This window comes from Bacillus cereus group sp. Bce041 (assembly GCF_052646455.1).
The window spans coordinates 459,592-515,217 of record NZ_JBQXON010000002.1 but is presented as its reverse complement, the minus strand read 5'-3'; the positions used below and the strand labels follow the sequence as shown (position 1 = coordinate 515,217).

The following is a 55,626-nucleotide window of genomic DNA, read 5'->3' as shown; positions in this document are numbered from 1 at the left end:
GCTCCTAAGGAGCTACTTTTTAATTTGTAATAATTTCTACACGGAAATTATTACCGTTCTTTACATATTTAATATCTGTAACAGTGCGGACCGTCTTTAAAATCTCCACTTTTTCACCAATTCGCGGGATTGTTGGGACATTGTCCCAAATACCAAGCAAGTCATCTAATTGTGCCGTTTTTTCATAAAACCAGATTTTCAATGTAAAGCCCCTTTCTCGAACTTTATGTATTTTAATACATAATATATTATTTTTATTCTTATTGTAAGGGGTTTTTTTATATTTTTTGAATAAAAATAAATTAATCTTCTGGGAAGATATGTTCAATATCAGGAGTAAGAGATACTTCTGATAATACGATATGAGAAACGGTCGTTGCATATGAAGAAACATCATTGATAAATTCTTCAAGTTCAACGAGTGAAGGAACAGAAATTTTTACAATGTAGCATAAGCTTCCTGTTACTCGGTAACAAAAACTTGCAGATGGATAAGACTGAATAAATTGTTGCATACGTGTTGTATCACCATTTTTTAAAGTGATTTCTAAAATACAATCTAAAACGAGTCCTGCCTTTTTATAATCAATATCGATTGTGTATTTTTGAATAACACCTTCGCTTTCGAGCTTACGAACACGTTCTGAAGTAGACGGAGCAGATAAGTTTACTCGTTTCGCCAATTCACGCATCGAAAGGCGACTATCATTATATAATTCATTTAAAATTTTTCGATCAACACGGTCTAATTGCATTTGTAAATATACCTCCAGTAAAATAATGATTTTTGTAAAGGAAAAATATAAATTAAGATTCATATGAAATGTAAAGTGAACGTTATTTATTTTACAATAAAACAGAAGGAAATAGGAGGGGAAATGATGGAGAGAATTTCATTATCAAATGTAGGAGATACAAAGTTTCAAAAGTTATTAGGGCATAATTCGGATATATTACATTCGTGGAGTACGTTAGAAGATACACTGTACAATACAGGAACTCTTTCAGCAGAGCTGAAGGAGCAAGTGAGAAGAACATTAGCGTATGGGAATGAATGTCCGTACTGTATGGCAAAGGGAAGACCTGATGATGTGCAAAAGGCAGAGGAGATTGGTGTAGCTGTTACTTTTGCGCATACATTTGTTCATGACCGAAAAGCAATAGATGATACTATGTTTCACGTATTAAAACAATATTGGACAGAAAAAGAAATTGTAGAGCTTTGCGCCTATGTTTGCTTTATTACTGCGTCACAACAACTTGGTTTTCTATTTCAATTACAGCCAAATTAAGGGGGAAATGATGACAAATCAAATAGCACTTATCATAATCGATGTACAAAAGGCATTTCAATTACCAGATTGGGGCGAGAGAAATAATATTTTTGCTGAAGAAAACATGAGAATTTTGTTAGAAGAATGGAGAAAAAGGGAACGACCAGTTTTTCATATTCAACATGTAAATAAAGAAAATGCCCAGTCAATGTTTTATGAGAGAGCGGAAACGGTAAACTTTAAGGAAGAAGTGCAACCACTACTTGGTGAAGTGGTTATTCAGAAATTCGTTAACAGCGCGTTCATTGGGACAAATTTAGAAGAGCAATTAAGAAAGAACAAATGTAATGCAGTAGTGGTTGTAGGATTAACGACAAATCATTGCGTGGAAACTACGACACGAATGGCAGGGAATTTAGGATTTACAACATATTTAGTGAGTGATGCAACGGCTACGTTTAACCGTAAAGGTTTAGATGGTAAGGAGTATAGTGCAGAGGATATTCACAATATGACACTTGTAAATTTACATGAAGAGTTTGCTACGATTGTGACGACAAAAGAAGTATTAAAATTATTTTAAGAAAATAATTGCGAATTATGTAGAAAAAAATAAGAATATTTCGTATAATCTAAGTACAATCATTTTGAAAATAGGGGTGGCATCATATGGAGCAAATTTCAGTAAAGAAATTAGAAGAGGTACTTGTTGTAGCAGGGGATGATAAACAGAAGCAAAAGGAATTTTATGAATTGCTCTTATCTACTGAGTTTTATGTTGCTGGTTCACTAGAAGCAGAGGACGGGGCAACAGAAGGAATACTTCGTTTGCGTCATTTCCAAGGAGAAGGTAGATGGATCGTTCCGTTCTTTACACAAATGGAATTTGTAAAAGATGTGTTGCCAGAAGGAACGCCCCTTATTACGATACGTGGGAAAGAGTTATTTGGTAGCATTGAGAAAGATGCTACAGCTGTATTAAATGTTGGCACTGATATAAGTAAAACATTTATTCCAGAAGAAATTGCAGATATCGCATCTGGACGAATTTTTAATTATTATAAGTAAAAGGAAAAGCGTAATCGCTTTTCCTTTTTAATTTGAATATGGAGTGGCTATACCAGAAGAAATAGAGACTGTTTTATTATTCGTGTTTATTGTTGCTGTAGCTCCAAGTGGAATACCGATGTTTGGACTTATATGTCCAATTGGTAAATCGAATAGGGCAGGTATATGATATGGCGCGAAATATTCATATAATATTGTTTGCAATGATTGAGAGGGCTTTGAAGGAGTGCAGTCGTGACAACTTGTGAAAATAATGCCCCTGCATTCATTAAACTTTCCAGATAAAAGTAGCTGATTTAACATACGGTCAATGCGGTACGGTTCTTCACCAATGTCTTCAAGTAATAAAAGTGTATTGTTCGTAATTATCTCGTAGGGCGAGCCAATTATACTTGTTAACACAGCTAAATTTCCTCCAACTAACGTACCTGTAACTGTACTGTGAGAGCTAGGTACGATACATTCTGATGCAGATAAAATGGTTGAATACGGATGGAATAGCTGATTAAAAGAGGATAAAGATAGGGAATCAATGCCTTTTCCTAGTTCTTCAATCATCGGACCATGAAATGTTATAAGCTTTGCATAACGTGAAACAGCAGTATGTAAAGCTGTAATATCGCTATATCCCCAAAAGATTTTTGGATTTTGCCTAATAACTTCATATTGAATGTGAGGAAGAAGACGAGCACTTCCATAACCACCTCGTGCACAAAAAATTGCCTTCACTTCATTATTTGTAAATGCTTCATGTATATCGTCAAGCCGAACTTGATCACTTCCGGCTAAAAATCCATATTTCTCGTAAACACTCTTCCCGATTATTACGGATAACCCCATCTCTTGTAATACATTCACACCTTTTAATACATTTTCGATTGTAGGTGGACCAGATGGTGCAATAATCATTACTGTATCACCTTGTTTTAATGCATTTGGATAAATCATTAAGCTCAGCCTCCTTCTCTTTCAATATATTCGCTTCATATGAAGTTCAACCCTTGCAAAAGCAGGGGAAAGCTTATCAAATAAAGAAGATATAAAGGAAATAGGAGGGAAAATGATGTTTACAAGTCGAGTAACAGACATATTAAAAATTGAGTATCCCGTTGTTCAAGCCGGTATGGCAGGCGCGATTACGACGCCAGAACTTGTTGCAGCAGTAAGTAATAGTGGAGGATTAGGGACGCTTGGAGCGGGCTATATGAGCCCAGAACAAATTCGTGAAGCAATTTATAGAATAAGAGAACTAACAGATAAGCCTTTCGGTGTTAATTTACTTGTAACGAAAGAGATAGAAATAGAAGAAGAGAAGGTAAATGAGGCGAAAGTATTACTAAGCGGAGTGAATAGAGAATTAGGTATAGAAGTAGAAGGAACGTTAAAGCTTCCAAAAAGCTATAAGGAACAATTACAAGTGCTATTAGATGAAAAAGTACCGGTCGTTAGCTTTGCATTTCAAACGTTAGAAAAAGAAGAAATAAATGATTTAAAAAGAAGTGGAATAAAAGTTATCGGAACAGCTACCCATGTGAAGGAAGCGAAAGTACTTGCTGAGCTAGGAGTAGATATTATTATTGGGCAAGGTAGCGAAGCAGGAGGGCATAGAGGAACGTTTATTGGGAAAGAACGAGATGCTATGATTGGTACGTTTGCGTTAATACCTCAGTTAGTAGGGGCTGTTCCGCATATCCCAATTGTCGCAGCAGGTGGTGTAATGAACGGACAAGGGCTTGTTGCGGCATTGGCACTAGGAGCAGAAGGTGTTCAAATGGGATCAGCCTTTTTAACAAGTGAAGAGAGTATTACGCACGATGTGTATAAAGAAGCGGTTTTACATAGTACAGATACGAGCACAACTGTAACTCGTGCGTTTTCCGGGAAATATGCACGCGGTATTCGGAATGAATTTATAGAGAGACATGAAGGAAAAGAAGAAGGGCTTCCGGTATATCCAGTGCAAAACGTATTAACTTCTAAAATACGCCAAGAGGCAGCGAAGCAAAATAAGGAAGAATATATGTCACTTTGGGCAGGGCAGGCAGCATCATTGGCACGAATCGAATCAGCTCAGCATGTAGTGGAGCGAGTTATGAAAGAAGCGGCGAATGCAATCGAGCAATTACAAAATATATACAAAAAGACCACTTGAGTAATTCAAGCGGTCTTTTCGTTAGTTTGCTTTATAAAATTGTTGGATGGCTTCGTCGATGTAAACCCAGCCTTTCCAACCTAAGTGCATATGATCTTTTAAGAAGTATTTATCGTATTCATGATTTGAGAAGTCGGCAATTGGATAACCAGCTTTTTCAATTTGCTCATGAACTTTCTTATAGTATGCTTCGCGGCGTTCTTTCGGGAAGCCAGCGTAGTCGTACCAAGGACCTTTGACAGGAACAGAAATGAAGAGTGGTTTTGCACCAGATTGTTTTAATAAATCAAGTACAATTTGTAAATCTTCATATTCTGGCGATTGGTCATAAGCATCATTTTTTAAGTAACCTTCACGTTGCTTTAATTTTTTCTTAATTTTGCTATTGAAGTAACCATCTTCGATACCATATTCATTAGATCCAGATTCTGCTGCACCTGTTTGATCCGCATGTTTACGAGCCTCTTCCCAGTTCATTTGTTTTAATGAAGGATCGAGCTTCTCTTTATGCGGTTTAATATTAAACATAGCTGTAAATAAATCTTTACGATCTAAAATGTTACGGTAAATATAAGCGAAAGGTTTAGCAGCAAGTGCTTTTACTTTATACTTCGTATCATCATAAGCGATACCTTCAAGCGAAATTTTTAATAAAGTTTCTTTTTTTACAATCTCAAAGTTTAATAAACGCTTTGCAATTTGTTTTTTCATTTCAGGTTTTAAATCATTGTTGAAAATGAAGTGGTAACCTTGTTGTTTTGAAAAGTTAGGTGCAAAGTGCGTTTCGTCAATACCTTGTGGTACAAACCATTGCGGAGAAAGAACGAATACCATTTTCTTATCTTTCAATTGATCCATTGTAGATGCGAAGTTTAATACATGTACAAGGTCTTGTGTTCCGCCGCGTCCAAGAAGGAATGGCGTAAATCCTTCAGGCTTTACTTTAAAATAATTAGATGGATGGAAAGCATCCATACGTGCGAATTCCGATGAACCGTACATCGGAAGATATTTTGGATCTGCTAACATCTTTTGCTGTAAAATCATACTTTGAATTTTTTCTTCTTTTAAAGAAGTAGCAGCTTGTTCTACTTTTTCATCACTTAAAAGTGGAAGTAGGAAGCGCGTTGGAATAAGTAAGAATACAGCAAAAAGGGCCAATGCTAAAAGCATCGGACCAAATTTTGCTTTGTTCATCGGATTTCTTCCAACTTTTTAATAACCATGTTTGGTGTAGCCCACTCGTCACGGTCAAAATCAGAAATAGAAACTTCAATATCTAAACGCTCTTGGAATTCAACTAATAAAGATACTACAGCGAAAGAATCAAGGATACCTTCTTCAAATAATTGAACATCTAAGTTTTCTTTCACAATATCGTTTTCACATACTTCTTCTAAAATATCTAATACTTGCTCTTTGAATTCTGCCATTTTTAAAATCTCCTTTATATCCGAAATTATTATATGTGCAACTTCTTAATGGAATAAGAAGGGTGCATTAAAAGTATCTGTTAAGGTGTCCAGAGAAGATTAGGAAACCGAAACATACAACGTGGAACGTAATTACAATCGCAAGGATGTGTGTAAATTTATTGTTTGGCCAAAACTTATGCTTCTTGTTTTTTCGTTCAAAAATATCGAATAAAATAAACAGTGCGGCATGGTATAGACCATAAATAACATACTGCGCAACAGCGCTTCCTTGGATGTGCCAAATTCCCATAATGAAGAAGTTTAAAAATGCCCCGATATACGAAATAGTGTAACGGTTCTTAATTAACTTTTTCTTCGTTGCAAAAAAGACGAAACGCATGTAAATAAAATCACGGAACCAGAATGATAAACTCATGTGCCAGCGGTTCCAGAAGTCTTTAATATTACGACTAAGGAATGGCTTATTGAAGTTTTCTGGCGTTTTAATTCCCATCATGTAACTTACACCAATTACAAAAGAGCTATAACCAGCAAAATCAAAGAATAGATATAAGCTATAGCTATACATGTAAATCATATTTGAAAATATTGTATCGTGTTGAGCGAATGCTGGATCCATACAATATTGCTTTATTAAGTAAGCAATAATAAATTTATACAAGAAACCTTGGAAAATACGATTTAGTCCTGTATATAGTAAATTTTGATATTCTTCAGCGCTAGGTGGCTTTTGAATATCTTTTTGGAATCTTCGGTAACGATCGATAGGTCCTGTTGAAATCGCAGGGAAGAATAAAACGAATTCCCAGAAGTTAAAGAAAGAAAGCTCTTTAATTAAACCATCACGAACTTCAAATACCATTTGAACTGCTCTGAATGTTACGTAAGATATACCTAGGAAAACAACAAGTTTTAACTCAGGTAAAAACGATGCAAACGGCGCGATTTTTGCCAAAATAAGAGGCAAAATCGATAAAATAACAGCTATGCAAAATGTGAATGTACTATTATTTTGTTTTCTTAAAATTAAATAGCCTTTAATAAGGACATATTGCCAAATAATAAATGCAGCTAGCATCATTGCTTGCTTTGGTTTATCTGAGAAGATAATAGCAATCATGACTAATGTTAAAATGGCATTATATTTGCGCAACATTTTACCTTTTAATCCAGCTATGATAGTAGGTATTAATAAAATGCCCACTATAGCGAAAAAATAAAATGATCCATATGCGGTCATGCTGTAACCTCACTCAATAATTTTTTGCGATCTACCTTTCCATTTGGTGTCATTGGAATAGAAGATTGATACATGAATTTACGTGGAATCATGTAGTTTGGTAATCGCTCATTGAGTTCTTTTTTGATTGCAGATGTTAATTTGAATTCTTTTTCAAATGAATGTTCTCCAGGAACAACAACCGCTAATAAATAATCGTATTTCTCACCTTTTTTAATTGGAACGATAACTGCTCCTTCTACGTAAGAACACGCACGAAGGTGATGCTCAATTTCTTCTAATTCCATTCGATAACCATGCAGCTTAATTTGGAAATCAAGACGACCATTATAGAATAGAAGACCATTTTCAACATAGCCAGCATCGCCTGTTTTATAGGCGCGCTCACCGTCAATCATAGTAAATGCTTTTTCTGTTAATTCAGGGCTTCCTAAATATCCAACGCTTACGCTTGGACCGACAATTATGATTTCACCTTTTTCACCATCAGGTGCGATTGTGCCATCTTCTTTCATAATAAGAAGGCGACAGTCTGATTTACAATAGCCAACTGGAAGTGATTTGTATTGATCAAGCACTTCTTCTGTAACGTGAATACCTGTTACAGCGACAGTAGCTTCTGTTGGACCATACGTATTCATAATTGTTGCTTTCGGGAAACGCTCAATTAATTTTCTAGCCACTTCATTGGGTAACACTTCGCCGCAGAATAAGAATGTTTTCATGTTCGGTAGCATACTCTCAGAGAAAGATGCTTCCATTAAACACATTTCAGCGAAAGAAGGTGTGGAAGTCCATACTTGAATATCCGATTGCTCTAAAGAAGCAAACAAGTCTTTTGGACGCGCAATCATATCTTTATCGATTGCCCAAAGTGTACCACCTGTTACTAACGATGGGTAAATATCCATTACAGATAAATCAAATGAGAAAGGTGCTTGGTTTAAGAATACTTGCCCTGTTTGTAAGTTGAAATCTTCTACAGCCCATTTTGTAAAGCTAACAAGGCAGTTATAAGTAATCTGAACCCCTTTCGGATTACCTGTGCTTCCTGATGTGTAAATAATGTAGAAGTTCTCATCACCTTTTACCGCATGTTCAGGATTTGGAGTGTTCCCTTTATGAGTAAAGAAAATATCTTTTAAGTTGTCTTCACTTACGATGCGAACTGGTAAATCAGTTACAGTTACTGCTGTTGCCGATAAAAGTAATTTCGCACCAGAATTTTCAGCAATACGTTGTACACGATCAGCTGGGATAGATAAATCTACAGGAATGTAAGCATGTCCAGCTTTTACACATCCTAAAAAGTTAATAATCATTTCAGGTTGCATATGGCCATACACCATAATTGGTGAACGATCGTCTGGATACTCAGAAGAAATCCAATGTGCCAACGCATCAGAATCTTCCTTTAATTGTTTGTACGTAATTTTCGCATCTCGCCAAACAAAAGCGGTTTGATCAGGCGTTTCTGCAGCCCACTTTTCAATTTGTTCTAATAACTTCATAACGTTCCCACCCTAGAATTCATTGTAAATAAATGTACTTGTGTTTGTATCATGGAATCCATACAACCAAAGTAATGCAAATAAAATTGCAAGATAATAAACCGTCTTTGCAACCCATTGTGTGAGTGGTCGAGACCATATCTCTTTTAATCTTTCCATGTCTTTCCCTCTCTTAATGAAATAATAGCTCTTTGTAGGTATCATGTCCTACATTATTGTGAAAAAAACAAAATCCCACATTTTAGGTAAAAATAAGTCAAAAGGCTCTTTTTTGATATTAGCACTAAATACTAAAAAAGAAAATCCCTAACTTAGCAATTATATTACATTCAGCATGAATTTGTAATGGGTTTGACATGTAAATAGAAAGTGGATTGTGTGAATACATAAAAGTGGACTATAAGAATACGTAAAAATACAGTGTTTGTTTTTATTAATCATTTAAGACGGAGTAAACTTTTAAATTTCTAGTTCTTTTGAAAAGGAGGAAATTATCATGAATAGAGTGTGGAAGAATCTAATTTCGGAAGAAAATATCGTGAAATGGAGAAGGCATTTCCATAAGTATCCGGAATTATCATTTCATGAAATAGAAACTTCGCAATTTATATATGATACATTATGCTCATTTTCTTCTTTTGAAGTAACGAGACCGACGAAGTATAGTGTACTAGCAATTAAAAGAGGTGTGAAGCAAGGGAAAGTAATTGCGATTCGAGCTGATATAGACGCTTTGCCAATTCAAGAGGAGACAAGTAAATCTTATACATCTGTGAATAAAGGAATGATGCATGCATGTGGGCACGATGCTCACGCAGCTATTTTATTAAGCACAGCAGAGGTGTTATCAAATATAAAGGAAGATTTTGCAGGTGAGATTCGTCTATTCTTTCAGCACGCAGAAGAGGTGTATCCCGGTGGGGGACAAGAAATGGTTGAGGCAGGTGTAATGGACGGTGTTGATTATGTAATAGGTTTACATGTTATGTCTGGATTGGAGAGTGGAAAGATAGGAATTGCATATGGACCGATGATGGCAGCTCCAGACGTATTTACAGTTGAGATTCAAGGCAAAGGAGGACATGCGGCGCGACCAGAAGAAACGATAGATCCTATTGCTATCGGAGCACAGATTATTACAAATCTACAACATATCGTATCAAGAAATACAAGTGCTTTTATGCAAAGGGTTGTTTCAGTTACACAATTTCATGGGGGAACGGCTGACAATATTATTCCTAGTACAGCAACTTTAATGGGAACTGTTCGTTCATTTAATCAAGCATTGAGGGTGGAAGCAGAAGGGAAAATCGAGAAAATTGTGAAAGGAATTACAGAAGCACATGGAGGATCGTATACATATACGTATCGATATGGATATGATCCGGTTATTAATGATGAATATATTACGAAAATAGTAGAAGAAAGTGCACTACATTTGTTTGGGAATGAGCGTGTTGTGAAGCTTGAACCTTCTATGGGTGGAGAAGATTTTTCAGCATATTTAAGAAAAGCACCTGGTTGTTTCATTAAATTAGGAACAGGTAATGAAAATATATATACTTGTTATCCACATCATCATCCGAAATTTGACGTGGATGAATCAGCATTAATTTGTGGAGTGGAGCTATTTTTAGAGACGACTATAAGATTACTAAAATCATAGAAAAACAAAAAAAGGCAACTGCACTCTATTGCAGTTGCTTTTATTTCTTTCCGTCAGAGAGGGCTGAGAAAGAACTATGCTCATTCATAGTATATGAATAGCTAACGGACAAGCTTGTACATTTTAATCATTTTTTTAAAAATAGTTATTGACATTGATAATCAATGTCAATTAATCTAAATATAGTTGAAATTGATAATTATTATCAATAGGATGGATGCGACATGTTAATGAGAAAGAATTTTCACCTTCTGCGGAGGGGATTAAAAGATAAAAATAAAGATGTTGATCAGCATATGGAATGGCAAAGAAATGTAATTCGGTCTGAATATGTAGATGAGAAGAAGAGCATTCAAACAGAAAAAGAGATACAAAGTAAAGGGAGAGGTTCAGTTGAGTAAGTTAGTAATGATTTTTGCAAGTATGAGTGGAAATACAGAGGAAATGGCTGACCATATTGCCGGCGTAATTCGTGAAACAGAAAATGAAATTGAAGTTATTGATATTATGGATTCACCAGAAGCTTCTATATTAGAACAGTATGATGGAATTATTTTAGGTGCATACACTTGGGGAGATGGCGATCTTCCTGATGATTTCTTAGATTTTTATGATGCAATGGATTCTATTGATTTAACTGGGAAAAAAGCGGCAGTATTCGGATCATGTGATTCGGCTTATCCGAAATACGGAGTGGCAGTTGACATTTTAATAGAAAAGCTACAAGAGCGCGGGGCAGCAGTTGTGTTAGAAGGACTAAAAGTAGAATTAACGCCAGAAGATGAAGATGTAGAAAAATGTTTACAGTTTGGAGCTGAATTTGTAAAACACCTTTCTTAATGGCAGAAGGGAGATGAAGAGCAAGTGCATGAGAAAATCTCAATCAAAACGATGACAGATTATCATTTGTATGATTTTATGCGTTGTCCGCATAAATTTTATTTTCGTCACATAAAAAGAAGAGAACCTTCTTCATTTGAATGGCAACAAATAGCACAAATGATTGTCAATCAAATTATTAACGAGTATTACACGCTACCTGCGGGTCAACAAACGAAAATTGTACTTTTAATATTAATAGAAAAGTATTGGAAAAAAGTAAGGATTAATATGTTTGCTTCGAAGACGGAATACTATATTGTATTAGCGAAGCTAACGGATCACTTATTACAGTTCGTTGAAAAGGATGATAGTCAGACACCACCATTGTTTTTATACGAGAAGTTTCAAACATATATGGAAGAGTTAGGTGTCCACATGTCATTGACATTTGAAGTTGGTGAGTGGAGTGCTGAGTCGTTTGTAATTAAAAAGTATGTTGTCGATGCAGATGAGGAAATGCTTGCTCTTTGTCAGAAGCTAATGACAGTATTCAGTTATAAAGCTTTCGGAGTTCTTCCAGGAAAAATTGAAGTTATTAATTTAATAGAAGGAACTAAGTATGAGTACATTCCGAAACAGGAAGATATTATAACTGGAATGGCTGATTTATCTAGAATGAAAGAAATGTTAGAGCAACCTGAGCATTATACAGAGCGTCATTTTCGTTCTGAGTGTATAAGTTGTGCGTTTCGTAGTGAATGCCAAGGGGAAGAAGTAAAGACAGAAGCGAAACAGAAGAAAAATATAGTTCATTAAAGGATGCAACTTTGCATCCTTTTTTGTTATTGACATGAAAAGCTTTTCATCATTTACGGTATATTTGTAGCAGATTTTAATAAAGTGAAACTTTAATCAGTGGGGGTTTTGTCAATCACCCACTGATTATCAGCCCTCATTAATCGGGCTACCCACAAATAGCAGAATAAAGGGAGGAATAATCAATGAAAGATGAAACAAAAGTATTTCAATGGTTAAAAGAACAAAATGCTCCTTTTGAAATTCAACTGCAAATTTTACAGGCGTTTCAATTGTATAAAGTTATTGTTGAAATGGATAAAAAGTTAATGATGTATGAGGAGAGAGTATATAGGGAGAGAATGTAATCTCATCCCTGTAATATCGTTTTTAGCTGTTCTGTGCCTGTAATGAATTCGAGTTCATTCTCTGACTCAAAATTATAAATAATATTATGTAGTAAAGGACTGTATTGATAAAAGGTAGTAATACGATGAATGAGTAATGGATCATGATGAGAAATAAGTGTACTGTACTGTTCATATACAGATGTAGTAAACTCATGTCCGAAATCATAATATAGTCCTGCAAAATCAAAAGCAGGATCGCCAATTTGCGCATCACCAAAATCGATAACACCTGAAATGCTTTTGTTATGCTTGTTAAATAAAATGTGATGATGAGTAAAATCAGCGTGAATGATTGTGTTTTGAAAAGTGGATGTAGCTAAACATGTAAAGAAATTTTCAAATAAGCGATTTAAGGCTAGTTTCTGTAATGAAGTAAGGCTAGTAGTGAGATATTGGTTTAATTTTGTTTGTAGCTCTTTCCAGTAGGTACATGTTTTTTCAATAGGGAAACATAGCGTTGTAACTTGGTGTAAAGGAATACTATGTAGTACCGCAAGGAAAGTAGCTAATTGTGTAATAATTGCTTTCAGCTTTGGATCCTCCAGCGTGGCAACTGTTTCTGTTTTTAATGGTTCACCATGAATGAGAGTATAGTAACTACAAAGAGGAACCTCATCAGATTCATTTTTATAAATTAGGTGATATTGTGGAACTTCGATTTCTTGTAGTGATTGAGTGAGAATTGCGCATAGTTCTTTTTCTAACGGAATTCGCATCGCATATTCCTGTTTTCGCGGGAAACGAAACAGTAGCTCATCATTTACTATAACTGCTACATTATCCCATCCTTCTTCATTTTGTTTATATGAATGTATAGAAAGATTAGGCAAAGCTTCTTTTATATAATGTTTGTAAGAGTCCATAATTGTTCCTCGTTTCTGAGTTAAGTTATTCTATTTTATGATATCAGAATTTTCTTTCTATATGTTAAAATATATCTATTATTATGAAGAAGGGCGGGAGTATTACGAAAAAAAGACTGTTAATCATTTCTCTATGTATCGCTTTTGTATTGTTTTGGTCATATAAAGAGGAGGTTTTTGCTACCTTTAAACCGATTGATCAGTACGAGTTAAATACGGAGTTAAAGAACAAAAGTATAGAAAACTTAACTCATAATGAAATGAAAAAGGTAGGAGAGCATTTTGTGACCGAGCAACTATCAGTGTTTGGGTCTACTAATAAAGAAGATGTGAAACGAAAAGGTGAAGAACTATTTTTAAATAGAGGGTATGAACAATTAATGGGAAATTATTATCCAAATCGTTTTCAAGATTTAGAGTATAAATTTACAAACGAGGAGATACGTGAAGAGACCAATGAGAGTTTTCTTTATCAAGCTGTAGCGTACGTTGCGGGTACTGAAAATGGTAAGAGTAAGAGAAGCGAAATAAAATTGAATTATGAAGTGAAAATTGTAAAGGTTAATAATATATTTATGGTGCTAGAACAAAAGCAGCGCGTACAATAAAGGAAATTCATTGCTCAATAGAACATTTGAGGGTGTATTACTTAATGCGGAATAAAAAGGCCCTCAAGGAATAAAGGGCCTTTAAAGATTTTCATTTTGTTGACCAAGTTCTTTTTGAGCAATATATAAATTCCCTTGCTCGACTTGTTTAAGAGTATGAACAGAATCTCCTGCATATCCTTTTTGTGTTTTAACAGTTCTTTTTGAACGATTGGAATCTTGTTTCTCTTCATATAATAGGCCACCTTTAATCAAAAATAAACGAAAATGATAAGTATGAGTAATACAGCAGCGAAAATGGTAATGCCCATTAAAAACGAAGTGTTTTTATATTTAGGTGGCTTATGTACATCTTGCCGATATCCAGGTGAAATTTCAGGGGCAAATTCTTCATCGAATGATTGCTTTTTTTCTTTGTCGTCCATATGTACCCACCTTTCTTTTTCATTATATTATACGTTACAAGAAAAAATATGCATAAAGAAAACAGCCGCTTTATTATTAGCGGCTGTTTTGTGTTGTATATTTTCGTTGTACTTGAAAGAGACGGATAAGTAGGAAGGCAGCGCCAAATGCTAGACCGATAATAAGACCGATCCAATAGCCTTTCGCGGCCCATTCTGTATACGTCGCTAATATGTAACCTAGTGGTAGACCTATTATCCAATAAGCAATTAAAGTCATAATTAGAGCAACATTTACATCTTTATAACCACGCAAAGCTCCTTGTACAGGGGTTGCAATTGCATCTGAAATTTGAAATAAAATTGCAAAGATAAGAAATTCTTTTGCTAAATGATGAACTTTTGCATCTGTCGTATAAATAGAAGCAATTTGATCATCAAAGAAGTAGAGAAGAATCGAATATAATAAAGCAAAGGCAAGGGCTAATCCAATTCCAATCAGTCCGTATTGTTTTGCATTATCGTAACGTTTTGCTCCAACTTCGAATCCAACCGCAATAGTCATTGCCATTGCTAAACTTAGCGGAGTCATATATAACAAGGAAGCAAAGTTCATAGCTGCTTGGTGAGCTGCAATAGTTGTCGTACTAAAATTACTCATCATGAGCGTTACCGCAGCGAAAATACTCGTTTCAAAAAAGATAGCAAATCCGATAGGGACGCCAAGTTTTAAGAATGCTATCCAACTCGAAAGAGAAGGTCGGTATAATTGTTTGAAAATGTTGAAAGAGGCAAAAGGCTCTTTCGTCTGAATAATAATGACTGTAATAATTAAAATGCACCAATATGTTGCAGTGGAAGCAATTGCTGCTCCGACACCACCGAGCTTTGGGAAACCGAAGTTACCAAAAATTAATAGGTAATTTAATATTACATTAATTGGTAATGATAATAATGTAATAATCATCGTTGTTCGAGTTTTTCCTAATGCATCAATAAATCCACGTAAAACAGTGTAAGTGAATAAAGGTATAATTCCTATTGCGATAATACTTAAAAATTGCGCTGCAATACGTTCCACAGGTTCTTCTAAGCGCATGCCATTTAAAATAGGTGAAACGACGAAAAAACCGATGAGGATAACAACGAAGCTAGCACAAATTGCTAAATAAACTGCTTGTATGACAACGTGGGGAACGTCCTCTTTTTTCTTGGATCCAACGAGCTGTGCAACAATGGGAGTAGTAGCCATTAAAATTCCTGTTAACCCCGTACTAACTGGAATCCATATACTTGTTCCAATTGCAACACCTGCTAAATCAGTTGGACTTGCATGTCCTGACATCGTTGTATCAAAAAAACTCATCGCAAATAATGACATTTGCGTTACGAAAATCGGAAAAAATAGTAATACAAATTGCTTTAACTTTTGTGAGAATGAAGTAGTTTCTTTCATAAAATCCCCTTTCCGTATAAAAAAACAAACTCTTACTATCATACAATTTAATCAAAGATTAGAAAAGAAATACGCGCTTATAACATATGAAGCCAATAAAAAAAGGATGCACTTTGAAAAGGGATAAGGTATTATGATAAGGTGTGAAAAAATTACATATTATTTGTTATTAAGGAGGCACTACTTGTGGCTGATTGGTTAATTGGTTTAATCATGGGTGCTGTTGAAGGGTTAACAGAGTTTCTACCAGTATCATCAACAGGACATATGATTTTAACAGGACATTTAATTGGATTTGACGATGAGAGAGCGAAAGTTTTTGAAGTTGTTATCCAATTGGGATCGATTTTAGCAGTTGTTGTTATATTTTGGAAGCGTCTATGGTCGTTAGTTGGAATAGGTAAAGTAACAGACGGACCATCGTTAAATTTATTACATATTATTATCGGGATGATTCCTGCCGGGGTACTTGGCGTATTATTCCATAGCACTATTAAAGAGGTTTTATTTGGTCCAGGACCAGTTGTTATTAGCTTAGTAGCCGGTGGTATTTTAATGATTGTTGCTGAGAAGTTTTCGAAACCAAGTACAGCAAGAACGTTAGATGAAATCACATATAAACAGGCATTTACAATTGGAATGTTCCAATGTTTAGCTCTTTGGCCAGGATTTTCTCGTTCTGGTTCTACAATAAGTGGTGGTTTATTAGCTCGCGTGTCGCATACAGCGGCAGCTGAATATACGTTCATTTTAGCGGTACCGATGATGGTAGCTGCAAGTGGCTTAGATTTAATTAAAAGCTGGGATGTATTAAGCTCAGCAGATATAACGCTATTTGTAACAGGATTTGTAACTGCATTCGTTGTTGCGATGCTTGCAATTGTTTCATTCTTGAAATTATTATCTCGTGTAAAACTAACACCGTTCGCTTATTATCGTTTCATTTTAGCTGCGGTATTCTATTTCTTCATTATGTAATAAAAAAACCTGCCGAGCTCGGCAGGTTTTTATTTTACTACTTTTTCCATCATGTTTTCCATTACATGTTCCCAAAGAGAAGTATCATCAGCTAATGTAGCACGGAAATTAGCATACATTTCTTTTTGTTTTTCTTCGAAAGTTGGATCTTCTTTTTCAGGTAATGTAGCGCGCATTGAAGTTACTAATTCTTGTACTTTTGGAGCGCGTGGTCCAAAGACGGCTTGTTCATTTCCATCTTTATCAATGAAAATAAAGATTGGAATCGCACGTGCTGTTCCATTTGTTAAATATTGATCCATTAATTCTAAGTTTTCATCGCGAATTAATAAACGCATATCAATATTTGCAACTTCAGAAATTCGTTTCATAACAGGTACGCATAAAAGAGCATCGCCACACCAATCAGCAGTTAATACGATAACACGCCAGCCATCATTTTGACGTTCTTCTAATACAGGAAGTAACTCATTTGGAATTAAAAAGTTATTGTAAATGTGTAGTAGCTCGTATTGATTTACTTTCATTTCATTCACATATGTATCAAAGGACATACCTTTATCAGCCCATTGTTGTAAGTTCATAATTAACACCTCTTTAGTAAGATTTGCTTTCATTGTACCAATTTTTATATAGAAAAGCTTGTATTCTTACTCTTTCTTGTCACTTAATAATTTATTTAATAGAAAAAAGAATAGTACGACACATAATTCAGTTAAGTTGGACATTTGTACGCTTTCTATCCAATCATCAGCAGTATGAATGACGAACCAATCTAGTGTAATTTCAATGAATGAGAAAAGAGTGAGAGAAATCCAATTTGGCATGTTTTGAGTCAATGGATATAGTAGCGCTTTGAAGAAACTGAAAATAACTAATGTAATACCATCTAAGAAAGTAATTAATAAAAAAAAGAGAAGTAAAGCAGTACGTGAACTATACTCTATACCTGTAAGTTGAAAGATTCCTACATATACAAAAAATATAAATGCAAAAACTATAATGAGAAAAAGAGCAATAATACTAATGATAATTGTTTTATCTTTTAGGCTGAGATTTGAGAAACTCTCCTCCTCATGCATTAAAATCCCCCCTTTTTTCTGGAAGTTGACTTCATTTTATCATGAAATACATATTAAAAAACTACGAATTACGGGAAAATAAGGTGACAAAAAGTAAGATTTCATGTAAAATTATTAATAAGGTTTTTATTTAACTAAATGAAATAAAAGGGGCTGTCAAAGTTGTCTCAAAATCGAGAGCAATTAATGGAAGAACTATCGACAAATGTGTTTGCTATGTTTCGCACGTTGCGTAATGATATCGGAAAAATATTTGGTGGTTACATACCGTGGAATGAATTCATTGTTCTGAGAATATTAAATCGTACGAATAAAGAAATGGTATCGCGTGTAGCAAATGAATTAAATGTGTCGAATAGTCATATTACAGCTGTTACAGAAAAATTAATTAATAAAGGTTTTGTAACTCGTTCACGTTCTACATCAGATCGCCGAGTTGTGTATTTAGAGATTACAGAACAAGGGAAAGATTTAGTTGCGAAAATGGAAGATGCGAAAAAACAATATTTACAAGAAAGATTCTCTGCACTTTCAGAAGATGAAATGAATGTAATGATTTCAATTTCCAAAAAACTTATTTAAGTGATTATAAACAAGAAAACGCTTACGCGATGAAATAGAAGATCTTCCTTATATATGGGAGGTCTTCTTTCGTGTGTAATAGATGTTAAAAAATAAAATGTGTATGAAAAAAGATAGAGCGCCATACTACTAATACAAGGAAGGGAGGGAGAAATATGACGAATCGTAACGGTAGTAAAGGGAGCGGTAATCAAGGGTCACCAAAGTCCGGTCAATTTAATCAGGAATTTAGCACTGAATTTGAAACTGGTAATGATAATAAAGGAAAAGAATATCGTTCTAAAAAAGGGAGTAAATCAAAAAAGGAGTGAAATTCATCACTCCTTTTTTGATTTAAGATGCTGCCGATTGATCCGTATTATATTTTTCTTCTGATTTTGCGACAATCATTGCGCAAATTGCATCACCAGAAATGTTTACAGCTGTTCTAGACATATCTAAAATACGGTCAATACCGATAATTAAAGCGATACCTTCTACTGGTAGATTTACTTGATTTAAAACCATTGTAAGCATTACAAGTCCAACACCAGGTACACCAGCAGTACCGATACTAGCTAGTACAGCAGTTAATACGACCATAGCTAATTGCGGTAATGTAAGTTCAACTCCGTATACTTGAGCGATAAATACAGTGGCTACCCCTTGCATAATGGCAGTACCATCCATATTAATAGTTGCCCCTAGTGGTTGTACAAATGAGCTTATCGCTTTTGGAACGCCAAGCTTATCTTGTGCTGTTTTCATTGCAAATGGAAGCGATGCATTAGAGCTAGATGTACTAAATCCAATTGCCATTACTGGTCCGAAATGTTTAAAGAAACGAACAATACTTTCTTTTGCTAATACCTTTAATAAGCCGCCATATACAAAGACCCCGTGAATAATGAGTACTAACATAACGACAATCATATACTTGAACATCGCAGCGACGCCTGCAAGCCCCATTTTACCAACGGATGAAGCGAGCAAACCGAATGTTCCAATTGGGGCTAATTTCATAACGAGATTAACAAGATACATCATTAATTCGTTGCCCTGTTCAAGTAATGAATGGATACCTTGAACTCGTTTTCCTAAAATAGCTATACCGAGTCCAATCAATACGGCAAAGGCAATGATTTGTAACATGTTTCCGTCAGCCATCGCTTTTGCTGGGTTATCTGGTACGATATTTAGCAATGTGTCGACGAAAGATGTTTCAGTTTTTGCACCTTCATACTTAAGACCTTCTGTTTTAAAATTACCGCCAGCTCCTGGTTTTATAATAAGTGCAAATGTAACCGCTATAGAGATGGCAACCGCAGTTGTTACGAGAAAGAATGAAATTGATTTTAAACCGATTCTTCCAAGTTGTTTCGGATCTCCAAGGCCGGCAGCACCAAGTACGATAGAAATGAACACAACAGGAACAACTAGCATTTTAATAAGTCGAATAAACAATTGACCAATTGGGTTGAACACATATTGATTTAGTGGCTCAAAGATAGATGGAGCAGCTAAATTTAGAGTGAGTCCAACAACTAGACCTAGAAATAATGCGATTAAGATTGCTTTTGTTTGTTTCAATAAAATCCCCCCTTTTGTTTTTGCGAAATTTCTTTCTAAAGTAATTATACCGAAAAAATACCTAATTTAACAATATTTTCTGAATTTTTCGTTTTTGTTTAAGTGTAGATAGACTGATTTTGTGTTTGGAAAATAAAATAGACCATCACATAGGATGGTCAAGGGAAGGGGACAATTTATGTCAATTTAATTAGGGATGGAAGTTGCTTTAAGACACTGGGGAATGTCTTATAAATTAGGGAGGAACAACTTCGATACATATACTATAAAAGGTAGGTGTGACTCTCATGTGAACATAGGGTGAAAGAGAGGGGGAGTTTTAAATAAAAGATAGAAAGACAAAAAAATAAGACCATCATATATAAGATGGTCAAGGAAGGGACAATTTATGTCAATTTAATTAGGGATGGAAGCTGTTCAAAGACACTGGGGAATGTCTTATAAATTAGGGAGGAACAACTTCGATACATATACTATAAAAGGTAGATGTGACCTCTGTGTGAACATAGAGTGAAAGAGAGAGGGAGTTTTAAATAAAAGATAGAAAGACAAAAAAATAAGACCATCATATATAAGATGGTCAAGGAAGGGGACAATTTATGTCAATTTAATTAGGGATGGAAGCTGTTCAAAGACACTGGGGAATGTCTTATAAATTAGGGAGGAACAACTTCGATACATATACTATAAAAGGTGGATGTGACCTCTGTGTGAATATAGAGTGAAAGAGAGAGGGAGTTTTAAATAAAATGAAAATTTAATGAGTGTTTTTTGTTCATCCCCTGTTGATTATTAGCCTTAACTAATTGGGCGTTTATTGCCCACAAATAGCGGAATAAAAGATAGAGCAAACAAAAAAATAAGACCATCATATATAAGATGGTCAAGGAAGGGGACAATTTATGTCAATTTAATTAGGGATGGAAGCTATTCAAAGACACTGGGGAATGTCTTATAAATTAGGGAGGAACAGCTTCGATACATATACTATAAAAGGTGGATGTGACCTCTATGTGAACATAGAGTGAAAGATATGGGGATTTGAAAAATAGTACATATGAAATTGTTATTGCTAGCAATATTGAGTTAGGATATAGAGTTTTCCCAGCATAAAACGAAAAGGAATATAAATAAAAGTTGTAATCTATGAAAAAAAGGATTATGCTCAACTATATTATGAGAATATAAGGTTTGTCCCAATTATTTAAGGGCTTTTAAAAAGCTTTTTATTGTATGAGGGGAAAGCTTCACTTTAATAAGGGAGTTAGTGATATGGACGTAACAAAAAAACAAGGGCTGTATAATCGTCTTATACGATTAAACCCACCACAAATATTAGCATTAGGCTTTTTCTGCTTAATTGTGGTTGGCGGTTTGTTATTAAAATTACCATTCGCAACGAAAGTACATATTAGTTGGGTAGATGCTTTCTTTACAGCAACGTCAGCAGCGACCGTAACTGGTTTGGGAGTAGTGGATACAGCAAGTACATTTACGATGTTTGGCGAAATTGTTATTATGTTTTTAATTCAAACAGGTGGTCTAGGCCTTATGACAATTGCCATTTTAATTGTTTGGGTACTAGGTAAAAAAATCGGATTACGCCATCGTTTATTAATTGGAGAAGCATTTAATCAAACAAATATAGGTGGTCTTGTAAAATTAGTAAAGCGTGTCTTTATATTTTCGATTTGTATTGAACTTATTGGGGTCATCTTTTTATCGTTTCGCTTTATTCCAGAGTTTGGTTTTGGAAAAGGTTTATACTATAGTATTTTTCATGTAATTGCATCTTATAATAATGCAGGATTTGCTTTATGGCCAGATAATTTAACAAGATATGTAGGGGATCCCATTATTAATATTGGGATTTGCTCTTTAATTGTAATTGGGGGACTCGGTTTTACCGTATTAATTGATATATGGTATAGCCGCAGTTTTCGAAAATTATCACTTCACTCAAAAATAATGATTATTGGAACAGTAGTGCTAAATGTTATAGCAATGATTGTAATTTTTGTATTGGAATATAATAATGTGAAGACGTTAGGGAATTTATCTTTAAATGAAAAACTATGGGCTTCCTTCTTTCAAGGTATTACTCCGCGGACAGCTGGATTTAATACGGTTGACTATGGAGGTATGGAAGAATCATCTATATTATTTACGATGATTTTAATGTTTATTGGTGCAGGAAGTGTATCGACAGGTGGAGGAATTAAATTAACGACGTTTGTTATCTTAATTACATCTGTCCTTTCTTTCTTTAGAAAAAAGGAGGAAATTGTTTTATTTCAGCGTACAATTAAAATGTCGACAGTAACGAGGGCCTTAGCGATTGCTGTTGCCAGTCAAATACTTATTTTAGCAGCGGTATTCATATTAATGCTTACAGAAAACTTCAGCTTTATTCAATTATTATTTGAGACAATATCAGCGTTTGGCACAGTCGGATTAACGATGGGAATTACTGCAAAGCTATCGGCATTCGGAAAATGTATTATTATGTTTGTTATGTTCTGCGGATTAATTGGACCATTAACACTTGTGTTCTCTTTAGCGCGACCAGCAAAACAAAAAATAAAATATCCATCGGAAGATGTGTTTACAGGATAAGGTATCCCGCGTTAAGCGAGATACCTTTTTCTTTTTTAGAACAGGGAGAACAATAGACCAATAAGTGCTACTCGGAATAAAATTGCGATAAGTGCAGCAATTCCACCGACAACTGCAGCGATACCGCCAGTTACAGTAGCTCCGCGATTATAAGCGTAAATACCGAGTAAAACAGAAACAAGACCAAATAGTGTTGGAAATGTAAATAGCGATAAGATAGATAGCGCAAGAGCGATAAAACCAGCAGTTGATCCAGCAGCGGACGATTTTACAACATCTTTATCGTCTTTATCATCGTAATCATAATCAATGCGTTGTGGTGCAACCTCAGCGGCGTACTCTTCTTTATAGTCACTATAATCACTATCTATTCTATCTCTTCTTTTATAATCATCAAATTTCTCAGTCAAAGTCATGACTCCTTTCATAACAAGGTTCAATAGTAGTATGTATCTCTTTTTCTTTTTTATCCCGCTATTTGTGGGAGTCGAGAAACGTGCACATCCCACTGATTAAAGTTTCACTATACCGGAGCATGTACAGGGAGTAGTATCTTTTAAAAGGAGGAAAATGTTTTCTTGAAATAGGAAAAGTTAGTATGACTTCCTCTATTTTGGAAAATATAAAAAGGAATAATGAGGAAAGGGTGCAATACATAATGGAACATCCAATTGAAAATTTAATGAAAACGGCAATGACAAATTTAAAAGAGATGGTAGATGTAAATACAATTGTTGGGAGCCCGGTTTCAACAGCTGACGGAAATGTAGTATTAACAGTATCTCAAGTGGCTTTTGGTTTTGGAGCTGGTGGAAGTGATTTTAAAGGGGATTTCATTACTGAAAAACATAACGGTGGGCAAAATCAGCATAAAGAGAACAAACAAGGGCATCCATTTGGAGGAGGAAGCGGGGCTGGGGTTTCCATTAGTCCAGTAGCTTTTTTAGTAGTTGGTTCTAATGGGGTGCAAGTATTACATCTCAACAGCAGTACACATTTAATTGAAAAGGCTTTAAATACTGTACCAAGCACTGTAGATAAATTTGTGAATGGTCGTCAAAAGTGAACTTGCATTTTTTAGGAATTATGATATATTAGAAAAAGTGCGCTTTAGGATGATCGGAATAATTGAAATGTAAATATATATGATGTGTGGAATAAGGGAGAGGAATTTATGATTAATATCAAAAACTTAGTAGTTGGCTTATTTATGTTAGTAAGCGGCTTTGTTGTATATGTAATAAAAGAAAAAGCTCCATTCTAAAACAGACAAACCGTTAATGTCTGTTTTTAATTTGCGGAAAAAAGTTGACAAGTTATTGTATTGGTGTTAGAATTTTAATTCGTGTCTCGGTTACAGCTAGTGTAAAGTAAATATCTCTTATGAATGCAATACGAAAAGTTTGCGAAAGATCGGATAATTTTATCAACAACTTTTGTGAACAAACCCTATAAATTGTATTTGTAAGCTATATATGTATACTAGTGAATCAAGGAGCGGTCAGTGGAACCGTAATGATGAGAGAGAGGTAGGGCTTTCATCCAGTATATGTTACTTTCCCGTTAGGTGAATATAAAAAAGAGGACTCCTTTTAAAAGGAGTCCTCTTTCATTTTTTAAGTGCGACTTTCAACTTGTTGACAAATTTCATCCGTTGTTAAACCGTGAGCTGTAATGACTGATCCTTTAATTGATGTATCTGCAATGCCCATCACATTAGAATCTTGCCCAGTTACAACGCAACAATCACACCCTTGTGCATCCTGTTCTGAGTTAAGTGTAACAACTTCATGACCTTGTTGCTGAAGAGCTTGTTGAACGTCTGTTAATGAGTTTTCAACGCCAATTCTAGCCATAGTTCTCACCTCCCTACCATCTAATTGCTAGTATGCTCAAGTTCACTGCATATATTTATGAAAAGACGGTAGGAAGTAAATCTTTGTTTAGTCGTTATATACGCCAGTAAGCATTTGACTAACGAATTGATCGTTTAATGTATCTTGTGCTGAAGAAGTATTTGAATGGATGTCGATTGAAGCAATAAAATGATTATGTTCTTTCGTATTTGGTTCTACCTCTACGTAATTATCGAATTTACAAAAACCTTTCGTATCCATTAGATCAAATAATTGCAGCATTTCTACTACCTCTTGTCTCGTTCCTTTAATTTGTACACACGCCATATTTATTTCCTCCTTTATTTTGACAAATTGTTTTTTAAAAATAGGATTATGATTACGAAATGAAAAATATGAATGTTATTTTTAGACAGCGCTATTTTTGTTATTTTCCCCCTTTTTCAGCAAAAGTCGTTATATATTTCCGGATTTATAAAATCGGACGTCCGTTTATTGAATACAATAGATTCGTATCAATTGATGAAAATCCTTCTTTTAAACAAATATTTTTTAGTGAAAATTGGCGAAAAAAAATTTTTGACTTTTTGTAAACGTTAACAATGTTGTTAAATCAATATAAGTAAAGAAGTACGTACGATTAAAAAATATAAATTTTCTAAAAATTCACTTGATTTATTTAGAAAGGAGAGTAAACTAGGAAACAATAAAAAATTCATAGAACATAGGAGGCGCTTCTAGTGAATGAGCAATGGATTTTCTTAAATGGAGAATTTGTTCCAAAAGATGAGGCAAAAGTTTCAGTATATGATCATGGCTATTTATATGGCGATGGAGTGTTTGAAGGAATTAGAGTTTATAGCGGTAATGTTTTCCGTTTGAGAGAGCATCTTGTCCGGTTGTATGAATCAGCAAAATCAATCCTTTTAGAAATTCCATATTCATTAGATGAAGTAACAAATATTGTTGTTGAGACGATTCGACAAAATAAATTATCTAATGGATACATTCGCCTTGTTGTATCAAGAGGAGCAGGAAATCTTGGATTGGATCCCGATTCATGTAAGAAGCCGAATGTAGTAGTAATTGCAGAACAATTATCTTTATTCCCACAAGAATATTATGAGAAAGGGATTCCAGTTGTAACAGTTGCAACGCGCCGAAATCGTCCCGATGTTTTATCCCCTCAAGTAAAATCTTTAAATTACTTAAACAATATTTTAGTTCGTATTGAAGCGAAATTAGCTGGAGTACAAGAAGCGCTTATGTTAAATGATCAAGGATATGTAGCTGAAGGATCAGGAGATAACGTGTTTATTGTTAAAGGAAATAAATTAATTACACCACCAAGTTCTGCTGGAGCGTTAGAAGGTATTACACGAAACGCCATTTTAGAAATCGGCGAAAAACTTGGGTATGACGTAAGAGAAGAGTTATTTACAAGACATGATGTATATGTAGCTGATGAAGTGTTTTTAACAGGAACAGCTGCTGAAGTGATTGCTGTTACGACAGTAGATGGTAGAACGATTGGCTTAGGGCAAACAGGTCCACATACGAACCGTTTATTAGAAGAGTTTCGTAAGTTAGTTGTAGAAGATGGAGAGAAAATTTACGAAGAAAATAAAGTTGGATAACAACTTTTTTAACATAAGAAAGCGTTGATAGGGAGGAGTAGTTGATTGTGAAGCCTCACAGAGAGTCGGTGGTTGCTGAAAACCGATGGTTCACGTCGACGAACATCGCCCTTGAGTGCTAAGCTAAAGCATTTGTCTAGGCTTAGACGGTAGCTCCGTTATTAGCTAGATCCATTTATGGATCACTGAGGCAAGAGTATTCTTGCAAAGAAGGGTGGTACCGCGAAATCTTTCGTCCCTTCAGCACATAGCTGGAGTGTGGACGTAGGATTTTTTTATTGTATAAAAGGTTGAAAAAGGGGGCTTATAAGAACAATGTCTTCAAAAACGGAAGAGAAACTGGAAACTGGTGCACAGCTATTGTTAGAAGCGCTAGAAAAGGAAGGCGTAGAAGTGATTTTCGGTTATCCGGGTGGTGCCGTTTTACCTCTCTATGATGCATTGTATGATTGTGAAATTCCGCATATTTTAACAAGGCATGAGCAAGGGGCAATTCACGCTGCTGAAGGGTATGCCAGAATTACAGGGAATCCAGGGGTTGTAATTGCAACGAGTGGACCAGGTGCTACAAATGTAATTACGGGTCTAGCTGATGCGATGATTGATTCATTGCCACTTGTAGTATTTACAGGCCAAGTAGCAACAACGTTAATTGGGAGCGATGCTTTTCAAGAGGCAGATATTATGGGACTTACGATGCCAGTGACAAAACATAACTATCAAGTGCGAAAGGCCTCAGATTTACCTCGAATTATTAAAGAAGCATTTCATATTGCTAAAACAGGAAGACCAGGACCAGTCGTTATTGACCTTCCGAAAGATATGGTAGTCGAGAAAGGTGAGCGATGTAGCAATGTACAAATGGATTTACCAGGATATAACCCTAATTATGAACCGAATCTACTTCAAATAAACAAATTACTCAAAGTAATTGAAACCGCAAAAAAACCGTTAATTTTAGCTGGAGCGGGTATATTGCATGCGAAAGCTTCGAAAGAATTGACAAGTTTTGCTCGTAAATATGAAATCCCTGTTGTGCATACATTACTTGGACTTGGTGGTTTTCCACCAGATGATGAACTATTTCTAGGGATGGGGGGAATGCACGGTTCTTATACAGCCAATATGGCATTATATGAATGCGACTTACTCATTAATATAGGCGCGAGATTTGATGATCGTCTTACTGGAAATTTAGCTTTTTTTGCTAAAGGGGCGACTGTTGCACATATCGATATTGATCCAGCAGAAATCGGGAAAAATGTGCCAACAGAGATTCCTATTGTTGCAAGTGCTAAGCAGGCGTTAGAAGTATTGCTTCAATCAGAAGGAAAGAAAGAAAATCATCATGAATGGCTCTTTTTATTAAAGAATAGAAAAGAAAAATATCCATTCTCTTATAAAAGAAATTCTGAAAGTATTAAACCTCAATATGCGATTGATATGCTATATGAAATTACGAAGGGAGAAGCGATTGTAACAACAGACGTTGGGCAACACCAAATGTGGGCAGCGCAATATTATCCACTGAAAAATCCAGATAAATGGGTAACTTCTGGTGGATTAGGAACGATGGGGTTCGGATTTCCAGCAGCAATCGGTGCGCAAATTGCAAAGCCTGAAGAATTAGTTATTGCAATTGTTGGTGATGCTGGGTTTCAAATGACTCTGCAAGAATTAAGTGTATTAAAAGAACACGCTTTACCCGTTAAAGTATTTATTTTAAATAATGAAGCTTTAGGAATGGTAAGACAATGGCAAGATGAATTTTACAATCAAAGATATTCACATTCTTTATTACCATGCCAACCAGATTTCGTCGCTCTTGCAAATGCATATGGCATAAAAGGTGTTCGTATTGACGATCCACTTCTTGCAAAGAAGCAAATCCAGCATGCGATCGAATTACAAGAGCCAGTCGTAATTGATTGTCGTGTACTTCAATCAGAGAAGGTTATGCCGATGGTTGCGCCAGGAAAAGGTGTTCACCAAATGGAGGGAGTGGAAAAAGGGTGAAGAGAATTGTTACAGCGACAGTTCGAAATCAAAGTGGTGTGTTAAACCGAATTACAGGGGTTATGACACGAAGACATTTTAATATTGAAAGTATTTCAGTAGGTCATACAGAATCATCAGATATATCGCGAATGACGATTGTTGTACACGTTGAAAGTGAACAGCAAGTGGAGCAGTTAATTAAACAACTGCATAAGCAAATTGATGTTCTGAAAGTATCAGATATTACAGAAGAAGCGATGATTGCTAGAGAGCTTGCTCTTATTAAAGTAGCAACTTCTGTAGCGAGGGCAGAATTATATAGTTTAATTGAACCGTTTCGAGCCGCTGTAATAGATGTTGGGAAGGATTCCATAGTTGTGCAAGTAACAGGTACGCAAGACAAAGTAGAAGCGTTAATTGAATTACTTCGTCCATACGGTTTGAAAGAAATTGCTAGAACAGGTGTAACAGCATTTACACGTAGTATGAAAAAACAAGATAAGCAAGTTATGTTAATTCAATAATCATTTAAATATAGGGGGAAATGAAAATGGCAAAAGTTTATTATGAGAAAGATGTAACAGTAAATGTATTAAAGGAAAAGAAAGTAGCAATCATCGGATATGGCTCGCAAGGTCATGCGCATGCGCAAAATTTACGTGATAACGGATTTGATGTAGTAGTAGGTTTAAGAAAAGGTAAGTCTTGGGATAAAGCGAATGAAGATGGGTTTTCTGTATATACAGTAGCAGAAGCTGCGGAAAAAGCTGATGTAGTAATGATTCTATTGCCTGATGAATTACAACCAGAAGTATATGAAGCTGAAATTGCACCAAATTTACAGGCTGGAAACTCTCTCGTGTTCGCACATGGATTTAATGTTCACTTTGATCAAGTAAAACCACCAGCTAATGTAGATGTATTTCTAGTAGCGCCAAAAGGACCAGGGCATCTCGTACGCCGTACGTTCGCCGAGGGCGGGGCTGTTCCTGCATTATTTGCAGTATATCAAGATGCAACAGGAGTTGCGACTGAAAAAGCACTTTCTTATGCTGACGGAATTGGAGCAACGAGAGCTGGTGTACTAGAAACGACGTTTAAAGAAGAAACAGAAACAGATTTGTTTGGAGAGCAAGCTGTACTTTGCGGCGGAGTGACTGCACTTGTAAAAGCAGGGTTTGAAACGTTAGTTGATGCGGGATATCAGCCTGAACTTGCATATTTTGAATGTTTACATGAACTGAAGCTAATCGTTGACCTTATGTACGAAGGTGGACTTGAAAATATGAGATATTCAGTTTCAGATACAGCGCAGTGGGGAGACTTCGTATCAGGACCACGCGTTGTGACTGAAGATACGAAGAAAGCGATGGGGGCAGTATTAGCAGAAATTCAAGATGGTACATTTGCAAGAGGGTGGATTGCAGAACATAAAGCAGGAAGACCAAATTTCCATGCGACAAATGAGAAAGAGAATAAACATGAAATCGAAGTAGTTGGACGTAAATTACGTGAAATGATGCCTTTCGTACAGCCGCGAGTAAAGGTAGGGGTTAAATAATATGAAGCAGGTTTTGTTCATGGATACAACGCTTCGTGATGGCGAACAATCACCAGGAGTAAATTTAAATGAACAAGAGAAATTACAAATTGCTAGGCAATTAGAGAGGCTTGGTATTCATGTAATGGAAGCTGGATTCGCGGCAGCTTCCGAAGGCGACTTCCAATCGGTAAAACGTATTGCGAATACAATTCAAAATGCTACGGTTATGAGTTTAGCTAGAGCGAAAGAAAGTGACATTCGAAGAGCATATGAAGCTGTGAAAGGCGCTGTATCTCCTCGTCTACACGTATTTCTAGCTACGAGTGATATTCATATGAAATATAAACTTTGTATGTCAAAAGAAGATGTGTTAAATAGTATTCATCGCTCGGTTACGCTCGGAAAATCATTATTTCCGACAGTACAATTTTCTGCAGAAGATGCGACAAGAACATCGAGAGCATTTTTAGCTGAAGCAGTAGAAATTGCGATTCGAGCAGGAGCGAATGTAATTAATATTCCGGATACAGTTGGATATACAAATCCGGAAGAGTATTATTCTCTTTTTAAATACTTACAAGAATCCGTTCCATCATATGAAAAAGCGATTTTTTCTTGTCATTGTCACGATGATCTTGGTATGGCAGTAGCAAATTCGTTAGCTGCGGTTGAAGGGGGAGCATTGCAAGTAGAAGGAACGATTAATGGCATTGGAGAAAGAGCAGGGAATGCAGCGTTAGAAGAAGTTGCGGTAGCTCTTCATATTAGAAAAGATTTTTATAAAGCAGAGCCTTCGATGACTTTAAAAGAAATTAAGGCGACGAGTATATTAGTAAGCAGGTTAACGGGTATGGTTGTACCGAAAAATAAAGCAATCGTTGGAGCGAATGCATTTGCTCATGAATCGGGCATCCACCAAGACGGGGTTTTAAAAGAAGTAACAACTTATGAAATTATCGAACCAGCGCTTATAGGAGAATCTCAAAATCTCTTTGTACTTGGGAAACACTCTGGCCGTCATGCGTTTACGGAAAAAATGAAAGAGCTTGGTTATGAATTTACAAATGAAGAGCGAGATGCGGCATTCGAAGCATTTAAAAAATTGGCTGATCGTAAAAAGGAAATTACTGAAGAAGATTTACGCGCACTTATGCTTGGTGAAGCAGCATTTGCAGCTCAGCAATATAACATTACGCAATTACAAGTGCATTTCGTATCAAATAGTACACAATGCGCAACTGTTGTGCTGAAGGATGAGGAAGGAAATGTATATGAAGATGCAGCCACTGGTTCTGGTAGTATTGAAGCGATATACAATGCGATTCAAAGAATTTTAGGATTAGAATGTGAATTGGCAGATTATCGCATACAATCTATTACACAAGGTCAAGATGCACTTGCTCACGTTCATGTTGAATTAAAAGAAGGTAGTCACCAAATATCAGGTTTCGGAGTTGCGCAAGACGTATTGGAAGCGTCGGCGAGAGCTTATGTCCATGCAGCAGGGAAATTAAAATCTCTTATAGCGCTTGTGAAATAAATAATTGATAGGTGAGAGAAGCTTTCCTCACCTATCAAATTAAAGTTCTGAAAATTCAGTTAAAAGGAGTGTTAAAAATGGAAAAACGTATCGTTTGTTTAGCTGGTGATGGTGTCGGTCCAGAAGTAATGGAGAGTGCGAAGGAAGTATTGCATATGGTAGAAAGGCTATATGGACATCATTTTCATTTGCAAGATGAGTACTTTGGTGGTGTTGCTATCGATTTAACTGGGCAACCATTACCACAGCGAACACTTGCCGCCTGTTTAGCGAGTGATGCGGTTTTACTTGGAGCAGTAGGTGGACCAAGGTGGGATAGTGCGAAAGAAAGGCCTGAGAAAGGATTATTAGCATTAAGAAAAGGACTCGGTGTATTTGCGAATGTTCGCCCTGTAACGGTAGAAAGTGCAACTGCACATTTATCACCATTAAAAAACGCTGATGAAATTGATTTCGTTGTCGTTCGTGAATTAACAGGCGGAATTTATTTTTCTTATCCGAAAGAGCGAACGGAAGAAGTGGCGACAGATACACTTACGTATCATCGCCATGAAATTGAACGTATCGTTTCGTATGCTTTTCAATTAGCAAATAAGCGGAAGAAAAAAGTAACATCTATTGATAAAGCGAATGTTTTAGAGTCTAGTAAATTATGGAGAACCGTGACAGAAGAAGTAGCACTTCGCTACCCAAATGTGGAAGTAGAACACATTTTAGTAGATGCAGCAGCTATGGAATTAATTCGGAATCCAGGAAGATTTGACGTTATTGTAACGGAAAATTTATTTGGTGATATTTTAAGTGATGAGGCTTCAGTATTAGCTGGATCATTAGGAATGCTTCCATCAGCAAGTCACGCTGAAAAGGGACCTTCATTATACGAGCCTATTCACGGATCAGCACCGGATATTGCGGGGAAAAATAAGGCGAATCCAATTGCGATGATGCGTTCTGTTGCAATGATGCTTGGGCAATCGTTCGGATTAACGAGAGAAGGATATGCAATTGAAGAAGCAGTTTCTGCAGTCCTTAAATCAGGGAAATGTACAGCAGATATCGGGGGAACTGAAACGACAACTTCATTTACAAAGGCAGTTATTCAAGAAATGGAAGAGCAAGCGTTAGTAGGGAGAGGGAGATAATGGGAAAAAGGTTACTAGATAAGCTTTGGGAAAGACATGTAGTTGCGACTAATGAAAATGGATTGGATTTATTATATATCGATCTACATCTTGTTCATGAAGTAACGTCACCGCAAGCCTTTGAAGGCTTGCGGCTTACAAATCGAACAGTCCGCAGACCAGATTTAACATTTGCAACGATGGATCATAATATTCCAACGAAAGATGTTTGGAATATTACCGACCGCATTGCGAAGCAGCAACTAGATACACTTCGGCAAAACTGTAAACAATTTCAGGTGCCATTAGCGGATATCGGAGATGAAGAGCAAGGGATCGTTCATGTAATAGGACCAGAACTTGGACTCACACAGCCAGGAAAAACGATTGTTTGTGGTGATAGTCATACAGCAACACACGGTGCTTTTGGCGCACTAGCGTTTGGTATTGGTACGAGTGAAGTGGAACATGTATTGGCAACGCAAACGTTATGGCAACGAAAGCCGAAAGCGATGGGCATTGAGTTAAAAGGAAAGTTACCGCAAGGTGTCTATGCGAAAGATATTATTTTACACCTTCTTTCAAAGTACGGAGTAGCAGTTGGAACAGGTTACGTAATGGAATTTTACGGAGAGGCCATTCATGCTATGGATATGGAAGAGAGGATGACGCTTTGCAATATGGCAATTGAAGGGGGAGCAAAGGCTGGCATTATTGCACCAGATGAAAAAACGTTTGCTTACGTAAAAGGGCGTAAATATGCACCGAAAGACTATGAATCTATTAAGAAAAAATGGTCAGAACTTTATACAGATTTAGATGCAGTTTATGATTTACATATTCTAGTAGATGTTACGGATTTAGCGCCGTACGTTACGTGGGGAACAAATCCTAGTATGGGTGTTCGGATCGATGAGAAATTGCCAGAAAAGCATGATGCAAATGATGAAAGAGCGTTTTCTTATATGGGATTGAGTCCCGGACAAAGTACGTATGACATTCCAGTTCAACATGTTTTCATTGGATCTTGTACAAATTCCAGGCTTTCTGACTTAGAAATTGCTGCATCTGTCGTGAAAGGTAAAAAAGTAAAAGAAGGTGTGCGAGCACTTGTTGTACCTGGATCTCAAAGGGTAAGAGAAGCAGCGATGCATAAAGGATTACATCGCATATTTGAAGAAGCTGGATTTGAATGGAGAGAGCCCGGATGCTCAATGTGTCTAGGTATGAATCCAGATCAAGTGCCTGAAGGAGAACATTGTGCCTCTACGTCCAATCGCAATTTTGAAGGAAGACAAGGAAAGGGAGCACGAACGCATTTAGTTAGCCCGGCAATGGCGGCAGCGGCTGCGTTATATGGTCATTTTGTTGATATTAGAAAGGAGAGTTATGATGGAGCCATTTCGTATTCATAAAGGTACTGCCGCAGTACTGATGAATGATAACATTGATACAGATCAAATTATTCCGAAGCAATATTTAAAGAGAATTGAAAGAACTGGGTTTGGGAAGTTTTTATTTGATGAGTGGCGATATGATAATAAACGCCAAGAAAACCCTAATTTCCCGCTTAATGCACAAGAAAGAAAAGGAGCCAGCATATTAATCACAGGTGATAATTTTGGATGTGGCTCGTCAAGAGAACATGCTCCATGGGCACTTGCTGATTATGGTTTCCGCGTTATTATCGCTGGAGGATTTGCCGATATCTTTTATATGAATTGTATGAAGAATGGCATGTTACCGATTGTAATGGATAAAGATATGCGTGAACAACTTGCTAAAACAGATGCGAGGGAACAAATTACAGTTGATTTAGAAAATGAAATAATGACAACGAATACGCATAGATTCCATTTTACGATCGAGAAAATGTGGAAAGAGAAGTTATTAAATGGTTTAGATGAAATTAGTATTACAATGCAATATGAACAAGAAATAAAAGAGTATGAAAGAAAAGTGGCTTTACATTAAAAAAAAATGACGGAATATTAAAAATGTATTTACATTCAAAATTAACTGTTATATACTATGTGAAAATCAGAGGAGAAAGGGAGTAAGTATTATGAATATCGTGCAATCTATTACAATGCTTACACAACTACATCATCATACATGAAACCCTTGAACCTAGCGTGAAAACGTGTAGGTACAAGGGTTATTCCCGTTGTACCTACACTCTACTGAAGAGCCTTGTAGGTATTTTGTCTACAAGGCTCTTTTTATTTTCGGCTTAGGGGAATGAAATAGGCATACATTAGAAGGGGAAAGGTGTGAAAATTTAGATGACAAAATGGAAACGAGCAAACCCGAATGGAACGAGAGATTATTTATTCGAAGAATGTACGTTAATTGAAGAAGTAGAACAAAAATTAAGGCTTACTTTTTTAGAGAGAGGTTATGAGGAAATAAGAACACCTACAATTGAATTTTATGATGTTTTTGCATTTCAAAATAGACCGATAGATGAAGAGAAGATGTATAAATTTTTTGATGAAAAGGGAAGGATTATCGTTTTACGTCCAGATATGACAATTCCTTTAGCGAGAGTTATTGGAACACAGAGATGGGATACGCCACTTAAAGTGACGTATAGCGGGAATGTATTTCGAGCGAATGAATCCCATTCTGGAAAATATAATGAAATCGTACAAAGTGGTATTGAAGTTATCGGGATTGATAATGTAAGAGCTGAAATTGAATGTGTAATAAGTGTCATTCAAGCACTTCAAAAGTTGAAGGTGCAATCTTTTACAATTGAGATTGGGCAAGTACAGTTATATAAATGTATTGTAAAAAAACTCTCCATCCAGGATGAAGAAGAAAGGGTACTTAGAACGTATATAGAAAGTAAAAATTATGCAGCCCTCTCAAATTTTATCGGAGAAAAGAAATTAGATCGATGCGATGAGACAGTAAGATTACTTGAGAAATTGCCAAGGCTATTTGGAAATTTAGAAGTTATTGAGGAAGCAGAAAAGCTTGCTTCAAGTAATGAAATGAAAATGGCAATTGCAAGAGTAAAAGAAATGTATGAAACAATTGAAATGTTAGGATATGGTTCTTACATATCAATTGATTTGGGCATGATTCAACACTTAGATTACTATACGGGTGTTATTTTCAAAGGATATATATATGAAATTGGAGAAGAAATCGTTAGTGGCGGAAGGTACGATGAGCTAATTGGGAATTTTGGAGAAATGCTGCCAGCTGTTGGACTCGCGGTACAAGTAAATCAAATTGTGAAGGCGCTGCAAGAGCAGCAAGAACCATATGAACGAAATCAAATTGATATTGTGATTCATTATGAGTTAAATAGATTAGCGGAAGCAGAAAGGCTACGAAATTTACTTCGAAAGGATGGGAAAAATGCTTGGTTATCTCTATTCTCTAATTTAAGCGATACCTTTCAATTTGCAAGAAAAAATAAAATAGGAACGGTCGTTGAGGCAAAGAATGAATACTTAGTGGAATATGTATGGAATGAGAAATGGGTAGTCCAGAAAGAAGGAGAGGCTTCATGCGTAACATTCAAATTGCGTTAACGAAAGGAAGATTAGAAAAACATGTCATTCCACTTTTTGAGCAGATTGGAATTGATTGTTCCGAGCTCAAAAATAAAGGTCGGAAGCTTGTATTTCAAAGTAAAAATACAAATGTTTCATTTATTTTAGTAAAAGCGATTGATGTTGCTACTTATGTAGAACATGGGGTAGCTGATATTGGCATCGTTGGAAAAGATATTTTAATGGAAAACGAGAAAGATATTTATGAAATGCTGGATTTAGGAGTGGGGATTTGTAAGTTTTGTGTTGCTTCTATTCCTACGTATAATCCGAAGAGTTACCGGAAGAAAAGAATCGCTACGAAATACCCCCATATTACTTCTACTTATTATCATGATAAGGGAGAGGATGTAGAAATTATTAAGATAGAAGGTTCTGTAGAAATCGCTCCTCTTCTTGGATTGGCAGATGCGATTGTAGATATTGTTGAAACAGGAAAAACATTACAAGAGAATGGACTCATTGTATTTGAGGAAATGTACTTTATATCGGCTCGGATGATTGTAAATAAGGCAGCCTTAAAAACTAAAAAAGACGAAATATTCAGCATTATAAATATGATGGAGCAAGAAATCTTATCAGGGAAATAGGAGGATTTAAAATGGAAATCATTTATGAAGAATTTAAGGAGGCATTATCTAAAATAAAAGTGCTAAGAGAAAACGCTAATATAATAGAAGAAACTGTTCAAAGAAGTGTAAGAGAAATCATTAGACATGTAAGGGAAGGGAAAGATGAGGCTTTATCTTTCTATACAAAAAAGTTTGATGGTGTAGAGATGAAAGATTTTCGTGTAAGTGAAGAAGAAATACAGCAAGCGAGTATGTTTGTAGAGAATTCATTTTTAGAAGCTTTAAAAGAGGCGAAGAAAAACGTTGTTTCGTATCACGAAAAGCAAAAGAAGCACTCAATATTCGATTGTGAAAGTAAAGGGATAATTAGAGGGCAACTCATTCGGCCGTTAGAAAATGTAGGTGTATATGTACCGGGTGGGACAGCCTCATATCCTTCTTCAGTATTAATGAATGTATTGCCGGCGAAACTCGCAGGTGTGAAAAAGATTGTAATGGTAACACCGCCGAGGAAAGGAGGAATTGATCCGCATATATTAGCTGCTGCAGATCTTGCGGGAGTAGATGAAATTTATACGATAGGTGGCGCACAAGCAATTGCTGCTTTAGCATACGGGACGGAATCGATTCCGAAAGTGGATAAAATAGTTGGACCGGGAAATTTGTACGTCGCTCTAGCGAAACGAGAAGTATACGGAATAGTAAATATCGATATGATTGCTGGTCCATCAGAAATTGTAGTTGTCGCGGATGAAACAGGTAATGCAAAATATATCGCAGCGGATTTATTATCGCAAGCAGAGCATGATGAGAGAGCAACGGCGATTTGTATTACAACGAATATAGAACTAGCTAAAGAAGTAGAAAAAGAGGTAGAAAGACAGTTGGAAACGTTACCAAGAAGTGAAATTGCACGTGAATCAATAAATAGAAATGGAGCCATCTTTATCGTTCCTTCTTTAGAGGAGGCACTAAAGTTATCAAATGAAATTGCTCCAGAACATTTAGAGTTACATATAAAAGAACCAATGAATGCTCTAGATTATGTGAAACATGCAGGCTCTATTTTCCTTGGGCCATATTCACCTGAACCGCTCGGGGATTATTTAGCGGGACCGAATCATGTATTACCAACGAGCGGAACGGCAAGATTTTTTTCTCCGTTATCAGTCGATGATTTCGTGAAAAAATCAAGTTTTATTTCTTATACGGAGGAAGCATTAAAAAATGTACAGCATCATATTGTAGAGCTTGCAAATAAAGAAGGGTTACATGCACATGCGAGAGCAATCCAAATAAGGTTTGAGGAGGAACAATAATGCGTCAGTCCAGTCAAGTACGTGAGACGACAGAAACAAAAATTAAATTAAGTTTGCAGCTTGATGAAAGTACAAATGTATCTATTCAAACGAGGGTTGGTTTTTTCGATCATATGCTTACTTTATTTGCTAGACATGGAAGATTTGGATTGCAAGTTGAAGCAGAAGGTGATGTATTTGTCGATGCACATCACACCGTTGAAGATGTTGGAATTGTACTCGGAAATTGCTTGAAAGAAGCATTGCAAAACAAAGAGGGAATTAATCGTTACGGTTCTGCGTATGTACCGATGGATGAATCTTTAGGATTTGTCGCAATTGATATAAGTGGACGCTCATATTGTGTATTTCAAGGGGAATTAACAAATCCGAAGCTCGGGGATTTTGATACAGAATTGACGGAAGAATTTTTTAGAGCAGTTGCACATGCTGCCAATATTACATTACATGCGCGCGTTCTGTACGGAAGTAATACACATCACAAAATTGAAGCATTATTTAAAGCTTTTGGTAGAGCGCTTAGAGAAGCGGTCGAAAAAAATGCCAACATTACTGGTGTAAATTCAACGAAAGGAATGTTGTAATTGATTGCCATTATAGATTATGGAATGGGGAATATTCGCAGTGTAGAGCAAGCATTAAAATATATTGGCGCAGAGTACATTGTAACGAGTGATAAAAAAGAGATATTGAGAAGCGATGGCGTGATTTTACCGGGAGTAGGTGCATTTCCGAAAGCGATGGACGTATTAGAAGAAAGAGATTTAGTGTGTGTACTAAAAGAAGTTTGTGACATAGGAAAACCACTCCTCGGTATATGTTTGGGTATGCAACTTTTATTTGAACGAAGTGAGGAACTAAAAGATTGTAGAGGGTTAGGTTTACTACCAGGGGAAATTCGTAAGTTAAAAGTTTCGTATAAAATTCCTCATATGGGATGGAATGAATTAAGGAAGGAAAGAGAATTTCCGCTTTGGAATGGATTAGTGGATGGTTCTTTCGTGTATTATGTTCACTCATATTACGCGGATTGTCCAGATGAAATTGTATGCGGAGTAAGTGATTATGGAATGCAAGTACCAGGGTTTGTCGCGAAAGGAAATGTATTTGGTGCACAGTTTCATCCAGAAAAAAGTGGCGAAATTGGCATGCAAATATTAAAAAATTTTCAAGGGGTGGTAGAAGCATGGAAATCTTCCCAGCTATCGATTTAAAAGAAGGACGATGCGTTAGACTTTATCAAGGAGAGTTTAGTAAAGAAACGGTGATGAATGAAGATCCAGTAGCGCAGGCGATCATATTTGAAAAGCTTGGAGCGGAAATACTACACATTGTTGATTTAGACGGTGCAATTGCTGGCGAGTCTTTAAATTTGCCCGTCATTGAAAAAATCTGCAAGGCGGTACGTATTCCTGTGCAAGTGGGAGGAGGAATTCGTTCACTTGTAACGGTGGAGAAGTTATTGTCAGCAGGTGTAGAAAAAGTGATTTTAGGAACAGCAGCTCTTTATGATAAGTCATTTTTAGAGGAAGCAGTTCGTCTATATAAAGAGAAAATCATTGTTGGAATTGATGCAAAAAATGGTTTCGTAGCAACGAGAGGTTGGCTTGATCTATCTGAAATTTCTTACGTTAGTTTAGCGAAACAAATGGAAAGTTTAGGTGTTCAAACGATTGTGTTTACAGACATTTCGAAAGACGGGACGCTTGCAGGTCCAAATTTTGAACAATTAGCGATACTTCAAAAAAGTGTGGGCATTCGTCTCATCGCCTCTGGAGGGGTGGCATCTATTCAAGATGTGAAAAAGTTAAATGATATGAATATATATGGTGTCATAATTGGAAAGGCGCTTTACGAGAAAACGATTGATTTAGAAGAAGTATTACAGGTAACGAAGTTATGTTAGCGAAACGAATTATTCCATGTCTAGATGTGAAAGAAGGGCGAGTCGTAAAGGGTGTAAATTTTATAGGATTACAAGATGTCGGTGATCCGGTTGAAATAGCTGAAGCATATAACGAGGCAGGGGCAGATGAAATCGTATTTTTAGATATTACGGCGACTCATGAAGGAAGAAAAACGATTATAGATGTTGTAGAAAAAACAGCAGCAAAAGTATTTATTCCTCTTACGGTTGGCGGGGGGATATCAAGTGTGAAAGATATGTACAATTTACTAAGAGCTGGGGCAGACAAAGTTTCAATAAACTCAGCGGCAGTGCGAAACCCGAAGTTAATAGAAGAAGGGGCAGAACACTTTGGATCACAATGTATTGTCGTGGCAATTGATGCTAGAAAAGTAGCAGAAGGTAAATGGAACGTATATGTCAACGGCGGAAGAGTTGACACAGGAATGGATGCCATAGAATGGGCGAAGCGTGTTGTTAAACTTGGGGCAGGTGAAATTTTGTTAACGAGTATGGATGCAGATGGAACGAAAAGCGGATATGACCTTCGTTTAACAGAAGAAATTTCAAAAAGTGTTTCTATTCCAGTCATCGCATCAGGGGGCTGTGGTCATACGGATCATATTATAGAAGTTTTTCAAAAGACAACAGTTGATGCAGCGTTAGCGGCATCCATCTTTCATTATGGTGAGGCGACAGTGCATAGTGTAAAGCGAAAATTAAGAGATGCAAATATTGAGGTGCGGTTATGAAACCTAATTTTTCAAAAGGATTAATACCGGCAATTGTCATCGAAGAAGGTACGAAAGACGTTTTAATGCTAGCTTATATGAATGAAGAAGCATATGAAAAAACGTTAGAGACGAAAAGAACATGGTTTTATTCTCGTTCTAGGCAGTCGTTATGGAATAAGGGGGAAACATCAGGGAATGTTCAATATGTACAATCTTTATATTTAGATTGTGATCAAGATTCAATTGTTGTGAATGTGAAACAAGTAGGACCTGCTTGTCATACGGGAGAGAAGACATGTTTTCACTATCAAATTATATAGGGGGATACATATGGAAAATGCCTTTAAGTTGCTGTATAAAACAATTGAAGAACGAAAGGAAAGCCCACTTCCTGAATCGTATACAAATTATTTATTTTCAAAAGGAGAAGATAAAATTTTAAAGAAGATTGGTGAAGAGTGTGCTGAAGTAATTATCGCATGTAAAAATAATGATAAAGAAGAAGTAGTGAAAGAAATGGTTGATGTATTTTATCACTGTTTCGTTTTATTAGCTGAAAAAAATATTGCATTGGAAGATGTCATGCGAGAGGTGAAAGAACGAAATGGAAAGCTTTCGAAAGTTGGGGATAGAAGGGAAATAGATACATTATAAGGGGAAATGTATATGAAAGTAGATTATCATCTTCACTTAGAAGAAGGACCGTATTCAATAGGATGGCTTGCTAAAATAAATGAAGCATTGGAATGTTATGAACCGCTTCAAGAAAGGCATTCTATTGATTGGCTTATGAAAACACAAGAGCGTTTGCAAAAGCGTGTGAAGGAAGGGCCATTTACAACAGAATGGATAGATCTATATTTAGAAGAAGCTGTGCGAAAAGGAATAAAAGAAGTGGGAATTGTTGATCATCTATATCGTTTTCATGAAGCAAAAGGATATTATGAAAAATATGTAGATATTAGTGATTCTAAGCTCGGTCGTATACAGAAGGAATGGTTAGATCAAGTAAGGGTAGTTTCACTGTATGATTTTACAAAGGCAATTGAAGAGGCGAAAGAACGATGGGGGAAAAGAGGTGTCACACTTAAACTTGGAATTGAAGCGGATTATTTTATTGGTTGTGAAGGAGAGTTAAAAGAATTATTAGCGCTAGGAGACTTTGATTATGTAATTGGTTCCGTTCATTTTCTAAATGGCTGGGGATTTGATAATCCAGATACGAAAGAATATTTTGAGGTGCATGACCTACGCGCATTATATGATATGTTTTTTAAAACAGTTGAGAGTGCGATTCGTATCGAGTTATTTGATATTATCGCTCATCTTGATAATATAAAGGTATTTAATTATCGATTGGATGAGAATGAACAGCTTTCTTATTATGAGGAAATTGCCTGTGCATTAGTAGAAACGAATACGGCAACAGAAATAAATGCAGGATTATACTATCGTTATCCTGTTCGTGAAATGTGCCCAAGTCCACTATATTTACAAGTATTAGCTAAGTATGGTGTTCCAATTACGATTTCTTCGGATGCCCATTACCCAAATGATTTAGGGAATTATGTACAAGAAAATGTACAAACATTACGAGCTCACGGTGTTACTCAGGTTGCAACATTTACGAAGCGAGCAAGAGTAATGAGGTCGCTTGAAGAAGAAGTAACAAATTCAAAATGAAACGCAATTTTTTGATGAAAACTGTTCTTTTTGTTCAAAATAAGAAAGAATGAAAAGGAGGGTAAGAAATGGCGAAACAACAAAATAAACAAAATGTACAAGGTGCACAGCAACAAGCTTATACTTCTGAAACGAATGCTGCATCTCAATCGGTTATTGAGGAGCAAATTAGCGATACGGTTGCAGAAGGAACTATTGATGTGAAGCTCGGAAAAGAATCGCAGGAAAAAGCGTAAGAAAAGGGGAGAGTTGCATCTCCTCTTTTTTCATGGAAAAGTGTCGATTTTCAAAACTATAATCAAATTCCTTGGTTTTTATATGTGGATTTCTTACAATGAAATATAAGAGATGTCTTATTTTCTATAGAAGAGGTGTTAGTAGTGGCAAAAATATTAGTAGCGGGAAAAATTCCGGAAATTGGATTAGAACTATTAAAAGATCATAATGTAGAAATGTACAATAAAGAGGAGTTAATTTCTATAGATGAATTAACAGAGCGTGTAAAAGATAAAGATGCATTGTTAAGTTTACTTTCGACAAAGGTGCCAAAAGAAGTTATTGATGCAGCGCCTCATTTAAAGATTGTTGCAAACTATGGTGCTGGTTACGACAATATTGATTACACGTATGCGGGCGAAAAAGGAATTGCAGTTACGAATACACCGAAAGTATCAACGGAAGCGACTGCAGAATTAACATTTGCACTTCTTTTAGCAGCGGCGCGTAGAATTCCTGAAGGGGATACGTTATGTCGTACGACTGGATTTAACGGATGGGCACCGTTATTTTTCTTAGGACGAGAAGTTCATGGTAAGACAATCGGAATTATAGGTCTTGGAGAAATTGGGAAGGCTGTTGCAAAACGTGCGAAAGCATTTGGAATGGATGTTTTATATACAGGGCCAAATCGTAAGCTTGAAGCTGAAAGTGAACTGGGAGCAACGTATGTGACGTTGGAAGAATTATTACAAACAGCAGACTTTATTACAATTAACTGTGCTTATAATCCAAAATTACATCATATGATTGATGAAGAGCAGTTTAAAATGATGAAGAAAACAGCGTATATTGTAAATGCTTCACGTGGACCAATTATGAATGAAGCAGCACTTGCTCATGCATTAAAAACAAATGAAATTGAAGGAGCAGCTCTTGACGTGTTTGAATTTGAACCGAAAATTACAGAAGAGCTAAAAGAATTAAAGAATGTAGTACTTGCTCCACATGTAGGGAATGCAACATTTGAAACTCGTGATGCGATGGCTGAAATGGCTGTCAGAAATATTTTAGCTGTATTAAACGGCGAAGAGCCAGTAACACCTGTAAATCAAAAGGTATTAGTTACAAAATAAAAAGAAACCTTCCGGACTCGGAAGGTTTTCTTATTTTTCTTTATTCGCTTTTTTAGACGGTCTTTGTCTAATGAATTGAGATAACATGTACAAAATATATAGTGGAATGGCAATGAATAAGAAAACAGAAAAATTTCCAAATCCTGTTTGATACATTGTAATAATGATTCCAACTAAAAATAGTGTAATAATGATGCTATATCGTGGAATTGGTACATCTTTTAAACTTGGGATACGAATGCGGCTCACCATTAAAAATGCGAACGTTACAAATACGGTAATAAGAACGATTTTTGGAATGGTATGTGAAAATAATGTTAAGAAAGCAACAAGCCCTCCCGCTGCTGTAATCGGTACTCCAGTGAAATATTTCATTGAAGTAGAAGATGGTGTTACATTAAATCGTGCTAAACGATATGCTCCGAAAAGAGGGAATAATCCCGCTATGTATAATCCGATGATTCCGTAGTTTGAGAAAGATGTGTAATACATTAAAACAGCTGGTGCTGCACCAAATGTTACGACATCTGCAAGCGAGTCGAGCTCTTTTCCCATTTGTGAATCAACACGTAATAAACGAGCAACACGACCATCAAGACTATCTAACATCATCCCGATAAGTACTAAAATAGCAGCTGATTTATAATATCCTAAAGATGCATAGCCGATTGATAAAAATCCGCTATATAAATTTCCGAGCGTAAATAAGTTTGGAATAGCTGCTCTATACAAAATCTGATCCCTTGCTTTCTGTAATAAATTCTTAATTAGTGTATGAAAGTTTACTTATTTTATCATACCATAAATTTATTCCTCATACGAAAGAAATTACCAATTTGTGAAAGATTTCATAGAAGGATGGTTTGAAAATTAAGTGAAAATAAAAAGAGGAAGCAACTTGTATAAAGTTGCTTCCTTTACTATTCAAATTTCGTTGTCATCGTTCCAGTTTTATATCGATTATTAGGATCGAAGCGTAATAAATCTCCATAAATTAATTTGTCGGAGAATTTTAATTCTGTTTTTGCTTTTTCAATATACGGCTGACATAGCGTCATGTCAGCTTCTTCACCCGTACTTCTTTTGTAGCACATATTTTTTGTATAAACATACTCTTCAGAAACAAAGCTACCATCACGCATTACCATAAGCGGGTCTTTCTCTTTAATAAATAAGTCAGTTCCAAATTCAACGGATTTATTTGTTTTAATACCAAGTAAATGAAGGAGCGTTGGCTTAATATCAATTTGACCGGATACTTTAGAAACAACTTTTCCTTCTTGGCCAGGCACATGAATAATAAGAGGGACTCGTTGTAATTGCATAGAATCGAATGGTGTAATAGTATCTTTTCCTAGGAACTGTGCCATAGCTGCGTTATGGTTTTCGGAAATACCGTAATGATCACCATAAATGACAATAACGGAATTATCATATAATCCTTCTTCTTTTAATTGTTGAATAAATAATTTAAGAGCTTCATCTGTGTAACGAACAGTTGGGAAGTAGCGGTTTACAACACCACTTTCCGAGTTGAATTCATCAACATATTGATCTTCCGGATTTAGAAGAAACGGAAAATGATTTGTTAATGTAATAAATTTTGTATAGAACGGTTGCGGTAAAGATTTTAACTTTGGAATAGATTGTTCAAAGAACTCTTTATCTTTTAATCCCCAACCGACAGACATTTGCTCCGTTCCTGCGTAATCATTTAAATTAAAATAACGATCATATCCAAGCGCAGGATACATTACATCCCGATTCCAAAACGTTTTATCGTTTGAATGGAAGACGGCAGAAGAATATCCGTATTTCTTTAATTGTTCTGGTGTCGCTGTGTATTCATTTGTTGCATGAGTAAAGAATACAGAACCACGATCTAGCGGATAAAGTGAGTTTTCAACGATAAATTCAGCATCAGAAGTTTTGCCTTGTCCAGTTTGATGATAGAAGTTATCGAAATAGAAACTATCCTTAATAAATTCATTTAAAAATGGTGTAATTTCTTTTCCATTTATTTTTTTATTAATAACAAAGTTTTGTGTAGATTCCATTGAAATTAAAATTACATTTTTACCTTTTGCAGCTCCAAATAAGTTTTTATCAACTTGTTTGTCTTTTGAGTCTGTATAGTTTTTAATTTCAGAAAACCCATCCCCACTTGCAAATACACGCTCAGCTGAAGACTTGGATTGAAGCGTAATATCAAATAGATGGTATGTGTATAAACCTAAATTCTTCACGACAGTTTGACGGTCAAATGAGCGCGAGAACATTTGTGGTTTATAAATAACTGATACAACAATTTGTAGTGCTAATAAAGCTGTTACACCGCTAAAGAAAGTTCGCTTCTCTGAGCGGGAAAGTGGTGTTTTGTCGCCAAATGATGGGAATTTACGTGAAATAAACATTAAAATAATTGCATCTGCAAATAAAAGTAATGTTTTGTACGTAAAGAGTTCTTTTATACTTGTCCCTAAATCAGCCATATTGTTTGTTTGGAATAAAACCGGGAAAGTAACGAAATCGTTATAGAACCCATAAAACATTGCGTTTCCAAATAAAATAAATGACAGTATAAAACTGATTCCAATTATAATTCGGTTTCGGTGCTTAGATGCAAGTAAAGCTAAGCCGAAAAATAAAAGTAACGCAGCTAGTGGATTGATAAAAAGCATGAATTCTTCAAAGAAATTATCAATTTTAATATCAAATGCTAGCTTGTACACAATATATGTTTTAATCCATAGTAAAACGACTGCAACGAGTGCAAATCGCAGTTTTGGAAACAGATGTTGTAGCATAATATACTCCTCTCCTAAAAAGCATGACAGTTCTTGTGAGTCAGTTTGCTTAACGACTCATTTTATATATACGAACAGTCCTTTGTTATTATGATTATTATACTATGAGTATCATTATACGAAAATAAAAGAAGGTTGTGGGCTTTTTTATAATAATCGAGTAGAAAAAGAGTGGTGGGAGACAATAAAACAGAATTTCTATGTATGATAATTATCGTACGCAGAAAGAATCGCGTGATAATACGGAGGTTATAATGCGAAAATTATTATATTTTATAGCATGCAGTAGTGTTATACTTTTTACTTCACCGAGTGTGTCGGTAGCCCAATATGATGCACCTCTTATGGAAGATGCACTTTATTCTGTTTTATTTCCAAAAATAAATAAAGCAATTGAAAAACAATATGGAAGTTTGAAACCTTATCAATGTCCTAAAATTATTAGTTTAAAAAAAGTGTATAGCGGTACATATTTATTTCAAGCAAGTATTGAAGTGACAAAGTATGAACGTGTTGCTGGGAAAATTGCTCCACCATTTGAGAAGGTAACGATTACATTTAATAACGAAGAAGGCGAATGGGAAGTGACAAAGATTTCAGTAAAGCGCTTACCAAATGATACGAAACTAAACTGTAAAAAAACAATATAAAAAATTGTTTGACAAATAAAATGGTCCTTTGGTATTGTTAATAGCAACAATTAGATGTTTGAAAATTAAATAGACTTACCTCATCTACTCTCAAAGGTAGAGGCCGCGATAGGAAAGAGTAAGCTATGGGAGATTTAATGGAATCTGTGATCATAGGTTGAAAGGGACTATTGCCGAAATATAAGAATAACCATCTTATTCATATATTGGGACTGCATTGAATAAATGTAGTACTGTCATAAGATTTATTTTATGGAGAGCTATTTGGAGATGTTGATGCGGTTTCTTATTTTGAGGAGATAACAACTCGTTTATTTTTTCAATATATATTTTTCCTAATAAGAAACGCGTGTGAACATTGTTCCGCGCGTTTTTTGTCTATCTAAAAGCGTGCTGCAATGAATAGAAGATTGGGGTTATGAGTTTTAGAGGAAATAAGGGAGGAATTTAAATGTATTTACACGGCACAAGCCGAATTAATGGGCAAGGACACTTAGAAATTGGAGGGTGCGATACGACGCAGCTAGCAAAGCAATACGGAACACCACTTTATGTATACGATGAAGAGTCTATTCGAGGAAAATGCCGAGCATTTCATCGTGCTTTTAAAGAAAGTGGTTTCTCTTATCAAGTAGCATATGCAAGCAAGGCGTTCTTGTGCATGGAGATGTGCCGAGTAGCTCGTGAAGAGAGTATGTCATTAGACGTTGTTTCTGGGGGAGAATTATATACTGCGCTCCAAGCAGGATTTCCGGCATCACGTATTCATTTTCATGGAAATAATAAAACAGAAGAAGAAATAGTGATGGCTCTTCAGGCGAATATCGGTTGTTTTGTCGTAGATAATTTCTTTGAATTAGAAGTTTTACACGATTTAGCGATGCAACATGGGAAATTTGTGAACATATTAATTCGTGTAACGCCTGGAGTAGAGGCGCACACACATGAATATATTACAACAGGTCAAGATGATTCGAAATTTGGATTTGGTGTTTCAAACGGTCAAGCGATGCAGGCAATTGGATTTGCTTTACAAAAATCAAATTATAATGTGCTAGGGATCCATTCACATATTGGGTCGCAAATATTTGAAACAGCTGGTTTTGTTCGAGCAATTGAAGTTCTTCGCCAATTTTTAGAAGAAGTGAGAGAGCAAACAAACTATGTAGTAAAAGTGTTAAATGTAGGCGGGGGATTTGGAATACGTTACACAGAGTCAGATACACCATTAACTCTTGAGACATATGTGCGAGCTGTAACAAGTGCAGTGAGAGAACAATTTACTGTATGTGAATATCCATTGCCAGAAATATGGATTGAGCCAGGCCGTAGCATTGTAGGTGATGCTGGGACAACAATTTATACAGTTGGATCTGTGAAAGATATTCCTGGTATTCGGAAATATGTATCAGTCGATGGTGGAATGACAGATAATTTAAGACCTGCTTTATATAGTGCGCGTTATGAAGCGATGTTAGCGAATCGAGGGAATGATGAGAATGAGGAACTCGTTTCGATTGCTGGGAAATGCTGTGAGAGTGGAGACATGTTGATTTGGGATATTCATTTACCGAAAGTCGCTGCTTCTGATTTACTAGCAGTTTCCTGTACAGGAGCATACGGGTACTCGATGGCGAATAATTACAATCGGATTCGAAGACCAGCCGTTGTCTTTGCAAAAGGCGGAACATCGCAAGTAGTTGTGGAACGCGAAACATATGAAAATATTATTGGGAACGATCGCATACGTATTAAAGAGCTTGTCTAAATAGGAAAAGGAGTTGTTCGAATGGACAATTCCTTTTTTATAAAATAAAATAATTAAAATATATCGGAAAACTAGGATTGAAAAAAATCAGAATTGTGATAAAATACAAATACAAAGCTTATCAAGAGAAGCGGAGGGAACTGGCCCGAAGAAGCTCGGCAACCTGCTTATAGAAAGCAAGGTGCTAAATCCAGCAAAATGGGATCCATTTTGAAAGATAAGGTAAAATATATTACCGAACAGTCTTTTCGAAATGGGAAAGATTTTTTTTATGAATAAAAAGGGGGGCTGTTCGCGTGAGTGTACGGGAACATTTTGATGAAGTATCCGAGAAGATTGAAGCGATGCTTGCTGATATGAAATATGGTTCAATTACAATTGTTGTGCAAGATGGAAAAGTAATTCAGTTAGAGAAAAGTGAAAAAGTACGTTTAAAGTGAAAAGCGCTGACTAGAAAAACTAGAGGCGGTTTTAACCTATTTTCATTAGGTTAAAACCGTCTTTTTGCTTTTACAGGGGGAAAAAACATGTTGACGTATGAAACGTGGGAAGAAAATGTTGTTTCGTTTTCGGAAGAAGATGAAACAAAAGGTGCGTTATCAGTATTAAATTGGGCTTATAAAGAATATAAAGATGAGGTTGTCTACGCATGTAGCTTTGGGGTGGAAGGTATGGTATTGCTGCACATTATAAACCAAGTAAATCCATCTGCTAAAGTTGTATTTTTGGATACAAATGTTCATTTTCAAGAAACGTATGAATTAATTCAAAAAGTGCGGGAACGATTTCCTTCATTGAATATTATAGAAAAACAGCCAGAACTTACACTTGATGAACAGGCGAAGTTGCATGGTGAAAAACTGTGGGAGAGCAATCCGAATCTTTGTTGTAAGATTAGAAAAATTTTACCTTTAGAAAAATCATTAGTCGTGGAAAAAGCATGGATATCGGGCTTAAGAAGGGAACAATCAGAAACACGTAAGCATACAAAGTTTATAAATCAAGATCATCGTTTTCAATCTATTAAAGTTTGTCCACTCATTCATTGGACGTGGAAAGAAGTTTGGCGATATGTATACAAACATAGCTTGCCGTATAACCCGTTGCATGATGTTGGCTATCCAAGTATTGGGTGTGAGAAATGTACGTTACCTGTAGGGGATGGTGGCGATTCAAGAGATGGTAGATGGGCTGGAAAAGTGAAAACTGAATGTGGTCTTCATTACCAATAAGATGAATCTTGAAATAAAGCTAAGAGAGGATATAGAAAAATGAGCATAGTAAACGAATTAGTAAACCGTATAGATGAGACATATGACGTATCACAAATTGAAAAAGAAATTAAATTAGACAATATTGCGTTAAGTGATTTAGAACTATTGGCGACAGGTGGATATAGCCCCCTTACTGGTTTTTTAGGGAAGGAAGATTATGATTCTGTTGTAGAAACGCTTCGTTTAGCAAATGGTAGTGTGTGGAGTATACCGATTACATTACCGGTAACAGAAAAAGTCGCAGAAAGCCTGAAGGCTGGAGAGGAAGTAAAGCTTGTCAGCAATGGAAATATATACGGTGTCATTCAAATAGAAGATATTTTTGTACCAGATAAAGAAAAAGAAGCGTTACTTGTATATAAAACAACGGATGAGGCTCATCCAGGAGTGAAAAAATTATATGAACGACCAAACGTTTACGTTGGAGGAACTATTATTCTAACAAAACGCTTTGAAAATAATCAATTTCCTTCTTATCATTTAGACCCAATTGAAACGAGGGAAGCATTTAAAAAACGTGGGTGGAAAACAGTGGTCGGATTTCAAACGAGAAACCCGGTACATCGTGCCCATGAGTATATTCAAAAATCTGCTCTTGAAATTGTAGATGGTCTCTTTTTAAATCCGCTCGTCGGAGAAACGAAATCGGATGATATTCCTGCTGATGTAAGAATGGAAAGCTATGAAGTACTTCTTCAAAACTATTATCCGAAAAATCGTGTCTTTTTAAGTGTATTTCCTGCTGCCATGCGTTACGCAGGACCAAGGGAAGCGATATTTCATGCGTTAGTAAGAAAGAATTTTGGATGTACCCACTTTATAGTAGGGCGTGATCATGCTGGAGTAGGAGATTATTACGGAACGTATGAAGCGCAAGAAATCTTCACAAATTTTACGATAGAAGAGTTAGGAATTACACCACTATTCTTTGAACATAGTTTTTACTGCACGAAATGTGAAGCGATGGCTTCAACGAAAACATGTCCGCACGGAAAAGAAGATCATGTTATTTTATCGGGTACGAAAGTAAGAGAATTATTAAGAAACGGTGAGATTCCACCAAGTACATTTAGTCGTAAAGAAGTAGTGGAAGTGCTAATTAAAGGCTTGAAAAAAGAAGTAGTAACAGAATAGGGAGAGAACGAGATGGATACGAATATTACTTGGCATACAGCTTCGGTTTCAAAAGATGAGAGAAGAGTGAAGAATGGACATCATAGTTTTGTAATTTGGTTTACTGGTTTATCAGCTTCGGGTAAATCTACAGTAGCGAATGCGGTCGCTCGTAAACTGTTTGAAAAGAATATTGGAAATTATGTGCTGGATGGGGATAACATTCGCCACGGTTTAAATAAAGACTTAGGATTTTCTGAAAGTGATCGCATGGAAAATATAAGACGTATTGGCGAAGTGGCAAAGTTATTTGTAGACCAAGGAGCAGTTGTCCTTACAGCATTTATTTCACCATTTCGAGTAGACCGCAAACAAGTAAGAGATTTATTAGCGGCAGATGAATTTATTGAAATTTTTGTGAAGTGTCCGATTGAAGAGTGTGAGAAACGTGATCCGAAGGGACTTTATAAAAAGGCAAGAAAAGGTGATATTAAGGATTTCACAGGTATTGATTCGCCTTATGAAGAGCCAGAGCAAGCGGAATTAATTGTAGAAACGCACAAATATTCTATTGAAGAATGTGCAGAACAAATCGTGAAGTACTTACAAGAGCGTAGTTTTATATAGGGGGATAAACAATGAGTTATGAAAAAGTATGGGCTAACAATGAAAAATTAAATCAGACCGAGAAAAATAAATTAGAAAAAGATGGCTTAGAAATTTTTAATGATATTCCTTACTATGCGGAAAATGGTTTCGAATCTATTCCGAAAGAAGAGTGGGATGCCTTTAAATGGGCAGGCTTGTATTTACAAAGACCGAAAGAAGCTGGTTATTTTATGATGCGGGTAAATATTCCGTCAGGGATTATTACAAATGCACAGGCAGAAGTACTTGCTTCTATCGCTGAAGATTATGGACGTGATGTAATAGATATTACGACGAGACAGGCGATTCAGTTTCACTGGTTAGAAATTCAGCAAATTCCAGATATTTTTAAAAGATTAGCAAGAGTTGGGTTATCTTCAGCGGGGGCTTGTGGTGATATAACGCGGAATATTACAGGTAATCCGCTTGCTGGCATTGATGCAAATGAACTATTCGATACAACGCATATTGTGAAAGAAGTATATGATTACTTCCAACATAATGAAGAGTTTTCTAACTTGCCACGTAAATTTAAAATGTCTATTAGTTCTAATATTTATAATTCAGCCAACGCAGAAATTAACTGTGTTGCATTTACGCCTGCAACGAAAGAAATAGATGGTGAGAAAAAAGTTGGTTTTCATATAAAAGTAGGTGGAGGATTATCAGCTCGACCGTATTTAGCTGATGAATTAGATGTATTCGTTTTACCAGAAGAAGTGAAGGCGGTGGCGATTGCGATTGCTACTATATTCCGTGATTTTGGATATCGTGAAAAACGTCATTTAGCTCGGTTGAAATTTCTTGTTGCGGACTGGGGAGCAGAGAAATTTAAAGAGAAACTAATAGAGTATACAGGGCCTTTACAAAGTAAAGGGGAAAGTGCACTCAAAGGATGGAATGCAGGCTATTTTTATGGTGTTCAAGACCAAAAACAAAAGGGATTAAAATATGTAGGTTTTAATGTACCGGTAGGTCGTTTACATGCAGAAGAAATGTTTGAGATTGCAAGAATCGCAAAGCAATATGGAAATGGACAAATTCGTACATGTAACTCGCAAAACTTCATTATTCCGAACGTTCCTCCGGAAAATGTAAAAGGATTACTTAGTGAACCGCTGTTTGAAGCGATATCTGCTAGCCCGAAATCATTTATTGGTCATGCGGTTTCATGTACCGGTATTGAATATTGTAATCTTGCACTAGTAGAAACGAAAGAAAGATTACGAAAAATTGCAGAATACTTAGATACACAAATTGCACTCGATGTTCCAGTTCGAATTCATATGGTAGGCTGCCCGAATTCATGTGGTCAACGTCAAATTGCTGACATTGGGTTACAAGGGGTGAAAATGAAAACGAAGGAAAAAGGCATTGTTGAAGCGTTTGAAATATACGTTGGTGGAACATTGTTAGATGGCGGTGCCTACAATCAAAAGTTAAAAGGAAAAATAGATGGTGAGGATCTACCTGATGTACTCGCATCATTTATAAGTTATTTCAAAGAGAATAAATTACCAGCCGAAACATTTTATGATTTTGTAGGTCGTGTTGGTGTAGATACATTACAAATAGCGTTAAATAACGTGCTAGAAGAAGTAATAGCGTCTTAGGAGGGACGATATGGATTTATATCGATTTGAAGCTGTGTTAGTAAATAGTATTGTTCCGATTGTTGTTGTTGCTCAAAGTGAAGAACAGGCATTTAAGCTTGCGGAGATTGAGCTTGAAAAGCATTTTTTACCGTTGCCAGAGGTAAAAGAGATTTCTTTGTTTGAAAAAAAGAAGATTCGAAAAGGTGGGGCATTTGTTATCCATGAGTAGAGATCAGTAATACGAAAAAATAAAAACTTCCATTCTTATATACGAATGGAAGTTTCATTTTAATAGAAGAAATGAGGAGAGATGATGGGAAAGGTTTATATTGTTGGAGCGGGTCCTGGCGATCCAGATTTAATTACTGTTAAAGGGTTGAAATGTATTGAGAAGGCAGATGTTATTTTATACGACCGACTTGTGAATAAAGAGCTGCTTTCATACGCAAAGCCTGACGCGGATTTAATTTATTGCGGAAAACTCCCGAATTATCACACGATGAAGCAAGAGACAATTAACACGTTTCTTATTAAGTATGCGAAAAAAGGAAAAGTTGTAACGAGGCTTAAGGGCGGCGATCCATTTGTGTTTGGTAGAGGGGGAGAAGAAGCTGAAGCATTAGCAAAGCAAGGTGTACCATTTGAAATCATTCCTGGTATTTCAGCTGGAATAGCTGCTCCTGCTTATGCGGGCATTCCAGTGACGCACCGTGATGCAAGTGCAAGTTTTGCTATTGTGACTGGGCATAGGAAAGAAGGTGCTGAAGAAGAAGTGAAATGGGAAAGTTTAGCGAAAGGTGTAGAGACTTTAGCGGTATATATGGGGGTTAGTAATTTGCCCTACATATGTGAGCAACTTATGAAGCATGGAAAAGATAAAAGTACGCCAGCTGCTATTATTGAGCAGGGGACGACGTCTATGCAACGCACAGTTGTTGGAACGTTAGGGACAATTGTAGATGTTGCGAAAAAAGAGCAAATTCAAAATCCGAGTATGATTGTAATTGGAGAGGTTGTCCGTTTTAGAGAAAAAATTCATTGGTTTGAGAAGCAGACAGAAAATGCTTATCAAGTAAGTGGAGTGTTGTAAAATGAAAGCCGTCTTATATATATGTCATGGAAGTCGTTTGAAGACAGCGAAAGAAGAGGCGATTCAATTTATTACATCGTGCATGAGCCGTATAGAAGCGACTATTCAAGAAGTTTGTTTTTTAGAGTTAGCGAATCCTTCTATTGAAGATGGTTTTCGTACATGTGTGAAGCGTGGGGCCACTGAGATTATTGCTATCCCTGTTTTTTTATTAGCGGCAGGTCATGTAAAAAAAGATATCCCTTTTGAATTGGAAAAGTTAACTAATCAATTTTCGGATGTTAAAGTGACCTATGGTAATCCGTTTGGTGTATCAGAAACACTTGTTAAATCGGTGTATAGCGGAAGTGGCATCGAACAGGAAGATAAAAATGAAGTGACGTTACTTCTTGTTGCAAGAGGGAGCAGTGATCCTGAAGTATTAAGAGATATAAACTGGATTGCTTCTTTATTTCAAACAAAAGAGAAGGTTAAAAAAGTAGAAGTTTGTTATTTAGCGGCTGCAGAGCCAAAATTTGAGGAGAAGTTAAAGGAAGTTGTAGAACGAAAAGAAAAGAACATCGTTGTACTGCCTTACTTGTTATTTACAGGTTTACTTATGAAACATATTGAAAAAGAAGTGCGCCAATATGAAGTGGAAGAGATAAAAATCAGTCCATATTTAGGGAAGAGTGAAGCGTTTCAAGATATGTTAATTCAGAAAACGACGGAGTTATTGAAAGGAGATCAGTATGTATCCACTTACAGTGCGAGTTAATGAGAAACGCGTTGTTGTTATTGGCGGGGGAAAAGTTGCAGGATTTAAAATTATTCCTTTACTCAAACAGGGTGCGGATATAGTTGTGATAAGTCCAGAATTAGATGCGAATTTAGTAAAACTTGTGGAAGAAAAGAAAATTCGTTGGTATCAAAGAGAATATGAAAAAAGTGATATTAAAAGTGCTTTTTTAGTTGTTGCAGCGAGTAGTGATTCAATATTAAATGAACAAGTTGCTGAAGATGCCGCTGAGAATCAATTAGTAAATGTTATTACAAATCCGGAAAGTGGTAATGTTCATTTTCCGGCAGCGATTCATCGTGGTTTACTTAATATAGCAGTTTCTACTGGGGGAGCGAGCCCGAAGCTCGCAAAAAAAATTCGAGATGATATTGCAAATAAATATGATGAGACATATGAATCGTATTTAGATTTTTTATATGAAGTAAGGTTGAAGTTAAAAGATTTACAGTTAGAAAAGAGGGAACGAAATATATTGCTCCAAGAAGTGTTGAAATCAGTATATGTGCAAAATGAGGGGAAAAGAGAAAGTTTTTTACGA

At 36.0% G+C, this 55,626-nt stretch carries 67 protein-coding genes, 2 riboswitches and 1 other annotated feature (1 of these 70 only partly in view); of the genes, 48 read left to right on the top strand and 19 right to left on the bottom strand.

From position 1 onward, the window contains the following. Nucleotides 1-19: 19 nt before the first annotated feature. Together ACUN13_RS08640 and ACUN13_RS08635 are read right to left on the bottom strand one after the other, a co-directional pair. Nucleotides 20-202, bottom strand: a complete 183-nt coding sequence (locus tag ACUN13_RS08640) for a DUF3913 family protein (RefSeq protein ID WP_000707107.1) — start codon at nt 200-202, stop codon at nt 20-22. A gap of 100 nt (nt 203-302) precedes the next feature. Next, nucleotides 303-755, bottom strand: coding sequence for an Lrp/AsnC family transcriptional regulator (locus ACUN13_RS08635; protein ID WP_001175505.1), 453 nt, complete (start codon nt 753-755; stop codon nt 303-305). A gap of 126 nt (nt 756-881) precedes the next feature. Here ACUN13_RS08635 and ACUN13_RS08630 point away from each other — a divergent pair, with 126 nt between their 5' ends. The 3 genes from ACUN13_RS08630 to ACUN13_RS08620 all read left to right on the top strand — a co-directional run bounded on the left by ACUN13_RS08630 (nt 882) and on the right by ACUN13_RS08620 (nt 2,342). Next, nucleotides 882-1,292 (top strand): carboxymuconolactone decarboxylase family protein, encoded by a 411-nt coding sequence (locus ACUN13_RS08630; RefSeq protein WP_000439759.1) that lies wholly within the window; start codon nt 882-884, stop codon nt 1,290-1,292. A 10-nt stretch (nt 1,293-1,302) separates the two neighbouring features. Next, nucleotides 1,303-1,857 carry a cysteine hydrolase family protein gene (locus ACUN13_RS08625; protein WP_000184430.1) on the top strand — a complete coding sequence of 185 codons (555 nt, stop codon included), beginning with the start codon at nt 1,303-1,305 and terminating at the stop codon, nt 1,855-1,857. Between the two features lie 86 nt (nt 1,858-1,943). Continuing rightward, a complete protein-coding gene (locus ACUN13_RS08620) occupies nt 1,944-2,342 on the top strand; it encodes an SseB family protein (protein WP_000435265.1) in 399 nt (132 codons plus the stop codon). A gap of 27 nt (nt 2,343-2,369) precedes the next feature. On the opposite strand, the gene ACUN13_RS08615 is transcribed toward ACUN13_RS08620, so the two are convergent. Continuing rightward, the gene (locus ACUN13_RS08615; protein ID WP_025688931.1) at nt 2,370-3,290 is read right to left on the bottom strand and encodes an LD-carboxypeptidase; all 921 of its coding nucleotides are present in this window, start codon (nt 3,288-3,290) and stop codon (nt 2,370-2,372) included. 115 nt (nt 3,291-3,405) lie between these two features. Between ACUN13_RS08615 and ACUN13_RS08610 the strand changes: the two genes are divergently transcribed. Further along, nucleotides 3,406-4,494, top strand: a complete 1,089-nt coding sequence (locus tag ACUN13_RS08610) for an NAD(P)H-dependent flavin oxidoreductase (protein ID WP_000495277.1) — start codon at nt 3,406-3,408, stop codon at nt 4,492-4,494. A gap of 21 nt (nt 4,495-4,515) precedes the next feature. Here ACUN13_RS08610 and dltD read toward each other — a convergent pair whose 3' ends face one another. From dltD to ACUN13_RS08585, 5 genes are all read right to left on the bottom strand, one after another. Then, nucleotides 4,516-5,691 (bottom strand): D-alanyl-lipoteichoic acid biosynthesis protein DltD, encoded by a 1,176-nt coding sequence (gene dltD, locus ACUN13_RS08605; RefSeq protein WP_001030268.1) that lies wholly within the window; start codon nt 5,689-5,691, stop codon nt 4,516-4,518. Next, nucleotides 5,688-5,927: a D-alanine--poly(phosphoribitol) ligase subunit DltC gene (gene dltC, locus ACUN13_RS08600; RefSeq protein WP_000807310.1), complete on the bottom strand. Its 240-nt coding sequence runs from the start codon at nt 5,925-5,927 to the stop codon at nt 5,688-5,690. The genes dltD and dltC overlap by 4 nt, the downstream gene beginning before the upstream one ends. Before the next feature lie 67 nt (nt 5,928-5,994). Further along, complete coding sequence (dltB, locus tag ACUN13_RS08595) at nt 5,995-7,170, bottom strand: D-alanyl-lipoteichoic acid biosynthesis protein DltB (RefSeq protein WP_025688936.1); 1,176 nt, start codon at nt 7,168-7,170, stop codon at nt 5,995-5,997. Continuing rightward, nucleotides 7,167-8,681 (bottom strand): D-alanine--poly(phosphoribitol) ligase subunit DltA, encoded by a 1,515-nt coding sequence (dltA, locus tag ACUN13_RS08590; protein ID WP_025688938.1) that lies wholly within the window; start codon nt 8,679-8,681, stop codon nt 7,167-7,169. Before dltA ends, dltB begins: the two co-directional genes overlap by 4 nt. 12 nt (nt 8,682-8,693) lie before the next feature. Further along, nucleotides 8,694-8,840: a teichoic acid D-Ala incorporation-associated protein DltX gene (locus ACUN13_RS08585; RefSeq protein WP_000440293.1), complete on the bottom strand. Its 147-nt coding sequence runs from the start codon at nt 8,838-8,840 to the stop codon at nt 8,694-8,696. A gap of 337 nt (nt 8,841-9,177) precedes the next feature. On the opposite strand from ACUN13_RS08585, the gene amaA reads away from it, so the two are divergent. From amaA to ACUN13_RS08560, 5 genes are all read left to right on the top strand, one after another. Beyond that, nucleotides 9,178-10,347, top strand: coding sequence for an N-acyl-aliphatic-L-amino acid amidohydrolase (amaA, locus tag ACUN13_RS08580; protein ID WP_445423752.1), 1,170 nt, complete (start codon nt 9,178-9,180; stop codon nt 10,345-10,347). Between the two features lie 224 nt (nt 10,348-10,571). Next, nucleotides 10,572-10,748: a hypothetical protein gene (locus ACUN13_RS08575; RefSeq protein WP_000929023.1), complete on the top strand. Its 177-nt coding sequence runs from the start codon at nt 10,572-10,574 to the stop codon at nt 10,746-10,748. Then, the gene (locus ACUN13_RS08570; protein ID WP_000041153.1) at nt 10,741-11,187 is read left to right on the top strand and encodes a flavodoxin; all 447 of its coding nucleotides are present in this window, start codon (nt 10,741-10,743) and stop codon (nt 11,185-11,187) included. Before ACUN13_RS08575 ends, ACUN13_RS08570 begins: the two co-directional genes overlap by 8 nt. 24 nt (nt 11,188-11,211) lie before the next feature. Further along, nucleotides 11,212-11,985 carry a hypothetical protein gene (locus tag ACUN13_RS08565; RefSeq protein ID WP_000544574.1) on the top strand — a complete coding sequence of 258 codons (774 nt, stop codon included), beginning with the start codon at nt 11,212-11,214 and terminating at the stop codon, nt 11,983-11,985. 185 nt (nt 11,986-12,170) lie between these two features. Then, on the top strand, nt 12,171-12,332 hold the full coding sequence (locus ACUN13_RS08560; protein WP_000651086.1) for a hypothetical protein: 162 nt from the start codon (nt 12,171-12,173) through the stop codon (nt 12,330-12,332). Between the two features lie 2 nt (nt 12,333-12,334). Here the strand turns inward: ACUN13_RS08560 and ACUN13_RS08555 are convergent, their stop codons facing one another. Further along, nucleotides 12,335-13,237 (bottom strand): aminoglycoside phosphotransferase family protein, encoded by a 903-nt coding sequence (locus ACUN13_RS08555; RefSeq protein ID WP_025688946.1) that lies wholly within the window; start codon nt 13,235-13,237, stop codon nt 12,335-12,337. Between the two features lie 83 nt (nt 13,238-13,320). Between ACUN13_RS08555 and ACUN13_RS08550 the strand changes: the two genes are divergently transcribed. Continuing rightward, nucleotides 13,321-13,845, top strand: coding sequence for a hypothetical protein (locus tag ACUN13_RS08550; RefSeq protein ID WP_025688947.1), 525 nt, complete (start codon nt 13,321-13,323; stop codon nt 13,843-13,845). Nucleotides 13,846-14,096: 251 nt separating this feature from the next. Here ACUN13_RS08550 and ACUN13_RS08545 read toward each other — a convergent pair whose 3' ends face one another. Both ACUN13_RS08545 and ACUN13_RS08540 read right to left on the bottom strand, forming a co-directional pair. Continuing rightward, nucleotides 14,097-14,270 (bottom strand): hypothetical protein, encoded by a 174-nt coding sequence (locus ACUN13_RS08545; protein WP_000341062.1) that lies wholly within the window; start codon nt 14,268-14,270, stop codon nt 14,097-14,099. A gap of 76 nt (nt 14,271-14,346) precedes the next feature. Then, complete coding sequence (locus ACUN13_RS08540; RefSeq protein ID WP_000665546.1) at nt 14,347-15,705, bottom strand: MATE family efflux transporter; 1,359 nt, start codon at nt 15,703-15,705, stop codon at nt 14,347-14,349. A 186-nt stretch (nt 15,706-15,891) separates the two neighbouring features. On the opposite strand from ACUN13_RS08540, the gene uppP reads away from it, so the two are divergent. After that, complete coding sequence (uppP, locus tag ACUN13_RS08535) at nt 15,892-16,683, top strand: bacitracin resistance undecaprenyl-diphosphatase (protein ID WP_000796256.1); 792 nt, start codon at nt 15,892-15,894, stop codon at nt 16,681-16,683. 29 nt (nt 16,684-16,712) lie between these two features. Here the strand turns inward: uppP and ACUN13_RS08530 are convergent, their stop codons facing one another. Both ACUN13_RS08530 and ACUN13_RS08525 read right to left on the bottom strand, forming a co-directional pair. Continuing rightward, entirely contained in the window at nt 16,713-17,300 is a 588-nt protein-coding gene (locus tag ACUN13_RS08530; protein ID WP_100249592.1) for a thioredoxin family protein, read from the bottom strand. 33 nt (nt 17,301-17,333) lie between these two features. Beyond that, nucleotides 17,334-17,765: a regulatory YrvL family protein gene (locus ACUN13_RS08525; RefSeq protein ID WP_025688952.1), complete on the bottom strand. Its 432-nt coding sequence runs from the start codon at nt 17,763-17,765 to the stop codon at nt 17,334-17,336. 162 nt (nt 17,766-17,927) lie between these two features. On the opposite strand from ACUN13_RS08525, the gene ACUN13_RS08520 reads away from it, so the two are divergent. Then, nucleotides 17,928-18,347, top strand: a complete 420-nt coding sequence (locus tag ACUN13_RS08520; protein WP_000081432.1) for a MarR family winged helix-turn-helix transcriptional regulator — start codon at nt 17,928-17,930, stop codon at nt 18,345-18,347. 155 nt (nt 18,348-18,502) lie between these two features. Next, complete coding sequence (locus ACUN13_RS08515; RefSeq protein WP_000184928.1) at nt 18,503-18,658, top strand: hypothetical protein; 156 nt, start codon at nt 18,503-18,505, stop codon at nt 18,656-18,658. Between the two features lie 22 nt (nt 18,659-18,680). Here the strand turns inward: ACUN13_RS08515 and ACUN13_RS08510 are convergent, their stop codons facing one another. After that, complete coding sequence (locus tag ACUN13_RS08510; protein ID WP_000814809.1) at nt 18,681-19,916, bottom strand: dicarboxylate/amino acid:cation symporter; 1,236 nt, start codon at nt 19,914-19,916, stop codon at nt 18,681-18,683. A 1,272-nt stretch (nt 19,917-21,188) separates the two neighbouring features. On the opposite strand from ACUN13_RS08510, the gene ACUN13_RS08505 reads away from it, so the two are divergent. Further along, a complete protein-coding gene (locus tag ACUN13_RS08505; RefSeq protein ID WP_000383526.1) occupies nt 21,189-22,532 on the top strand; it encodes a TrkH family potassium uptake protein in 1,344 nt (447 codons plus the stop codon). A gap of 35 nt (nt 22,533-22,567) precedes the next feature. Here the strand turns inward: ACUN13_RS08505 and ACUN13_RS08500 are convergent, their stop codons facing one another. Then, on the bottom strand, nt 22,568-22,942 hold the full coding sequence (locus tag ACUN13_RS08500) for a hypothetical protein (RefSeq protein WP_000136546.1): 375 nt from the start codon (nt 22,940-22,942) through the stop codon (nt 22,568-22,570). A gap of 188 nt (nt 22,943-23,130) precedes the next feature. Here ACUN13_RS08500 and ytfJ point away from each other — a divergent pair, with 188 nt between their 5' ends. Both ytfJ and ACUN13_RS08490 read left to right on the top strand, forming a co-directional pair. Further along, nucleotides 23,131-23,598, top strand: coding sequence for a GerW family sporulation protein (gene ytfJ, locus ACUN13_RS08495; RefSeq protein ID WP_000204234.1), 468 nt, complete (start codon nt 23,131-23,133; stop codon nt 23,596-23,598). A 108-nt stretch (nt 23,599-23,706) separates the two neighbouring features. Then, nucleotides 23,707-23,796 (top strand): hypothetical protein, encoded by a 90-nt coding sequence (locus ACUN13_RS08490; protein ID WP_000608227.1) that lies wholly within the window; start codon nt 23,707-23,709, stop codon nt 23,794-23,796. Nucleotides 23,797-24,148: 352 nt separating this feature from the next. On the opposite strand, the gene ACUN13_RS08485 is transcribed toward ACUN13_RS08490, so the two are convergent. Both ACUN13_RS08485 and ACUN13_RS08480 read right to left on the bottom strand, forming a co-directional pair. Beyond that, complete coding sequence (locus ACUN13_RS08485) at nt 24,149-24,388, bottom strand: YkuS family protein (RefSeq protein ID WP_000101022.1); 240 nt, start codon at nt 24,386-24,388, stop codon at nt 24,149-24,151. A gap of 87 nt (nt 24,389-24,475) precedes the next feature. Next, nucleotides 24,476-24,715, bottom strand: a complete 240-nt coding sequence (locus ACUN13_RS08480) for a DUF3911 family protein (protein ID WP_000752512.1) — start codon at nt 24,713-24,715, stop codon at nt 24,476-24,478. A gap of 59 nt (nt 24,716-24,774) precedes the next feature. Between ACUN13_RS08480 and ACUN13_RS08475 the strand changes: the two genes are divergently transcribed. The 21 genes from ACUN13_RS08475 (at nt 24,775) to ACUN13_RS08375 (ending at nt 43,362) form a co-directional block, all read left to right on the top strand. Continuing rightward, nucleotides 24,775-24,981 (top strand): hypothetical protein, encoded by a 207-nt coding sequence (locus ACUN13_RS08475; RefSeq protein WP_342761699.1) that lies wholly within the window; start codon nt 24,775-24,777, stop codon nt 24,979-24,981. A 147-nt stretch (nt 24,982-25,128) separates the two neighbouring features. Then, complete coding sequence (ilvE, locus tag ACUN13_RS08470) at nt 25,129-26,025, top strand: branched-chain-amino-acid transaminase (protein WP_001005486.1); 897 nt, start codon at nt 25,129-25,131, stop codon at nt 26,023-26,025. A gap of 15 nt (nt 26,026-26,040) precedes the next feature. Beyond that, nucleotides 26,041-26,268 (top strand) — a binding site (T-box leader). A gap of 72 nt (nt 26,269-26,340) precedes the next feature. Continuing rightward, nucleotides 26,341-28,041, top strand: a complete 1,701-nt coding sequence (gene ilvB, locus ACUN13_RS08465; protein ID WP_000095876.1) for an acetolactate synthase large subunit — start codon at nt 26,341-26,343, stop codon at nt 28,039-28,041. After that, nucleotides 28,038-28,547 carry an acetolactate synthase small subunit gene (gene ilvN / locus ACUN13_RS08460; RefSeq protein WP_000822952.1) on the top strand — a complete coding sequence of 170 codons (510 nt, stop codon included), beginning with the start codon at nt 28,038-28,040 and terminating at the stop codon, nt 28,545-28,547. The genes ilvB and ilvN overlap by 4 nt, the downstream gene beginning before the upstream one ends. Before the next feature lie 26 nt (nt 28,548-28,573). Further along, on the top strand, nt 28,574-29,584 hold the full coding sequence (ilvC, locus tag ACUN13_RS08455) for a ketol-acid reductoisomerase (RefSeq protein WP_001151741.1): 1,011 nt from the start codon (nt 28,574-28,576) through the stop codon (nt 29,582-29,584). Between the two features lies 1 nt (nt 29,585). Continuing rightward, nucleotides 29,586-31,106 carry a 2-isopropylmalate synthase gene (leuA, locus tag ACUN13_RS08450; protein ID WP_000815753.1) on the top strand — a complete coding sequence of 507 codons (1,521 nt, stop codon included), beginning with the start codon at nt 29,586-29,588 and terminating at the stop codon, nt 31,104-31,106. Between the two features lie 77 nt (nt 31,107-31,183). Beyond that, a complete protein-coding gene (gene leuB / locus ACUN13_RS08445; protein ID WP_000415384.1) occupies nt 31,184-32,248 on the top strand; it encodes a 3-isopropylmalate dehydrogenase in 1,065 nt (354 codons plus the stop codon). Beyond that, the gene (gene leuC, locus ACUN13_RS08440; protein WP_000518111.1) at nt 32,248-33,642 is read left to right on the top strand and encodes a 3-isopropylmalate dehydratase large subunit; all 1,395 of its coding nucleotides are present in this window, start codon (nt 32,248-32,250) and stop codon (nt 33,640-33,642) included. The genes leuB and leuC overlap by 1 nt, the downstream gene beginning before the upstream one ends. After that, on the top strand, nt 33,620-34,201 hold the full coding sequence (gene leuD / locus ACUN13_RS08435; protein ID WP_445423751.1) for a 3-isopropylmalate dehydratase small subunit: 582 nt from the start codon (nt 33,620-33,622) through the stop codon (nt 34,199-34,201). The genes leuC and leuD overlap by 23 nt, the downstream gene beginning before the upstream one ends. Nucleotides 34,202-34,512: 311 nt before the next feature. After that, entirely contained in the window at nt 34,513-35,775 is a 1,263-nt protein-coding gene (locus ACUN13_RS08430; RefSeq protein WP_000170296.1) for an ATP phosphoribosyltransferase regulatory subunit, read from the top strand. After that, a complete protein-coding gene (hisG, locus tag ACUN13_RS08425) occupies nt 35,751-36,386 on the top strand; it encodes an ATP phosphoribosyltransferase (RefSeq protein WP_025688963.1) in 636 nt (211 codons plus the stop codon). Before ACUN13_RS08430 ends, hisG begins: the two co-directional genes overlap by 25 nt. An 11-nt stretch (nt 36,387-36,397) precedes the next feature. Then, nucleotides 36,398-37,687, top strand: a complete 1,290-nt coding sequence (hisD, locus tag ACUN13_RS08420; protein ID WP_025688964.1) for a histidinol dehydrogenase — start codon at nt 36,398-36,400, stop codon at nt 37,685-37,687. Next, complete coding sequence (gene hisB / locus ACUN13_RS08415; RefSeq protein WP_001249960.1) at nt 37,687-38,271, top strand: imidazoleglycerol-phosphate dehydratase HisB; 585 nt, start codon at nt 37,687-37,689, stop codon at nt 38,269-38,271. The genes hisD and hisB overlap by 1 nt, the downstream gene beginning before the upstream one ends. Then, complete coding sequence (gene hisH, locus ACUN13_RS08410; RefSeq protein ID WP_000560359.1) at nt 38,272-38,901, top strand: imidazole glycerol phosphate synthase subunit HisH; 630 nt, start codon at nt 38,272-38,274, stop codon at nt 38,899-38,901. It begins immediately after the preceding gene. Beyond that, on the top strand, nt 38,874-39,593 hold the full coding sequence (gene hisA, locus ACUN13_RS08405) for a 1-(5-phosphoribosyl)-5-[(5-phosphoribosylamino)methylideneamino]imidazole-4-carboxamide isomerase (protein ID WP_000402298.1): 720 nt from the start codon (nt 38,874-38,876) through the stop codon (nt 39,591-39,593). Before hisH ends, hisA begins: the two co-directional genes overlap by 28 nt. Further along, entirely contained in the window at nt 39,587-40,345 is a 759-nt protein-coding gene (hisF, locus tag ACUN13_RS08400; RefSeq protein ID WP_025688968.1) for an imidazoleglycerol phosphate synthase cyclase subunit, read from the top strand. The genes hisA and hisF overlap by 7 nt, the downstream gene beginning before the upstream one ends. After that, complete coding sequence (gene hisI, locus ACUN13_RS08395; protein WP_000803955.1) at nt 40,342-40,647, top strand: phosphoribosyl-AMP cyclohydrolase; 306 nt, start codon at nt 40,342-40,344, stop codon at nt 40,645-40,647. Before hisF ends, hisI begins: the two co-directional genes overlap by 4 nt. A gap of 10 nt (nt 40,648-40,657) precedes the next feature. Beyond that, the gene (gene hisE, locus ACUN13_RS08390; protein ID WP_025688971.1) at nt 40,658-40,981 is read left to right on the top strand and encodes a phosphoribosyl-ATP diphosphatase; all 324 of its coding nucleotides are present in this window, start codon (nt 40,658-40,660) and stop codon (nt 40,979-40,981) included. Between the two features lie 12 nt (nt 40,982-40,993). Further along, nucleotides 40,994-42,010 carry a histidinol phosphate phosphatase domain-containing protein gene (locus tag ACUN13_RS08385; protein WP_088344763.1) on the top strand — a complete coding sequence of 339 codons (1,017 nt, stop codon included), beginning with the start codon at nt 40,994-40,996 and terminating at the stop codon, nt 42,008-42,010. 68 nt (nt 42,011-42,078) lie between these two features. Beyond that, nucleotides 42,079-42,246 carry a YozQ family protein gene (locus tag ACUN13_RS08380; RefSeq protein WP_001118878.1) on the top strand — a complete coding sequence of 56 codons (168 nt, stop codon included), beginning with the start codon at nt 42,079-42,081 and terminating at the stop codon, nt 42,244-42,246. Between the two features lie 144 nt (nt 42,247-42,390). Next, complete coding sequence (locus ACUN13_RS08375) at nt 42,391-43,362, top strand: NAD(P)-dependent oxidoreductase (RefSeq protein WP_001062858.1); 972 nt, start codon at nt 42,391-42,393, stop codon at nt 43,360-43,362. Between the two features lie 30 nt (nt 43,363-43,392). Here ACUN13_RS08375 and pssA read toward each other — a convergent pair whose 3' ends face one another. Both pssA and ACUN13_RS08365 read right to left on the bottom strand, forming a co-directional pair. Beyond that, entirely contained in the window at nt 43,393-44,094 is a 702-nt protein-coding gene (gene pssA / locus ACUN13_RS08370; RefSeq protein ID WP_000285417.1) for a CDP-diacylglycerol--serine O-phosphatidyltransferase, read from the bottom strand. A 188-nt stretch (nt 44,095-44,282) separates the two neighbouring features. Then, nucleotides 44,283-46,169: an LTA synthase family protein gene (locus tag ACUN13_RS08365; RefSeq protein ID WP_025688976.1), complete on the bottom strand. Its 1,887-nt coding sequence runs from the start codon at nt 46,167-46,169 to the stop codon at nt 44,283-44,285. 254 nt (nt 46,170-46,423) lie between these two features. On the opposite strand from ACUN13_RS08365, the gene ACUN13_RS08360 reads away from it, so the two are divergent. From ACUN13_RS08360 to ACUN13_RS08310, 11 genes are all read left to right on the top strand, one after another. Further along, on the top strand, nt 46,424-46,819 hold the full coding sequence (locus ACUN13_RS08360) for a DUF3888 domain-containing protein (protein ID WP_001228823.1): 396 nt from the start codon (nt 46,424-46,426) through the stop codon (nt 46,817-46,819). An 89-nt stretch (nt 46,820-46,908) separates the two neighbouring features. Further along, a riboswitch (Lysine riboswitch) is annotated at nt 46,909-47,090 on the top strand. Nucleotides 47,091-47,270: 180 nt separating this feature from the next. Next, the gene (gene lysA, locus ACUN13_RS08355) at nt 47,271-48,587 is read left to right on the top strand and encodes a diaminopimelate decarboxylase (protein ID WP_000280676.1); all 1,317 of its coding nucleotides are present in this window, start codon (nt 47,271-47,273) and stop codon (nt 48,585-48,587) included. Between the two features lie 115 nt (nt 48,588-48,702). Then, nucleotides 48,703-48,811: riboswitch (SAM riboswitch) on the top strand. Between the two features lie 72 nt (nt 48,812-48,883). Next, nucleotides 48,884-49,027 (top strand): YezD family protein, encoded by a 144-nt coding sequence (locus ACUN13_RS08350; protein WP_000116158.1) that lies wholly within the window; start codon nt 48,884-48,886, stop codon nt 49,025-49,027. Between the two features lie 87 nt (nt 49,028-49,114). Beyond that, on the top strand, nt 49,115-49,819 hold the full coding sequence (locus ACUN13_RS08345) for a phosphoadenylyl-sulfate reductase (RefSeq protein ID WP_000959020.1): 705 nt from the start codon (nt 49,115-49,117) through the stop codon (nt 49,817-49,819). A 39-nt stretch (nt 49,820-49,858) separates the two neighbouring features. Continuing rightward, nucleotides 49,859-50,995, top strand: a complete 1,137-nt coding sequence (gene sat / locus ACUN13_RS08340) for a sulfate adenylyltransferase (protein WP_089607297.1) — start codon at nt 49,859-49,861, stop codon at nt 50,993-50,995. Nucleotides 50,996-51,007: 12 nt separating this feature from the next. After that, on the top strand, nt 51,008-51,601 hold the full coding sequence (gene cysC / locus ACUN13_RS08335) for an adenylyl-sulfate kinase (RefSeq protein WP_000380499.1): 594 nt from the start codon (nt 51,008-51,010) through the stop codon (nt 51,599-51,601). A gap of 11 nt (nt 51,602-51,612) precedes the next feature. Then, complete coding sequence (locus tag ACUN13_RS08330) at nt 51,613-53,235, top strand: ferredoxin--nitrite reductase (RefSeq protein ID WP_025688979.1); 1,623 nt, start codon at nt 51,613-51,615, stop codon at nt 53,233-53,235. Between the two features lie 10 nt (nt 53,236-53,245). After that, nucleotides 53,246-53,446, top strand: a complete 201-nt coding sequence (locus ACUN13_RS08325; protein WP_000366914.1) for a DUF3906 family protein — start codon at nt 53,246-53,248, stop codon at nt 53,444-53,446. An 84-nt stretch (nt 53,447-53,530) separates the two neighbouring features. After that, on the top strand, nt 53,531-54,307 hold the full coding sequence (gene cobA / locus ACUN13_RS08320; RefSeq protein ID WP_000521262.1) for a uroporphyrinogen-III C-methyltransferase: 777 nt from the start codon (nt 53,531-53,533) through the stop codon (nt 54,305-54,307). Nucleotide 54,308: 1 nt separating this feature from the next. Further along, nucleotides 54,309-55,064, top strand: a complete 756-nt coding sequence (locus ACUN13_RS08315) for a sirohydrochlorin chelatase (RefSeq protein ID WP_016122165.1) — start codon at nt 54,309-54,311, stop codon at nt 55,062-55,064. Further along, a protein-coding gene (locus tag ACUN13_RS08310; protein ID WP_000283356.1) for an NAD(P)-binding protein crosses the window boundary here: on the top strand, nt 55,039-55,626 show its 5' portion. The gene runs 27 nt beyond the window's last position; the window shows 588 of its 615 coding nt (coding positions 1-588); it begins with the start codon at nt 55,039-55,041; its stop codon lies off the right edge, out of view. The genes ACUN13_RS08315 and ACUN13_RS08310 overlap by 26 nt, the downstream gene beginning before the upstream one ends.

What these genes read in the sequence shown, in the direction of transcription:
- ACUN13_RS08635 (WP_001175505.1), bottom strand. Translation starts at nt 755, where the DNA reads ATGCAATTAGACCGTGTTGATCGAAAAATTTTAAATGAATTATATAAT.
- ACUN13_RS08630 (WP_000439759.1), top strand. Translation starts at nt 882, where the DNA reads ATGGAGAGAATTTCATTATCAAATGTAGGAGATACAAAGTTTCAAAAG.
- ACUN13_RS08625 (WP_000184430.1), top strand. Translation starts at nt 1,303, where the DNA reads ATGACAAATCAAATAGCACTTATCATAATCGATGTACAAAAGGCATTT.
- ACUN13_RS08620 (WP_000435265.1), top strand. Translation starts at nt 1,944, where the DNA reads ATGGAGCAAATTTCAGTAAAGAAATTAGAAGAGGTACTTGTTGTAGCA.
- ACUN13_RS08615 (WP_025688931.1), bottom strand. Translation starts at nt 3,290, where the DNA reads ATGATTTATCCAAATGCATTAAAACAAGGTGATACAGTAATGATTATT.
- ACUN13_RS08610 (WP_000495277.1), top strand. Translation starts at nt 3,406, where the DNA reads ATGTTTACAAGTCGAGTAACAGACATATTAAAAATTGAGTATCCCGTT.
- dltD (WP_001030268.1), bottom strand. Translation starts at nt 5,691, where the DNA reads ATGAACAAAGCAAAATTTGGTCCGATGCTTTTAGCATTGGCCCTTTTT.
- dltC (WP_000807310.1), bottom strand. Translation starts at nt 5,927, where the DNA reads ATGGCAGAATTCAAAGAGCAAGTATTAGATATTTTAGAAGAAGTATGT.
- dltB (WP_025688936.1), bottom strand. Translation starts at nt 7,170, where the DNA reads ATGACCGCATATGGATCATTTTATTTTTTCGCTATAGTGGGCATTTTA.
- dltA (WP_025688938.1), bottom strand. Translation starts at nt 8,681, where the DNA reads ATGAAGTTATTAGAACAAATTGAAAAGTGGGCTGCAGAAACGCCTGAT.
- ACUN13_RS08585 (WP_000440293.1), bottom strand. Translation starts at nt 8,840, where the DNA reads ATGGAAAGATTAAAAGAGATATGGTCTCGACCACTCACACAATGGGTT.
- amaA (WP_445423752.1), top strand. Translation starts at nt 9,178, where the DNA reads ATGAATAGAGTGTGGAAGAATCTAATTTCGGAAGAAAATATCGTGAAA.
- ACUN13_RS08575 (WP_000929023.1), top strand. Translation starts at nt 10,572, where the DNA reads ATGTTAATGAGAAAGAATTTTCACCTTCTGCGGAGGGGATTAAAAGAT.
- ACUN13_RS08560 (WP_000651086.1), top strand. Translation starts at nt 12,171, where the DNA reads ATGAAAGATGAAACAAAAGTATTTCAATGGTTAAAAGAACAAAATGCT.
- ACUN13_RS08555 (WP_025688946.1), bottom strand. Translation starts at nt 13,237, where the DNA reads ATGGACTCTTACAAACATTATATAAAAGAAGCTTTGCCTAATCTTTCT.
- ACUN13_RS08550 (WP_025688947.1), top strand. Translation starts at nt 13,321, where the DNA reads ATGAAGAAGGGCGGGAGTATTACGAAAAAAAGACTGTTAATCATTTCT.
- ACUN13_RS08545 (WP_000341062.1), bottom strand. Translation starts at nt 14,270, where the DNA reads ATGGACGACAAAGAAAAAAAGCAATCATTCGATGAAGAATTTGCCCCT.
- ACUN13_RS08540 (WP_000665546.1), bottom strand. Translation starts at nt 15,705, where the DNA reads ATGAAAGAAACTACTTCATTCTCACAAAAGTTAAAGCAATTTGTATTA.
- ACUN13_RS08530 (WP_100249592.1), bottom strand. Translation starts at nt 17,300, where the DNA reads ATGAAAGCAAATCTTACTAAAGAGGTGTTAATTATGAACTTACAACAA.
- ACUN13_RS08525 (WP_025688952.1), bottom strand. Translation starts at nt 17,765, where the DNA reads ATGCATGAGGAGGAGAGTTTCTCAAATCTCAGCCTAAAAGATAAAACA.
- ACUN13_RS08515 (WP_000184928.1), top strand. Translation starts at nt 18,503, where the DNA reads ATGACGAATCGTAACGGTAGTAAAGGGAGCGGTAATCAAGGGTCACCA.
- ACUN13_RS08505 (WP_000383526.1), top strand. Translation starts at nt 21,189, where the DNA reads ATGGACGTAACAAAAAAACAAGGGCTGTATAATCGTCTTATACGATTA.
- ytfJ (WP_000204234.1), top strand. Translation starts at nt 23,131, where the DNA reads ATGACTTCCTCTATTTTGGAAAATATAAAAAGGAATAATGAGGAAAGG.
- ACUN13_RS08490 (WP_000608227.1), top strand. Translation starts at nt 23,707, where the DNA reads ATGATTAATATCAAAAACTTAGTAGTTGGCTTATTTATGTTAGTAAGC.
- ACUN13_RS08485 (WP_000101022.1), bottom strand. Translation starts at nt 24,388, where the DNA reads ATGGCTAGAATTGGCGTTGAAAACTCATTAACAGACGTTCAACAAGCT.
- ACUN13_RS08480 (WP_000752512.1), bottom strand. Translation starts at nt 24,715, where the DNA reads ATGGCGTGTGTACAAATTAAAGGAACGAGACAAGAGGTAGTAGAAATG.
- ACUN13_RS08475 (WP_342761699.1), top strand. Translation starts at nt 24,775, where the DNA reads ATGAAAAATATGAATGTTATTTTTAGACAGCGCTATTTTTGTTATTTT.
- ilvB (WP_000095876.1), top strand. Translation starts at nt 26,341, where the DNA reads ATGTCTTCAAAAACGGAAGAGAAACTGGAAACTGGTGCACAGCTATTG.
- ilvC (WP_001151741.1), top strand. Translation starts at nt 28,574, where the DNA reads ATGGCAAAAGTTTATTATGAGAAAGATGTAACAGTAAATGTATTAAAG.
- leuA (WP_000815753.1), top strand. Translation starts at nt 29,586, where the DNA reads ATGAAGCAGGTTTTGTTCATGGATACAACGCTTCGTGATGGCGAACAA.
- leuB (WP_000415384.1), top strand. Translation starts at nt 31,184, where the DNA reads ATGGAAAAACGTATCGTTTGTTTAGCTGGTGATGGTGTCGGTCCAGAA.
- leuC (WP_000518111.1), top strand. Translation starts at nt 32,248, where the DNA reads ATGGGAAAAAGGTTACTAGATAAGCTTTGGGAAAGACATGTAGTTGCG.
- leuD (WP_445423751.1), top strand. Translation starts at nt 33,620, where the DNA reads ATGGAGCCATTTCGTATTCATAAAGGTACTGCCGCAGTACTGATGAAT.
- ACUN13_RS08430 (WP_000170296.1), top strand. Translation starts at nt 34,513, where the DNA reads ATGACAAAATGGAAACGAGCAAACCCGAATGGAACGAGAGATTATTTA.
- hisG (WP_025688963.1), top strand. Translation starts at nt 35,751, where the DNA reads ATGCGTAACATTCAAATTGCGTTAACGAAAGGAAGATTAGAAAAACAT.
- hisD (WP_025688964.1), top strand. Translation starts at nt 36,398, where the DNA reads ATGGAAATCATTTATGAAGAATTTAAGGAGGCATTATCTAAAATAAAA.
- hisB (WP_001249960.1), top strand. Translation starts at nt 37,687, where the DNA reads ATGCGTCAGTCCAGTCAAGTACGTGAGACGACAGAAACAAAAATTAAA.
- hisA (WP_000402298.1), top strand. Translation starts at nt 38,874, where the DNA reads ATGGAAATCTTCCCAGCTATCGATTTAAAAGAAGGACGATGCGTTAGA.
- hisF (WP_025688968.1), top strand. Translation starts at nt 39,587, where the DNA reads ATGTTAGCGAAACGAATTATTCCATGTCTAGATGTGAAAGAAGGGCGA.
- hisI (WP_000803955.1), top strand. Translation starts at nt 40,342, where the DNA reads ATGAAACCTAATTTTTCAAAAGGATTAATACCGGCAATTGTCATCGAA.
- hisE (WP_025688971.1), top strand. Translation starts at nt 40,658, where the DNA reads ATGGAAAATGCCTTTAAGTTGCTGTATAAAACAATTGAAGAACGAAAG.
- ACUN13_RS08385 (WP_088344763.1), top strand. Translation starts at nt 40,994, where the DNA reads ATGAAAGTAGATTATCATCTTCACTTAGAAGAAGGACCGTATTCAATA.
- ACUN13_RS08380 (WP_001118878.1), top strand. Translation starts at nt 42,079, where the DNA reads ATGGCGAAACAACAAAATAAACAAAATGTACAAGGTGCACAGCAACAA.
- ACUN13_RS08365 (WP_025688976.1), bottom strand. Translation starts at nt 46,169, where the DNA reads ATGCTACAACATCTGTTTCCAAAACTGCGATTTGCACTCGTTGCAGTC.
- ACUN13_RS08360 (WP_001228823.1), top strand. Translation starts at nt 46,424, where the DNA reads ATGCGAAAATTATTATATTTTATAGCATGCAGTAGTGTTATACTTTTT.
- lysA (WP_000280676.1), top strand. Translation starts at nt 47,271, where the DNA reads ATGTATTTACACGGCACAAGCCGAATTAATGGGCAAGGACACTTAGAA.
- ACUN13_RS08345 (WP_000959020.1), top strand. Translation starts at nt 49,115, where the DNA reads ATGTTGACGTATGAAACGTGGGAAGAAAATGTTGTTTCGTTTTCGGAA.
- sat (WP_089607297.1), top strand. Translation starts at nt 49,859, where the DNA reads ATGAGCATAGTAAACGAATTAGTAAACCGTATAGATGAGACATATGAC.
- cysC (WP_000380499.1), top strand. Translation starts at nt 51,008, where the DNA reads ATGGATACGAATATTACTTGGCATACAGCTTCGGTTTCAAAAGATGAG.
- ACUN13_RS08330 (WP_025688979.1), top strand. Translation starts at nt 51,613, where the DNA reads ATGAGTTATGAAAAAGTATGGGCTAACAATGAAAAATTAAATCAGACC.
- ACUN13_RS08325 (WP_000366914.1), top strand. Translation starts at nt 53,246, where the DNA reads ATGGATTTATATCGATTTGAAGCTGTGTTAGTAAATAGTATTGTTCCG.
- cobA (WP_000521262.1), top strand. Translation starts at nt 53,531, where the DNA reads ATGGGAAAGGTTTATATTGTTGGAGCGGGTCCTGGCGATCCAGATTTA.
- ACUN13_RS08315 (WP_016122165.1), top strand. Translation starts at nt 54,309, where the DNA reads ATGAAAGCCGTCTTATATATATGTCATGGAAGTCGTTTGAAGACAGCG.